The organism is Kibdelosporangium banguiense (assembly GCF_017876405.1).
In the GTDB taxonomy this organism is placed as follows: domain Bacteria; phylum Actinomycetota; class Actinomycetes; order Mycobacteriales; family Pseudonocardiaceae; genus Kibdelosporangium; species Kibdelosporangium banguiense.
The window spans coordinates 12,569,455-12,627,125 of sequence record NZ_JAGINW010000001.1 but is presented as its reverse complement, the minus strand read 5'-3'; the positions used below and the strand labels follow the sequence as shown (position 1 = coordinate 12,627,125).

Annotated in this window: 49 protein-coding genes, 1 pseudogene and 2 riboswitches (2 of these 52 only partly in view); of the genes and pseudogenes, 25 read left to right on the top strand and 25 right to left on the bottom strand. The window is 67.1% G+C overall.

Features of this window, described 5'->3' with window-relative positions; translation table 11 throughout:
- Positions 1-427, bottom strand: partial view of a group II truncated hemoglobin gene (locus JOF56_RS60620; protein WP_209647745.1) — the 5' portion only. The gene continues 317 nt to the left of window position 1, outside the view; the window shows 427 of its 744 coding nt (coding positions 1-427); it begins with the start codon at positions 425-427; its stop codon lies off the left edge, out of view.
- A gap of 99 nt (positions 428-526) precedes the next feature.
- Between JOF56_RS60620 and JOF56_RS56565 the strand changes: the two genes are divergently transcribed.
- From JOF56_RS56565 to JOF56_RS56555, 3 genes are all read left to right on the top strand, one after another.
- The gene (locus JOF56_RS56565; RefSeq protein ID WP_245381266.1) at positions 527-829 is read left to right on the top strand and encodes a winged helix-turn-helix transcriptional regulator; all 303 of its coding nucleotides are present in this window, start codon (positions 527-529) and stop codon (positions 827-829) included.
- Between the two features lie 20 nt (positions 830-849).
- A riboswitch (cobalamin riboswitch) is annotated at positions 850-1,043 on the top strand.
- Positions 1,044-1,137: 94 nt separating this feature from the next.
- On the top strand, positions 1,138-4,599 hold the full coding sequence (locus JOF56_RS56560; RefSeq protein WP_307855748.1) for a ribonucleoside-diphosphate reductase subunit alpha: 3,462 nt from the start codon (positions 1,138-1,140) through the stop codon (positions 4,597-4,599).
- Positions 4,596-5,645: a ribonucleotide-diphosphate reductase subunit beta gene (locus JOF56_RS56555; RefSeq protein ID WP_209647742.1), complete on the top strand. Its 1,050-nt coding sequence runs from the start codon at positions 4,596-4,598 to the stop codon at positions 5,643-5,645. Before JOF56_RS56560 ends, JOF56_RS56555 begins: the two co-directional genes overlap by 4 nt.
- Here JOF56_RS56555 and JOF56_RS56550 read toward each other — a convergent pair.
- The gene (locus tag JOF56_RS56550; protein WP_209647741.1) at positions 5,642-6,916 is read right to left on the bottom strand and encodes an ankyrin repeat domain-containing protein; all 1,275 of its coding nucleotides are present in this window, start codon (positions 6,914-6,916) and stop codon (positions 5,642-5,644) included. The genes JOF56_RS56555 and JOF56_RS56550 overlap by 4 nt on opposite strands.
- Before the next feature lie 189 nt (positions 6,917-7,105).
- Between JOF56_RS56550 and JOF56_RS56545 the strand changes: the two genes are divergently transcribed.
- Complete coding sequence (locus JOF56_RS56545) at positions 7,106-8,437, top strand: hypothetical protein (protein WP_209647740.1); 1,332 nt, start codon at positions 7,106-7,108, stop codon at positions 8,435-8,437.
- Between the two features lie 42 nt (positions 8,438-8,479).
- Here the strand turns inward: JOF56_RS56545 and JOF56_RS56540 are convergent, their stop codons facing one another.
- Positions 8,480-9,436 carry a DUF1152 domain-containing protein gene (locus JOF56_RS56540; protein WP_209647739.1) on the bottom strand — a complete coding sequence of 319 codons (957 nt, stop codon included), beginning with the start codon at positions 9,434-9,436 and terminating at the stop codon, positions 8,480-8,482.
- 41 nt (positions 9,437-9,477) lie between these two features.
- A riboswitch (S-adenosyl-L-homocysteine riboswitch) is annotated at positions 9,478-9,556 on the top strand.
- 16 nt (positions 9,557-9,572) lie between these two features.
- On the opposite strand from JOF56_RS56540, the gene metH reads away from it, so the two are divergent.
- Both metH and JOF56_RS56530 read left to right on the top strand, forming a co-directional pair.
- Positions 9,573-13,175, top strand: coding sequence for a methionine synthase (metH, locus tag JOF56_RS56535; protein ID WP_209647738.1), 3,603 nt, complete (start codon positions 9,573-9,575; stop codon positions 13,173-13,175).
- A 191-nt stretch (positions 13,176-13,366) separates the two neighbouring features.
- Positions 13,367-14,392, top strand: coding sequence for a hypothetical protein (locus JOF56_RS56530; protein ID WP_245378821.1), 1,026 nt, complete (start codon positions 13,367-13,369; stop codon positions 14,390-14,392).
- On the opposite strand, the gene JOF56_RS56525 is transcribed toward JOF56_RS56530, so the two are convergent.
- Positions 14,378-15,394, bottom strand: a complete 1,017-nt coding sequence (locus tag JOF56_RS56525) for a DUF2891 domain-containing protein (protein ID WP_209647736.1) — start codon at positions 15,392-15,394, stop codon at positions 14,378-14,380. The genes JOF56_RS56530 and JOF56_RS56525 overlap by 15 nt on opposite strands.
- A gap of 56 nt (positions 15,395-15,450) precedes the next feature.
- Between JOF56_RS56525 and JOF56_RS56520 the strand changes: the two genes are divergently transcribed.
- The gene (locus JOF56_RS56520) at positions 15,451-16,839 is read left to right on the top strand and encodes a class II 3-deoxy-7-phosphoheptulonate synthase (RefSeq protein ID WP_209647735.1); all 1,389 of its coding nucleotides are present in this window, start codon (positions 15,451-15,453) and stop codon (positions 16,837-16,839) included.
- 39 nt (positions 16,840-16,878) lie between these two features.
- Here the strand turns inward: JOF56_RS56520 and pknB are convergent, their stop codons facing one another.
- Positions 16,879-18,879 (bottom strand): Stk1 family PASTA domain-containing Ser/Thr kinase, encoded by a 2,001-nt coding sequence (gene pknB, locus JOF56_RS56515; protein ID WP_209649106.1) that lies wholly within the window; start codon positions 18,877-18,879, stop codon positions 16,879-16,881.
- A 109-nt stretch (positions 18,880-18,988) separates the two neighbouring features.
- Between pknB and JOF56_RS56510 the strand changes: the two genes are divergently transcribed.
- Positions 18,989-19,357 carry an Rv2175c family DNA-binding protein gene (locus tag JOF56_RS56510; RefSeq protein ID WP_209647734.1) on the top strand — a complete coding sequence of 123 codons (369 nt, stop codon included), beginning with the start codon at positions 18,989-18,991 and terminating at the stop codon, positions 19,355-19,357.
- Here JOF56_RS56510 and JOF56_RS56505 read toward each other — a convergent pair.
- The 5 genes and pseudogenes from JOF56_RS56505 to JOF56_RS56485 form a co-directional block, all read right to left on the bottom strand.
- Positions 19,321-20,244, bottom strand: a pseudogene (locus tag JOF56_RS56505) (phytoene/squalene synthase family protein); the annotation flags it as partial. The gene JOF56_RS56510 and the pseudogene JOF56_RS56505 sit on opposite strands and share 37 nt — an antisense overlap.
- Positions 20,231-21,511, bottom strand: coding sequence for a polyprenol phosphomannose-dependent alpha 1,6 mannosyltransferase MptB (mptB, locus tag JOF56_RS56500; RefSeq protein WP_209647733.1), 1,281 nt, complete (start codon positions 21,509-21,511; stop codon positions 20,231-20,233). The pseudogene JOF56_RS56505 and the gene mptB, both read right to left, overlap by 14 nt.
- 107 nt (positions 21,512-21,618) lie before the next feature.
- The gene (locus JOF56_RS56495) at positions 21,619-23,004 is read right to left on the bottom strand and encodes a hypothetical protein (protein ID WP_209647732.1); all 1,386 of its coding nucleotides are present in this window, start codon (positions 23,002-23,004) and stop codon (positions 21,619-21,621) included.
- A gap of 67 nt (positions 23,005-23,071) precedes the next feature.
- Complete coding sequence (crtI, locus tag JOF56_RS56490; RefSeq protein ID WP_209649105.1) at positions 23,072-24,535, bottom strand: phytoene desaturase family protein; 1,464 nt, start codon at positions 24,533-24,535, stop codon at positions 23,072-23,074.
- Positions 24,532-25,602: a polyprenyl synthetase family protein gene (locus tag JOF56_RS56485; RefSeq protein ID WP_372448351.1), complete on the bottom strand. Its 1,071-nt coding sequence runs from the start codon at positions 25,600-25,602 to the stop codon at positions 24,532-24,534. The genes crtI and JOF56_RS56485 overlap by 4 nt, the downstream gene beginning before the upstream one ends.
- Positions 25,603-25,669: 67 nt before the next feature.
- Here JOF56_RS56485 and JOF56_RS56480 point away from each other — a divergent pair, with 67 nt between their 5' ends.
- Positions 25,670-26,557: a methylenetetrahydrofolate reductase gene (locus tag JOF56_RS56480; RefSeq protein WP_209647731.1), complete on the top strand. Its 888-nt coding sequence runs from the start codon at positions 25,670-25,672 to the stop codon at positions 26,555-26,557.
- Between the two features lie 4 nt (positions 26,558-26,561).
- Here JOF56_RS56480 and JOF56_RS56475 read toward each other — a convergent pair whose 3' ends face one another.
- A complete protein-coding gene (locus tag JOF56_RS56475) occupies positions 26,562-27,260 on the bottom strand; it encodes an LppM family (lipo)protein (protein WP_209647730.1) in 699 nt (232 codons plus the stop codon).
- A 74-nt stretch (positions 27,261-27,334) separates the two neighbouring features.
- Between JOF56_RS56475 and JOF56_RS56470 the strand changes: the two genes are divergently transcribed.
- Complete coding sequence (locus JOF56_RS56470; protein ID WP_209647729.1) at positions 27,335-28,987, top strand: DUF885 domain-containing protein; 1,653 nt, start codon at positions 27,335-27,337, stop codon at positions 28,985-28,987.
- Between the two features lie 70 nt (positions 28,988-29,057).
- On the opposite strand, the gene JOF56_RS56465 is transcribed toward JOF56_RS56470, so the two are convergent.
- On the bottom strand, positions 29,058-29,639 hold the full coding sequence (locus JOF56_RS56465) for a TetR/AcrR family transcriptional regulator (RefSeq protein ID WP_209647728.1): 582 nt from the start codon (positions 29,637-29,639) through the stop codon (positions 29,058-29,060).
- A gap of 207 nt (positions 29,640-29,846) precedes the next feature.
- Between JOF56_RS56465 and JOF56_RS56460 the strand changes: the two genes are divergently transcribed.
- Complete coding sequence (locus tag JOF56_RS56460; protein WP_209649146.1) at positions 29,847-30,473, top strand: hypothetical protein; 627 nt, start codon at positions 29,847-29,849, stop codon at positions 30,471-30,473.
- A gap of 55 nt (positions 30,474-30,528) precedes the next feature.
- Here JOF56_RS56460 and JOF56_RS56455 read toward each other — a convergent pair whose 3' ends face one another.
- A complete protein-coding gene (locus JOF56_RS56455) occupies positions 30,529-31,104 on the bottom strand; it encodes a GNAT family N-acetyltransferase (protein WP_209647727.1) in 576 nt (191 codons plus the stop codon).
- A gap of 1 nt (position 31,105) precedes the next feature.
- On the bottom strand, positions 31,106-31,621 hold the full coding sequence (locus JOF56_RS56450) for a YbaK/EbsC family protein (protein WP_209647726.1): 516 nt from the start codon (positions 31,619-31,621) through the stop codon (positions 31,106-31,108).
- Positions 31,622-31,826: 205 nt separating this feature from the next.
- Between JOF56_RS56450 and JOF56_RS56445 the strand changes: the two genes are divergently transcribed.
- The 4 genes from JOF56_RS56445 (at position 31,827) to JOF56_RS56430 (ending at position 35,268) form a co-directional block, all read left to right on the top strand.
- The gene (locus JOF56_RS56445; RefSeq protein ID WP_209647725.1) at positions 31,827-32,258 is read left to right on the top strand and encodes an SAV_6107 family HEPN domain-containing protein; all 432 of its coding nucleotides are present in this window, start codon (positions 31,827-31,829) and stop codon (positions 32,256-32,258) included.
- Positions 32,255-33,034 (top strand): maleylpyruvate isomerase family mycothiol-dependent enzyme, encoded by a 780-nt coding sequence (locus JOF56_RS56440; RefSeq protein ID WP_209647724.1) that lies wholly within the window; start codon positions 32,255-32,257, stop codon positions 33,032-33,034. The genes JOF56_RS56445 and JOF56_RS56440 overlap by 4 nt, the downstream gene beginning before the upstream one ends.
- A gap of 206 nt (positions 33,035-33,240) precedes the next feature.
- Positions 33,241-33,972, top strand: coding sequence for a VOC family protein (locus JOF56_RS56435; protein WP_209647723.1), 732 nt, complete (start codon positions 33,241-33,243; stop codon positions 33,970-33,972).
- Positions 33,973-34,059: 87 nt separating this feature from the next.
- Entirely contained in the window at positions 34,060-35,268 is a 1,209-nt protein-coding gene (locus JOF56_RS56430; protein ID WP_245378819.1) for a CynX/NimT family MFS transporter, read from the top strand.
- Here the strand turns inward: JOF56_RS56430 and def are convergent, their stop codons facing one another.
- The gene (gene def / locus JOF56_RS56425) at positions 35,269-35,784 is read right to left on the bottom strand and encodes a peptide deformylase (RefSeq protein WP_209647722.1); all 516 of its coding nucleotides are present in this window, start codon (positions 35,782-35,784) and stop codon (positions 35,269-35,271) included.
- A gap of 155 nt (positions 35,785-35,939) precedes the next feature.
- Between def and JOF56_RS56420 the strand changes: the two genes are divergently transcribed.
- Together JOF56_RS56420 and JOF56_RS56415 are read left to right on the top strand one after the other, a co-directional pair.
- Positions 35,940-36,590 (top strand): GntR family transcriptional regulator, encoded by a 651-nt coding sequence (locus JOF56_RS56420; RefSeq protein WP_209647721.1) that lies wholly within the window; start codon positions 35,940-35,942, stop codon positions 36,588-36,590.
- Complete coding sequence (locus tag JOF56_RS56415; protein WP_209647720.1) at positions 36,587-37,582, top strand: 1-aminocyclopropane-1-carboxylate deaminase; 996 nt, start codon at positions 36,587-36,589, stop codon at positions 37,580-37,582. Before JOF56_RS56420 ends, JOF56_RS56415 begins: the two co-directional genes overlap by 4 nt.
- Here the strand turns inward: JOF56_RS56415 and JOF56_RS56410 are convergent.
- A complete protein-coding gene (locus JOF56_RS56410; RefSeq protein WP_209647719.1) occupies positions 37,565-38,764 on the bottom strand; it encodes an NAD(P)/FAD-dependent oxidoreductase in 1,200 nt (399 codons plus the stop codon). The two genes, JOF56_RS56415 and JOF56_RS56410, sit on opposite strands and share 18 nt — an antisense overlap.
- A gap of 3 nt (positions 38,765-38,767) precedes the next feature.
- The gene (gene folE, locus JOF56_RS56405) at positions 38,768-39,367 is read right to left on the bottom strand and encodes a GTP cyclohydrolase I FolE (RefSeq protein ID WP_209647718.1); all 600 of its coding nucleotides are present in this window, start codon (positions 39,365-39,367) and stop codon (positions 38,768-38,770) included.
- Between the two features lie 113 nt (positions 39,368-39,480).
- On the opposite strand from folE, the gene JOF56_RS56400 reads away from it, so the two are divergent.
- Entirely contained in the window at positions 39,481-40,161 is a 681-nt protein-coding gene (locus tag JOF56_RS56400; RefSeq protein ID WP_307855745.1) for a helix-turn-helix transcriptional regulator, read from the top strand.
- 61 nt (positions 40,162-40,222) lie between these two features.
- On the top strand, positions 40,223-41,836 hold the full coding sequence (locus tag JOF56_RS56395; RefSeq protein WP_209647716.1) for a tetratricopeptide repeat protein: 1,614 nt from the start codon (positions 40,223-40,225) through the stop codon (positions 41,834-41,836).
- A gap of 241 nt (positions 41,837-42,077) precedes the next feature.
- On the opposite strand, the gene JOF56_RS56390 is transcribed toward JOF56_RS56395, so the two are convergent.
- On the bottom strand, positions 42,078-44,711 hold the full coding sequence (locus JOF56_RS56390; protein ID WP_209647715.1) for a glycoside hydrolase family 2 protein: 2,634 nt from the start codon (positions 44,709-44,711) through the stop codon (positions 42,078-42,080).
- A 160-nt stretch (positions 44,712-44,871) separates the two neighbouring features.
- Here JOF56_RS56390 and JOF56_RS56385 point away from each other — a divergent pair, with 160 nt between their 5' ends.
- Positions 44,872-45,213 (top strand): ArsR/SmtB family transcription factor, encoded by a 342-nt coding sequence (locus JOF56_RS56385; protein ID WP_209647714.1) that lies wholly within the window; start codon positions 44,872-44,874, stop codon positions 45,211-45,213.
- Positions 45,206-45,691 (top strand): SRPBCC family protein, encoded by a 486-nt coding sequence (locus JOF56_RS56380; RefSeq protein WP_209647713.1) that lies wholly within the window; start codon positions 45,206-45,208, stop codon positions 45,689-45,691. Before JOF56_RS56385 ends, JOF56_RS56380 begins: the two co-directional genes overlap by 8 nt.
- Positions 45,692-45,716: 25 nt before the next feature.
- On the opposite strand, the gene JOF56_RS56375 is transcribed toward JOF56_RS56380, so the two are convergent.
- Entirely contained in the window at positions 45,717-46,046 is a 330-nt protein-coding gene (locus JOF56_RS56375; RefSeq protein ID WP_209647712.1) for a DUF1801 domain-containing protein, read from the bottom strand.
- 33 nt (positions 46,047-46,079) lie between these two features.
- On the opposite strand from JOF56_RS56375, the gene JOF56_RS56370 reads away from it, so the two are divergent.
- The gene (locus JOF56_RS56370; protein ID WP_307855744.1) at positions 46,080-46,631 is read left to right on the top strand and encodes a GNAT family N-acetyltransferase; all 552 of its coding nucleotides are present in this window, start codon (positions 46,080-46,082) and stop codon (positions 46,629-46,631) included.
- 61 nt (positions 46,632-46,692) lie between these two features.
- Here the strand turns inward: JOF56_RS56370 and JOF56_RS56365 are convergent, their stop codons facing one another.
- Positions 46,693-47,100, bottom strand: a complete 408-nt coding sequence (locus tag JOF56_RS56365; RefSeq protein WP_209647710.1) for a RidA family protein — start codon at positions 47,098-47,100, stop codon at positions 46,693-46,695.
- A 64-nt stretch (positions 47,101-47,164) separates the two neighbouring features.
- Between JOF56_RS56365 and JOF56_RS56360 the strand changes: the two genes are divergently transcribed.
- Positions 47,165-47,782 carry a TetR/AcrR family transcriptional regulator gene (locus JOF56_RS56360; RefSeq protein ID WP_209647709.1) on the top strand — a complete coding sequence of 206 codons (618 nt, stop codon included), beginning with the start codon at positions 47,165-47,167 and terminating at the stop codon, positions 47,780-47,782.
- Here the strand turns inward: JOF56_RS56360 and JOF56_RS56355 are convergent.
- Positions 47,779-52,371, bottom strand: a complete 4,593-nt coding sequence (locus JOF56_RS56355; RefSeq protein WP_209647708.1) for an ATP-dependent helicase — start codon at positions 52,369-52,371, stop codon at positions 47,779-47,781. The genes JOF56_RS56360 and JOF56_RS56355 overlap by 4 nt on opposite strands.
- A 525-nt stretch (positions 52,372-52,896) precedes the next feature.
- Between JOF56_RS56355 and JOF56_RS56350 the strand changes: the two genes are divergently transcribed.
- The gene (locus JOF56_RS56350; RefSeq protein ID WP_209647707.1) at positions 52,897-53,826 is read left to right on the top strand and encodes a hypothetical protein; all 930 of its coding nucleotides are present in this window, start codon (positions 52,897-52,899) and stop codon (positions 53,824-53,826) included.
- Here the strand turns inward: JOF56_RS56350 and JOF56_RS56345 are convergent.
- A complete protein-coding gene (locus tag JOF56_RS56345; RefSeq protein ID WP_209647706.1) occupies positions 53,760-55,553 on the bottom strand; it encodes a coiled-coil domain-containing protein in 1,794 nt (597 codons plus the stop codon). The two genes, JOF56_RS56350 and JOF56_RS56345, sit on opposite strands and share 67 nt — an antisense overlap.
- Before the next feature lie 252 nt (positions 55,554-55,805).
- Between JOF56_RS56345 and JOF56_RS56340 the strand changes: the two genes are divergently transcribed.
- Positions 55,806-56,084 carry a hypothetical protein gene (locus tag JOF56_RS56340; protein ID WP_209647705.1) on the top strand — a complete coding sequence of 93 codons (279 nt, stop codon included), beginning with the start codon at positions 55,806-55,808 and terminating at the stop codon, positions 56,082-56,084.
- A 69-nt stretch (positions 56,085-56,153) separates the two neighbouring features.
- On the opposite strand, the gene JOF56_RS56335 is transcribed toward JOF56_RS56340, so the two are convergent.
- The 3 genes in view from JOF56_RS56335 to JOF56_RS56325 are tightly spaced (at most 49 nt apart) and all read right to left on the bottom strand, a layout consistent with a single transcriptional unit that may run on beyond the window.
- Positions 56,154-56,330 carry a DUF397 domain-containing protein gene (locus tag JOF56_RS56335; RefSeq protein ID WP_307855852.1) on the bottom strand — a complete coding sequence of 59 codons (177 nt, stop codon included), beginning with the start codon at positions 56,328-56,330 and terminating at the stop codon, positions 56,154-56,156.
- An 8-nt stretch (positions 56,331-56,338) separates the two neighbouring features.
- Positions 56,339-57,178 (bottom strand): helix-turn-helix domain-containing protein, encoded by an 840-nt coding sequence (locus JOF56_RS56330; RefSeq protein WP_307855743.1) that lies wholly within the window; start codon positions 57,176-57,178, stop codon positions 56,339-56,341.
- Positions 57,179-57,227: 49 nt separating this feature from the next.
- Positions 57,228-57,671 carry the 3' portion of a response regulator gene (locus tag JOF56_RS56325; protein WP_209647703.1) on the bottom strand. It continues 222 nt past the right edge of the window, so only the last 444 of its 666 coding nucleotides appear in the window; its start codon lies beyond the right edge, outside the window; the stop codon is at positions 57,228-57,230.

The window sequence follows — 57,671 nt, the reverse complement described above, 5'->3', positions numbered from 1 at the left end:
CATGCTTGGGGTGATTCGGGTTCATGCCCGCGAAAACCGGGGCCAGGATCGGGTCCTGGGCGACATGCGCGTAGAACGTGGTGAACAGTTTCTCGAACGCCTCGGCGCCGCCGGCCCATTCGTAGAGCGACGGCACAAGATCAACCGGTTGGTAGTGCCGCATTTCCTCGATCCCGGACACGTAGTCCTTGATCTCGGCGAAGAAATCCTTGAACTGCGGGCTGCCCCGGAAACCCCGCAGATGGTCCTCGGTGGAGGTCCACGTGATCCGCAGGATGTAGCTCTCCGGTTGCTCCTCGCACCGCGCCAGATCGTAGGTATGGCAGAAAGGCGAGGTCTGCAGCGACACGGCTGCCCGCCGGTACGCCTCCTCGAACGCCTTGGCCTGGGCATCGGGGACGCGGTAACGGATGTACTCGATGATCACATGTCCAGTCGACCACCTTTGGCGTCACCGGCTCAAGTACGTACTTTGTGGTGCGTGAGCGTACGACGGACGCGGTACTACTGCCCTGTGGAACTGGCGATGGACACCATTGGCGGCAAGTGGGCGGTGGTTGTCCTGGCGCACCTCAAAGAAGGCCCGTTGCGTTACGGCGAGCTACGCAGGCTGATGCCCGACATCACCGAGAAGATGCTCACCCAGCGACTGCGTGAACTCGAGTCCGATGGTCTCATCGAGCGTGAAGTTCACTCGCAAGTGCCGCCGGTCGTCACTTACCGGATGATCGACGACGAGCTCAGGCCCGTCCTGCAGGCCCTCTACGCCTGGGGCGAGCGCCGCGCGGCCAGGGACGGCGTGAAGATCGAACCCGCAACACGCCGGTAAATCTAGGGGTGTGTTTGCTGCGCCGCCACTACATGTAGGGTCTGCGCTGTCGATGCGACAAGGGAACCCGGTGCGAATCCGGGACTGCCCCGCAGCGGTGAGTGGGAACGACAGCCGTCATTGAAGCACTGGGCGCAAGCCTGGGAAGCGACGGCCAGTAGGTCGGAGTTTGGCGCCCACGAGTCCGAAGACCTGCCATCGATGCGTGCGCCGTAGGCGTGCGCGTGTCCGGAGCCTCGCGGGTGGGCCGGCACGGCTTCTTTGTGATGCCGTGTGCTCTGGGCGGTCTGGCTCGCGAGGAGAGGGTTGTGACAGCTACAGCTATTGGTTATGAAAGCCGCGTCGCCGACGCGTGCGCCGGCCTGTCCGACGTGGCGGCCGAGCTGGTGATCGCCGAGGTGGAACGCAACATCTACCAGGGCATCACCGGCAAGGAGCTCGACGACGCGCTGATCATGTCGGCGCGCACACTCGTGGAAACCGAGCCGAACTACTCGTTCGTGTGCGCGCGGCTGTTGCTGGGCAAACTCCACCGCGAGGTCCACGGCGTGCTCCCGGAGGAGAAGTACTTCCACGAATACGTGCGCAAGGGCATCGAACTGGGCCGTCTGGACCCCGAACTGGCCACGTTCGACCTGGACCGGATCGCCGCCGCGATCAAGCCGGAACGCGACCTCGCGTTCGGATTCCTTGGCATGCAAACGCTTTACGACCGCTACCTGCTGCACGAGCGTGGCGTGCGGTACGAGCTCCCGCAGGCGTTCTTCATGCGCGTCGCGATGGGCCTGGCCATCCGGGAGGACGACCGGGAGGCCCGCGCGATCTCGTTCTACGAACTGCTGTCGTCGTTCGACTTCATGTGCTCCACACCGACCCTGTTCAACTCCGGCACCACCCGCCCGCAGCTCTCGTCCTGCTTCCTGACCACTGTGGACGACGACCTGGACGGCATCTTCCAGAGCTACCGCAACAACGCCCTGCTTGCCAAGTACTCAGGCGGCCTCGGCAACGACTGGACCCCGGTCCGCGGCATGGGCGCCCACATCAAGGGCACCAACGGCCAGTCCCAGGGCGTTGTGCCGTTCCTGAAAATCGCCAATGACACTACGGTCGCGGTCAACCAGTGCTTCGCCGGCGAGACCATGATTTACACGGCCGATGGTGCGAAGGCGATCCAGGATGTCCAGGCTGGTGACCTGGTTCTCGGCGCGAGTGGCAACTACCGCGAAGTTGCCGAGGTGCTTGTCTACGACCAGATCGACCCCATGGTGGAAGTGACCATCAAGCACTCGATCGAGAAGCTGAAGGTCACTGCGGGGCACCCGTTCTACGCGATCAAGGGTGTGCCGCTGGAACAGGCCAACAGCCGGACTCTCAAGTGGCTGGCCAACGACAAGGTCAGGCCGGAGTGGATCGATGCCGGTCAGCTGACGAAGGGAGACTACGTCGGGCAGGTCGTGCCGACAGAGATTGTGCCGGTCCCGGGTCTCACTGAGGACGACGCACGACTCTACGGAATCCTGCTGGGCGACGGACATCTGTCGAAGGATGGGATGCAGTGGGGCGTCTCGGGCAATCCAGAACTGGACATACATCTTGACTTCGTGCGCAGCTATCTCACTGAGCGCGGCATCCATTTTTGGGAGCGTGGGCGAGACGACACCTATCTCCAGATCAGCTGGGCTTCTGGTCGTGGAGTACGGCGCGACGCCGTAACCGGGCGCATCGCCGGAGCGGGTGACCCGACACTGCCTTTCACCTACGACGATCTGTATGACGACCAGCGGCACAAGCGCATCGCTCGCCGGTTCTCGCACTTGCCTCATGTGCAGACTCGAATGCTGCTGCAAGGGCTGCTGGAAACTGATGGCGGCGTGTCGCGTGGTGTCGAGATCTACTTCACTACGACCTCCCCGTCGCTTGCGTCAGGAGTTCGTTACCAGCTGCTCCGACTGGGAGTTCCGTCAGCCGGTCAGTACCGGGAGCGCGAACAGGATCATACCGGCATCCGTTCTGACGGAACGCGGATCTCCTTTTCCGGTGTGGTCAAGGCATTTGACATCCGTGTTCCCGCCGTCGCGGGTATCGCCGAGCTTGTTGGCTGCCGCCCTGTCGCCAAACACAACTGGATCGAGCATGGGGGAATGGTCTTCACCCGGGTCCGGGATGTGTGCGCGACCGAAGTCGTGCCGACTGTGTTCGACCTCAAAGTCGAGACAGACGAGTCCTACATGACGACCGCCGGACTGGTACACAACGGCGGAAAGCGTAAGGGCGCGGCGTGTGCCTACCTTGAGACGTGGCACATCGACGTTGAAGAGTTCCTGGACCTGCGTAAGAACACCGGTGATGACCGGCGTCGGACGCATGACATGAACACGGCGAACTGGGTGCCGGACGAGTTCATGCGCCGAGTCGAGGCCGACGGGCAGTGGACGCTGTTCTCGCCCGACGAGGTTCCGGATCTGCACGACAGCTATGGGCTGGAGTTCGCGAAGCGTTACCGTGCCTACGAAGAAGCGGCGGATCGTGGCGAGATCCGGGTGTTCCGGCGGGTGAAGGCCGTCGACATGTGGCGGCGGATGCTGACCATGTTGTTCGAGACCGGGCATCCGTGGATCACCTTCAAGGATCCGTGCAACCTGCGGTCGCCGCAGCAGCACGTGGGTGTGGTGCACTCGTCGAATCTGTGCACCGAGATCACGTTGAACACGAGTGCGGACGAGGTCGCGGTCTGTAACCTGGGGTCGGTCAATCTGGCGAATCATGTGACGCCGCAGGGGATTGACCACGCCCGGCTGGAGCGGACCGTGAAGACCGCGGTCCGGATGCTGGACAATGTGATCGACATCAACTTCTACACGATCCCGGAGGCGCGCCGGTCCAACCTGCGGCACCGGCCGATCGGGCTGGGGCTGATGGGGTTCGCCGATTCGCTGTTCACGCTCAGGGTTCCGCTCGCGTCGGCGCAGACAGTCGAGTTCGCCGACCGCAGCATGGAGGAGATCAGCTACTACGCCATTTCGGCGTCGGCTGACCTGGCTGAAGAGCGGGGCCGGTACGAGACGTTCGACGGATCGCTGTGGAGTCAGGGGGTTCTGCCGATCGACTCGATCGCGCGGCTTGCCGAGGCGCGTGATCAGCTTGACATGAACACTGAGTCCACTCTGGACTGGGACGCGCTGCGCACGCGTGTCAGAAGTGGTGTCCGCAACTCCAACATCATGGCGATCGCGCCGACCGCGACCATCTCCAACATCTGCGGGGTCGGGCAGTCGATCGAGCCGTTGTACCGCAACCTGTATGTGAAGTCGAACATGTCCGGCGACTTCACTGTGGTGAACGCGCACCTGGTGGCGGACCTGAAACAGCGTGGGCTGTGGGACTCGGCGATGGTCGCCGACCTCAAGCTGCACGACGGCGCGCTCGAGCCGGTCGGCCGGATCCCGGTGGACTTGAAGGCCTTGTACGCCACGGCTTTCGAGATCTCCAGCGACTGGCTGATCGAGGCCGCGTCGCGCCGGCAGAAGTGGATCGACCAGGCGCAGTCGCTCAACCTGTACATTTGCGCGCCAAGCGGCCGCAAGCTGGACACCTTGTACCGGCTGGCCTGGCGCAAGGGCTTGAAGACCACGTACTACCTGCGTTCGCAGAGCGCCACCCACGTCGAGAAGAGCACTTTGCAGGGCACCGACGGCAAGCTGAACGCCGTCAAGGTCGAAGCCGCCGCCTGCTCCATCACCGACCCGGACTGTGAGGCCTGCCAGTGACTGAGCCATCTTTGATCGAGCGTGGCGCTTCCCGGGTGCACGTCGACGACAAGGCGATGATCAACGCCCGCGCCGACGTCAACCAGTTGCTGCCGCTGAAGTACCAGTGGGCGTGGGACAAGTACCTGGCCGGCTGCGCGAACCACTGGATGCCGACCGAGGTCTCGATGCAGGCCGACATCGCGCTGTGGCGTTCACCCGACGGGCTCACTGCGGACGAGCGGCACGCGATCAAGCGCAACCTCGGCTTCTTCGCGACTTCGGAGTCGTTGGTGGCCAACAACATCGTGCTCGCGGTGTACCGGCACCTGACCAACCCCGAGTGCCGCCAGTACCTGTTGCGGCAGGCGTTCGAGGAGGCCGTGCACACGCACACCTTCGAGTACATCTGCGAATCGCTCGGCCTGGACGAGGGTGAGCTGTTCAACATGTACCGCGAGGTCCCGTCGATCACCGACAAGGCCGCGTGGGCGCTGGACTACACCAAGAACCTGGAGGACCCGTCGTTCAGAACCGGGACGCACGAGAACGACCAGGCCTTCCTGCGGGACCTGGTGGCGTTCTACGTCGTGTTCGAGGGGATGTGGTTCTACACCGGCTTCGCCCAGATCCTGTCGCTGGGCCGGCGCAACAAGATGGTCGGCATCGCCGAGCAGTACCAGTACATCCTGCGTGACGAGTCGATCCACCTGAACTTCGGCATCGACACGATCAACCAGATCAAGATCGAGAACCCGGGCCTGTGGACGCCGGAGTTCCAGGCGGAGATCCGGACGATGCTCGGCGAGGCCTGTGAGCTGGAAGTTGCCTACGGCCGCGACACCATGCCCAACGGGCTGCTGGGTCTCAACGCGGAGCTCTGCGAGCAGTACATGCGGTTCATCACCAACCGCCGCTGCGCCCAGCTTGGCCTGGCGCCGGTGTTCGGCCCGGCGGAGAACCCGTTCCCGTGGATGTCGGAGGCGATGGACCTGGGGAAGGAGAAGAACTTCTTCGAGACCCGCGTGACCGAGTACGCCAGCGGGTCCTCTTTGGACTGGGACTAGCCGAGAAGCCGGTGCAGCCCGGTGCTCGTGGCCGCGAGCATGCCACAGTGGTCGGCGTACGCCAGATCGTGTACGGCGCCGAACGTGGTCTCGCGGCCACGCGGCCTGCCGGTGTTGGCGTCCAACCAGGACACTCCGGAACTGGTGCCGACGGCCAAAGTCCGTCCGTCGCCGGTGAAACAGAGTGATCCGCTGGCGGATTCGAGCTTGTGGGTCCACGCCGCCTCGCCGGTCGCCGTGCGGGTCGCGATCACGGCGGTGGGGTGGACCCACATCACGACAAGCTCGCCGTCCGGTGAGAACCTGATCGCGCCGGAGACCTCGGAACTCCAGGGTTGCGGATCCCGCCGGTCGTAGCGGTGCCGTAAATGTCCGTCCCCGGTGATGTCCAGGACGGTCAGCCACCAGCTTCCCCGCATCGAGTTGGCCACGGCGATCGTCCGGCCGTCCGGGGAGAACCTTGGTGTGACACGGGAATCCCCGAGTCCCTCCCAGTCGGCGTGATCAAGCTCGTGGTCGCCCGCGACGATCGCGCCGCTCTGCGGGTCGACGATGACAAGACGCTGGTCACCGCCGATGGCCAGGTGCGTTCCGTCCGGCGACATCGCCAGGCTGCCGGTCGGCGCGTCCGGTAACTCGTGCGCGAGCCTGATCGCGGCCCATTGCCGTAACTGCACGGTTTTCGGCCCGGCGAACGCCACCAGCGAGCCCGTCACGGACCCTTCCGGCCCGCGTAACTCGCTCCTTGTGCCGGCCCGGAGGATCTCCAGCGGCTTGATCCTCGGCTCGAGTTCCCACCGGACCAGCACAGTCCCGCGGTACATAGTGGTCAGCGCCTCGCTGCGATGTGGACGGATCGCCACTGTCTGCTGTGTCCCATTGGTCACGTCATCCAGCCCGAGCCGCGCCGACTGCCCGTGGTACCGCAGCCGCCGGGCCATCCGCTCCCGTAACACCGACGGCCCCGACGGCAGAAGATCCTGCGGCAGATCGCCGTACTCATCCCTGCTGCTGGGATCAGCCCCCCGGTCAAGCAGCATTTCCGCGACATCAGTCCACCCGAACTCGACCGCCCGATGCAACGGGCTCGTCAGCCCATGGGTCCGCACCGGCGCCCCCGCCGAGATCAACAGGCGCGCGATGTCCGGATCACGCGCGACCTCAAGCGGCGTACACCCCTGTTCGTCGGTCGACGACAGCGCCGCCCCGGTTGCGAGCAGCGCTCGGACCGCATCCGCGTCGCCACTCGCGACTGCGCTATGCAGGTCCACAGACGCAACGTTAGGTCCCGCCCGCGCCCCCTGTCGATCAACCGTCCAGGGGCGGTTGCCCTGAAAGCCGCATTGACAGTGTCCAGCCGACCCTCGAAGGTTGATTCCACGAACTGGGGGACGTCGGCTCAGGCCCAAGGGGGTCGTCGGGGAGCTGCGAACCTGCACGTCTTGAAGAAGGTTCCTGTGTTGCGAACACTATCGCGCCGGTTTGGCGCGGGCATCGCCGCGCTCGCGCTGGCGCTCATGGCGGCACCAGCCGCTCAGGCCGAACCCGAACAGACAGAGTTGAAGGTCGAGGCGGCCTTCGACAAGCCGTCCTATTCCGCGGGCGCGTTGGTCACGCTGCGTCTGTCGATCAGCAATATCGGCACGGTGGCGGCCGTGAAGGCGGTTGTGGTCACCGACGGCGGCAACTTCTATCCGAGCAGTTGGGGCGAGTTGGCCCATAACGCCGGTGCGCTGATCGAGCCGGGCGTCACGCGGACTTTCGAAGTGACGAGTTACTTGTACAACCCCACCGACAATGTGTCGATCAAGGGACGGGTGTTTTCGCCATCGGTGCGGCCGGTCTACGATCCGCAATTCGACCTGCGCTCCGAGGTCCGGGCCACAACCGGTGGCTGGACTGGTGTCGTCTACGGCGACCGCAACGAGAACAACCAAGTGGATCCCGGTGAGCCGCTCGGTGGGACCAAGGTCAGGATGGCCGGCGGAGTCCCGTACTCGAGTTTCGAGACCACCACGGGGCCGGATGGCGGCTTCGCGTTCCCGCGGATCCCGACCGGTCAGTACTCGTCGTCAATGATCGCGCCGGACGGCTGGGTCACGCCGTATGAGAGGTTCGCCATCGACGAGGGCGCACCCCTGCAGTCGGTCATCCGGGCAGTCCGGCCGTTGACCGACCGGCTCAGCGCGTCGATCACCTTGTCCAAGGACAGTTACCAGCCTGGCGAGAACGTCCAGGCCACTGTCACGCTGACCAACCGGGGCAGCACCCCCATCACCGGCCTCAAAGCCTGGTGCAACCGCGTCGGCAACGACAACAGCATGAACAACAGCCCAGCCTGGGGTCTCCTCAACTGGGATACCCCAGGCCTCACGGTCGCGGCAGGCGAGAGCAAGACCGTCACAGTCGTCGATTCTCTTCCCACCAAGGCCCATGATTGGGGTGAGGTCGTCGTCGCCTGCGACTTCGGCCCCGACGGCAGCGGCGACGGCAACCCGGAGGCACGGGACTCAGCCAGGGTCCCCGGCCAGATGGGCAGCGCGGATGTCAACGTCACCCACGGCGGGACGCCAGTTGCCGGAGTTGTGGTGCTCCTCGTCGACCCGTACACCAAACGGATCGTCAGCCACCAGACCAGTGATGCCAACGGCAAGTTTCATGTCCGTAACCGGCAGGCCGGTCGATACGAGGTGATCGTGCTGGGCAGCAAGTGGAAGCTCCAGTATCCAGGCGCGACCATCCAGCTCTGGGCGTCGAACGGCATCGAGTGGATCAATATGGTGCCCCGATAGCCATCTGCTGCAGGTGCGTCCCATCCGGGACGCACCTCACTTTTAGTGGGGGAAGGCTCGCCAGGTTCGTCGGTCGAGGTGTTCGCGGTGTTGCTCGATGGCGTAGGAGATCTGGGCGAACCAGTAGGTGTCCTCGATCAGGGGGAGGTAGCCGATGCTCGCGGCCAGGCCGGGCAGGTCGAGGGTGAAGTACATGCTCATCAGGGGGTTGACGAACAGTTCGCTGCCGGCGGTGCGGTCGGTGAACTGGCTGTTGCCGAATTCGCCGCGCAGGGAGGCGGCGATCTGGCCGTTGACGATGCTGGGGCGGCGTGGGGTGGCGGCCTGGGCGTGGTCGACGGCGCGTAGATAGGCCGTGGCTTCGGGGCTTTGCGGTGGGATGGAGAAGGCGCCGAGGTAGGCACCGGTTCGCTGCAGGGCTGCCAGGTTTTCCAGAACGTGGGAATGGCAGACGCCGTGGTAGGTGTCGATGCCGAAGCCGACGCAGACGACCAGCCGTTGCAGATCAGGGATTCCGGCTACCGCTGCCAGGCTTGTCATGTCTTCTTCGGGTGTTCCGAGGCCGACTTCGTCGCCGCGCATCAGGATGTCTGTGCCGCCGTCGACGAGGACGATCGCGTCCAGGTCCAATTGGTCTGCGAGGGATTGGTATGCGGCGCGCAGCGGACGGACGCCAGTGCGGGGGAAGGCGTAGACCGTCGACGGGAGGGCTTCGGATTCCAGCCATCGCGACAGCGTTCGCTCCGGGAAGTATGTGCCTCTGACCTCGACGTTCGGGGTGATCGCGGCGACTGCTGGCGCGAGCCAGACCTCCATCGCCAGCTGGTCCAGATTCACGAACGACAGGTTGGCCAGGTGGACGGTTTTGCCGGCTTCGCGCAGTGCGAACGCCAGTGGCAATCCGGCGTAGACATCGAACCCGCCACCTGCTCCGGCGATCAGCACACGCTGGGATGTTCGTAATCGGGTGAACAGCGGCGGTTCAGATAGTGAGAACACCGTCCAAGCCTATCGGCGCCGATCGGCTACCCTTGGTAGTCCAGGCCGAGAGGCGCTGCAACGGACCACAGGTCCGCCACGCTCGGCCTGGCGCGAGTGCACCAAGGGCGCCTCCCAGCTAATGGGAGGTGGTCTGATGAGCAAGTCCCTCAAGCAACTGCTTGATCAGCGCGTGGTGGTGCTCGACGGAGCCTGGGGCACGATGCTGCAGGGTGCGGGGCTCAAACCCGACGACTACCGCGGTGAGCTGATCACCCCGGACCACCCCAAGGACGTCACCGGCGACCCGGATCTGCTCAACCTCACCCGCCCGGACGTCATCCTCGACGTGCACCGCCAGTACCTGGCCGCGGGCGCGGACATCACCACCACGAACACCTTCACCGCCACCAGCATCGGCCAGGCCGACTACGCGCTGCAGTCGCTGGTCAACGACATGAACGTGCAGGGTGCGCGGCTTGCCCGGCAGGCCGCGGACGAGCTCGGCGGCAAGTACGTCGCCGGCTCGATCGGCCCGCTCAACGTGACCCTGTCGCTGTCGCCGCGGGTGGAGGAGCCGGCGTACCGCGCGGTCACGTTCGACCAGGTCTACGAGTCCTATGCCGAGCAGATCAAGGGGCTCGCCGAGGGCGGCGTGGACCTGCTGCTGATCGAGACGATCTTCGACACGCTGAACCTCAAGGCAGCGGTGGCCGCCGCCCGGGACGTGGCGCCGCAACTGCCGCTGTGGATCTCCGTGACCATCGTGGACCTGAGCGGCCGCACGCTGTCCGGGCAGACCGTGGAGGCATTCTTCCGGTCGATCGAGCACGCGGACCCGATGATCGTGGGCGTCAACTGCGCGCTGGGTGCCACCGAGGCGCGCCCGCACGTCGCCGACCTGGCCAGGCTCGTGGGCACGTACACCGCCTGCCATCCCAACGCCGGTCTGCCCAACGCGTTCGGCGGGTACGACGAGACGCCGGACGAGACGGCGCGGTTGCTCAAGGAGTTCGTCGAGCAGGGCATGGTCAACATCGTCGGCGGCTGCTGCGGCACGACGCCCGCGCACATCGCCAAGATCGCCGAAGCGGTCCAGGGCATGGCGCCGCGTGACATCCCGGAAGTCGAACCGGCCACCAGGTTCAGCGGGCTTGAGCCGTTCGTGATCGGTGCCGACACCGGGTTCGTGATGATCGGCGAACGCACCAACGTCACCGGTTCGGCCAAGTTCCGCAGGCTGATCGAGGCCGGCGACCACCAGGCCGCGGTCGACGTGGCACTCGAGCAGGTCCGGGGCGGTGCGAACCTGCTGGACGTCAACATGGACGCCGACCTGCTCGACAGCGAGCGGGCGATGACCACGTTCCTGAACCTGATCGCCACCGAGCCGGAGGTGGCCCGGATCCCGGTCATGGTCGACAGTTCCCGGTGGAGTGTGCTGGAAGCCGGCCTGAAGTGCCTGCAGGGCAAGGGAGTCGTCAACTCGATCAGCCTCAAGGAGGGCGAGGAGCAGTTCCTGGAGCAGGCGCGCAAGATCCGTGACTACGGCGCGGGTGTGGTCGTGATGGCGTTCGACGAGAAGGGCCAGGCCGACACCACCGAGCGCAAGGTCGACATCTGCGCCCGTGCCTACGACCTGCTCACGCAGAAGGCCGGTTTCCCCGCTGAGGACATCATTTTCGACCCGAACGTGCTCGCGGTCGCCACGGGCATCTCCGAGCACAACGGCTACGCCAAGGCGTTCATCGATGCGTTGCCGCTGATCAAGCAGCGATGTCCGGGCGCGCGGACCAGCGGCGGCATCTCCAACCTGTCGTTCTCCTTCCGTGGCAACAATGTCGTGCGCGAGGCGATGCACTCGGCGTTCCTGTTCCACGCCGTCAAGGCCGGGCTGGACATGGGCATCGTCAATGCCGGGCAGCTCGCGGTCTACCAGGACATCCCGGACGACCTGCTGGAACTGGTCGAGGACGTGCTGTTCGACCGGCGCGAGGACGCCACCGACCGGCTGGTCTCGTTCGCCGAGACGGTCAGCGGGTCCGGCACACAGCGCAAGGTCGACCTGTCCTGGCGTGACACGCCGGTGCGCAAGCGCCTGGAGTACGCGCTGGTGCACGGGATCGTGGACTTCATCGAGGAGGACACCGAGGAGGCGCGGCAGGACGCGGCGCGTCCCCTTGACGTGATCGAGGGGCCGCTGATGGACGGCATGAAGATCGTCGGTGACCTGTTCGGCTCCGGCAAGATGTTCCTGCCGCAGGTGGTCAAGAGCGCGCGTGTGATGAAGCGTTCGGTGGCGTATCTCGAGCCGTTCATGGAGGCCGAGAAGGAGAAGGCGCGCCAGGAAGGCCGGATCGACACCCGTAACGGCAACGGGAAGGTCGTGCTGGCCACCGTCAAGGGCGATGTGCACGACATCGGCAAGAACATCGTCGGCGTTGTGCTGGGCTGCAACAACTACGAGGTGATCGACCTCGGCGTGATGGTGCCCGCGGCGACCATTCTGGACACAGCGGTGACCGAAGGTGCCGACGCCGTCGGGCTTTCCGGCCTGATCACGCCATCGCTCGACGAAATGGTCAGTGTGGCAACGGAAATGCAGCGCCGCGGCCTCAAGCTGCCGTTGCTGATCGGCGGCGCGACCACGTCACGCCAGCACACGGCGGTCCGGATCGCGCCTGCGTACGACGGCACGATCGTGCACGTGCTCGACGCTTCCCGCGTTGTCGGCGTGGTCTCCGAGCTGCTCGACGACGATCGCTCCGTTCAGCTGGCCGAAAGCAACCGTGCGGATCAGGAGCGGTTGCGTGAACAGCACGAGGCCAAGGAACGCCGCCCGCTGCTGACACTGCAGCAGGCTCAGGCCAATCCCGAACGGGTTTCCTTCGAGGATCTGCCGATTCCCGATTTCACCGGTGTCCGGGTGATCGAACCGGATCTGACCGCGCTGCGCGAGATGATCGACTGGCAGTTCTTCTTCCTGGCGTGGGAACTGAAAGGCAAATACCCGGCGATTCTGGATCAGCCGGTGGCGCGGGAGCTGTTCGACGAGGCGAACGTCCTGCTGGACGAGATCATCGCGAACGGTTTGTTCCAGGCCCAGGGCGCGTACGGATTCTGGCCGGCGCATTCCGAAGGCGACGACATCGTGCTCGACGGCGAGCTCCGGCTGCCGATGCTGCGTCAGCAGACCGAAAAGCCCGAGGGCAGGCCGAATCGCTGCCTCGCCGACTACATCGCCCCGGCCGATGATCATCTCGGCGGGTTCGCCGTGGCGATCCACGGCGCCGAGGAACTGGCCGCCAAGTACGAGGAAGAGCAGGACGACTACCACTCGATCATGGTGAAAGCCCTGGCAGACCGGCTGGCCGAGGCGTTCGCGGAGTACATCCACCTGCAGGCCCGGCGCGCCTGGTTCGAGCCGGACGCCGAGCCCGACCTGGCAGACCTGCACGCCGAGCGATTCCGCGGCATCCGGCCGGCGCTGGGTTATCCGGCCAGCCCGGACCACAGCCAGAAACGGGAACTGTTCGACCTGCTCGGCGCCCAGAAAGTGGGAATGGCGCTGACCGAGTCGTTCGCGATGACCCCGGCAGCTGCGGTGAGCGGCCTGATCTTCGCCAACCCGGGCGCGAAATACTTCACCGTCGGCAGGCTCGGAAAAGACCAGACCGAGGACTACGCCCGCCGCCAGGGCACCACGCTGGAAACCGTCGAACACTGGTTGCGTCCCAACCTGGGCTACGAGAGTTCGTGAACAGATAACCGGCCACAGCGTGCGGGAACGGCATTATCGTCTCCCGCATGCTGGGTCGATTATCGCTCTGTGCGGCGCTGATTGTTGTCCTAACTGGTTGTGGCTCGTCCACAGCCGGGACCGCGATCGCGCCGCCGCTGAGCTCGACTCCGTCATCACTATCGCCGCCGTCACCGTCTCCTCCTCCGGCGATGACGACGACCAGCTCTGCGACGCCGATCTCGTCAGCCCCGCCACCGCTTCCAGTGGCCGGGAACCCGGCTGGGCGTGCGGTCGTGCCCGCGGAAGCCAAGGCAGAGGACACGAGCAAGCCTTCCCGCGTGATCGGTGACGGCACACCGGCCAGTTGCACGTCCCAGGCTGTGGTGGCAGCGGTGGCCGCGGGCGGAGTGATCGCGTTCTCCTGCGGGCCCGCGCCGGTGACGATCCAGATGGCGGCCACCGCGAAGATCAAGAACGCGACCGGCCCGAAGATCGTGCTCGACGGCGGCGGCAAGGTCACGCTCAGCGGTGGCGGCCGGCACCGGATCCTGTACATGAACACCTGCGACCAGGCCCAGGGCCACACCACCTCGCACTGCCAGGACCAGGACCACCCGCAACTGACGTTGCAGAACATCACGTTCGCCGACGGCAACTCAACCGGCGACGAAACCGAAGGCGGCGGCGGGGGAGCGGTGTTCGTACGCGGCGGCCGCGTGAAGGTCGTGAACTCCCGGTTCGTCAAGAACCGTTGTGATCCAACAGGTCCAGACCTCGGCGGGGCCGGACTGCGCGTGCTGAGCCAGTCCAGGGGTCTCCCGGTCTACATCGTCAGCAGCACCTTCGAAGGCGGCCAATGCGCCAACGGCGGCGCCCTGAGCGGCCTGCACGTGTCCTTCACCGTGCTCAACAGCATCCTGCGCAACAACGCCGCCATCGGCCGCGGCGCAAACCCCGCCCGCGAAGGCACACCCGGCGGCGGCAGCGGCGGCGCCATCTACAACGACGGCGACAAATTCACCGTCCGGATCGGCGGCTCAATCATCGAGAACAACAAAGCCAACGAAGGCGGCGGCGCCCTGTTCTTCGTCAGCAACGACCGCACCGGCACCCTGACCATCGAAGGCTCGACCCTGCGCCGCAATCCCAGCGCAGGCTTCGAGACCACCGGCTACCGCGGCATCTTCTACCTCGGTGCAGGCACCCCATCAGTCAGTGGCTCAACGATCCAGTGATCCCAGTTCCAGGTAGGCGGCGAATGTGCCGAGCCAGTGTTCGGCGGCGTAGCCGTAGCCGAAGACGTAGTCCCAGCCGAGGCGGGAATGTGCGTCGGCGGCTTGCTGGGCGAGGGGGATGAATTGGTGTGATGGTGGGAGGGCGGCGGCGATCGAGCGCCAGGCCCAGGCGCGGGAGAGGACCAGGCCGGCCAGGTGGGAGCCGAGGGGGTCGCTGGGGTCGTCGACGATGACGGGCTCGCGCAGGGTGGTCCAGCGGTCGTCGGCCAGGTCGGGCAGGAAGGCTGAGAGCCAGAGGCCGAATTCGGAGCTGTCCAGGACTCGGCGCATCAGGTCGGCTTCGGCCAGGGCCGGAGAGAGGAAGTCGGCGGCGTCGGGTTCGAAGCCGCCGTAGCCGACGTCGTCGAGGTGCCAGCGCAGGGCGGCTGAGGTGCAGGCTTCGGTGAGTTCGGTGTCACCGCGGCGCTGGGCTGCGTCGAGGACCAGGCTGGTGGCGAAGGCGGTGTTGGTGTGGGTGCCTACGCGGATCGGGAGGCGGGCGTCGCGGATCCAGGTGAGCCAGCGGTCGCGGAGGACCTGCGCGAGCGGCGCGACCGACCAGGGGGAGTCCGCAAGCTCTGCGTCGAGGGTCAGCAGCCAGGCCCAGCCGTAGGGGCGCTCCCAGTATTTGCCGGCGTCGGTCGAGAAGAAGGCCGCCTCGGTCGAGCAGTTCTCCGGGGTGATCAACTCTGTCAGCACCGACCGGGCTTCGTCCGCGGCGGGTAAGCCGGGGTCCAGACGTAACAGGCGCGCCGCCAGCCAGGTCTGGTGCACGCATGAGTGCCAGTCGTACGAACCCGCGAAAACCGGGTGCAGCGTGCGGTGGGGCACCAGGTCCGCCGGTGAGTGGATCAGCTTCGTCCAGTGGACCGGGTAGTCACGCCGGACGTTGGCCACGGCCGTGACGAGCAACCGGTTCGCGGTCTCGCTGTCCAACCGTGTACTGCCTGGAAGTGGGGACATGGGGGCCAATCCTGCCTGACGCGAAATCCGGTGTGGCGACCTCTTAGGCTATGGGGGTGAACTGGACCGTGGACGTGCCCGTCGACACGCTTCCCGAACTGCCCCCGCTGCCGCCACACCTGCGCAAATCCCTGGACGACGCGCTGGCCAAGCCCGCCGCGCAGCAGCCCGAGTGGCCCGACCCGGACAACGTGCGCGCGGTACGCACGCTGCTGGAGAGTGTGCCCCCGATCACCGTGCCCGCCGAAGTGGACCGGCTGGGGGAGCGGCTGGCCGAGGTCGCCAACGGCGAGGCTTTTCTGCTACAGGGCGGCGACTGCGCCGAGACGTTCGCCGACAACACCGAGCCGCACATCCGCGGCAACATCCGCACCTTGCTGCAGATGGCCGTGGTGCTGACCTATGGCGCGAGCCTGCCGGTGGTCAAGGTCGGCCGGATCGCCGGCCAGTACGCCAAGCCCCGCTCCAACGCCACGGACGCGCTTGGCCTGCCTGTGTACCGCGGCGACATCATCAACTCGCTGGTCGCCACGCCTGAGGCCCGCGTGCCGGACCCGTCCCGGATGGTCCGGGCGTACGCCAACGCCGGCGCGGCGATGAACCTGCTGCGTGCCCTGACCGGGGCGGGCATGGCCAGCCTGGGCATGGTGCACGACTGGAACAAGGACTTCGTGCGGACCTCGCCCGCGGGCGAGCGCTACGAGGCCCTGGCCGGTGAGATCGACCGTGGCCTGCGGTTCATGTCCGCCTGTGGCGTCCACGACCACTCGCTGGAGCACACCGAGATCTTCGCCAGCCACGAGGCGCTGCTGCTGGACTACGAGCGCGCGCTGCTGCGGATGGACACCTCCGGCGAGGAGGCCAAGCTCTACGACCTGTCCTCGCACTTCCTCTGGGTCGGCGAGCGCACCAGGCAGATGGACGGCGCGCACCTGGCGTTCGCCGAGCTGCTGGCCAACCCGATCGGCCTGAAGATCGGCCCGGGCACGTCGCCCGAACTGGCCGTGGAGTACGTCGAACGGCTCGACCCGCACAACAAGCCGGGCCGGTTGACCCTGATCAGCCGGATGGGCAACCACAAGGTGCGCGACGTGCTGCCCGGCATCGTGGAGAAGGTCGAGGCGTCCGGGCACAAGGTGATCTGGCAGTGCGACCCGATGCACGGCAACACCCACGAGTCCTCGACCGGCTACAAGACCCGGCACTTCGACCGGATCGTCGACGAGGTCCAGGGCTTCTTCGAGGTGCACCGCCGGCTCGGCACGCACCCCGGCGGCATCCACGTCGAGCTCACCGGTGAGGACGTCACCGAGTGCCTCGGCGGCGCGCAGGACATCTCCGACACGGACCTGTCCGGCCGTTACGAGACTGCCTGCGACCCGCGCCTGAACACCCAGCAGTCGCTGGAGCTGGCGTTCCTCGTCGCGGAGATGCTGCGTTCCTGACTGGTCCCTTGTGAGCGGCCGGTCCGGCCGCTCACAAGGTCAGTTGCCGCCGAAGTTGCCGAAGAAGCCGCCGCCCCGGACGCCGACGCGGACGGTCGAGCCCTTCTCGACCCGGTTGCGCGCGCCCGGCGCCTGGGCGAAGACCCGGGCTCGGTTGTCGTTGCCGTTGCCGAACGCGACGTCGAGCCTGAGCCCGAGCTTGTCCACGATGTCCCTGGCCTCTTCGACAGTCCTGTTGTTCAGGTCCGGCACGACGACGGCGTTCGAAATGATCAGTGTGACCCGCTTGTCCTGGACGACCTGACCGGCTCCTGGGCTGGTGGAGATCACTTTGCCGCCGTCGACGTTCGGGGCGAACTGCTGGCGGACGGTCTCGACCTCCCAGCCGGCCTCCTGCACCAGGCGACGGGCCTCGTCCTCGGTCTGGCCGGAGACGTCGGGCAGCGGCTGCAGCGGTGCCTCGCCCTTGCTGAGGATGATCGTGACGGTGTCGCCGAGTTTCAGCTGCGTGCCGGGGCTCGGCGAGACACGCAGGACCGAGCCCTTTGCCACCTTGTTGTCGAACTCGTCCTCTTCGGCGTTCAGCGTTGCCTTGAGATCCTGTGCCTTGAGCGCCTGCTCCACGGCCTGGATCGTGGCACCGGCCTCGACCTGTGGCACGATCGGCGGCCCGGCGGAGACGTAGATGTTCACGCCGGAACCGGGGATCAGTGTCCCGGTCGGCGGATCGGTCCGGATCACCTTGTTCTTGTTGATGGTGTCGCTGCGTGTCTGCACCACGGTGACGACCAGGCCGGCTTTCTCGATCTCGGTGGTGGCCGCGGCGGAGTCCTTGCCGACCACGTTCGGGATCGCCACCGGCTCGGTCCTGGTCAGAAAATACGTGCCTATGCCGGCGACCAGGGCGAACACCACGGCGATGATGAGCCACTTCGGCTTCTTGCGACCGCCGAGCCGGGCACCGAGGCCACCGGTGTTCGGGCGGCCTGGCTTCGGGCCGCGTGGCTGCACCTGCTGCGGCCCGGTCTGTGGCGGGTCGCGCTGGATCAGGGGGCGCGGCACGCCGTCCAAGTCGGATCGCAGCATCGCCTTGGTGCCCTGCCGGCCAGGCACAGTCTGGCGCTGCCCCTGCACAGGAGCGGTCTGGATGGTGGGGACGTCGGCGGCCCTGGGCATGGTCTGCTGGCCGTGCGAGGGCGATGGGATGGGCACGGCCGGGCTGCCGATCAGCGTGCGGACCTGGTTCAGCTCGTGCAGGAACGCGGCGGCGTCGGCGGGGCGTACGGCCGGATCCCGGCGCGTCGCGCGCAGCACCAACTCGTCCAGCGCCTGCGGAATCCCGGGCACGAGCTGGCTGGGCGGCGGCACGTCGTCGTTCACGTGCCGATAGGCCACCGATATGGGGGTGTCCCCGACGTACGGCGGGGTGCCGGTGAGCATCTCGTACAGCAGGATGCCCGCGGAGTAGACGTCACCGCGTGCGGTGGTCGCACCTGTGGTCACCTGTTCGGGCGACAGGTACGCGACCGTGCCGAGGATGACACTGTTGCTCGTGTTGCCTGCGCTGGCCATCGCCTTGACCAGGCCGAAGTCGCCGACCTTGACCATGCCCTGCTTGCCGATCAGCACGTTCTCGGGTTTGACGTCCCGGTGCACCAGCCCGGCCGCGTGCGCGGCAGCGAGCGCCGACAGCACCGGCTCCAGCACCGACAGCGCGAGCGGCACAGCCAGTCTGCCGCGCTCGGTCAGCAGGTCACGCAAGGTTCCGCCGTCGACCAGCTCCATCACGAGGAACACGTGGTCACCGTCGAACCCCTGGTCGTGCACAGCGATCACGTTCGGGTGATGCAGACTCGCGGCCGCCCGCGCCTCGCGTTCGAACCGGTCGACGAACGACCGGTCCTCGGCGAAGCGGTGGTCCATCACCTTGATGGCGACCGGCCGCTCCAGCCGGGTGTCCATGCCCCGGTAGACAGCCGACATCCCGCCGCGCGCCAGTGGCGCGTCGACCCGGTAACGCTGCTCGAGCAACGTCGCCATTTGAAGCCCGCCCTTCTCCTGCACGTCTGGGATCGTACGGATCGGTTCGCTCCTTGTGGTCGGCCTGCCTCATTTCTTACACGTGTGACGTGTGGCATCGTGTTCAGTTGTGAGTGCGATTCCCATTGCTGAAGATGTGCTCGAGCCAGCGGTGGAGGTTTTGACCCTGCGGCAAGTGGCCGACCGGTTCGGCCGCCCCGTGAGCCGAGTCCAGCAGGCTCTTCGAGACAACCAGCTGATCGCGGTTCGCCGAAACGGCGAGCTCGTCGTCCCGGCGATCTTCCTGACCGACGAGAACGAGGTGGTCAAGGGCCTGCCGGGAACCATCACCGTGCTGGTGGACTCCGGCTATTCGCCCAGCGAGATCCTGCGGTGGCTGTTCACCGCCGACGAGTCCCTGCCGGGTATGCCGATCGAGGCCCTGCGCGGCAACCGCGGCCGCGAAGTCAAGCGCCGGGCCCAGGCCCTGGCGTTCTGACCTGCGGCGACGCCCAGTCTGGGCAGCGCGACCAGGATGCGCTGCCCGGTAGGGACGACCGCGCGCCGATCCAGAACGGCGTAGTCCGCGGCCACGATCTCGTCGAGGATTCCCCGATACAGCTCAGCCGCGGTGCTGACGCACGGCCTTGCCTCGGGCCGTAGCAGCGCGATCCCGGGCTCGGCCCGCCGGTAGATCGCGTACGTCCGGGCGACCAGATGGGCCAGAGCCCTGCGCACATTCTGGTCCGGCCGGCCAGTGCGCCGGGCCCAGCGCAAACGGTTGCGGTCCACGCCGAACACGGCCAGTTCGTCGGCCGGCAGGTACACGCGGCCACGATCGAGGTCCTCGCCGACGTCCCGCAGGAAGTTCGTCAGCTGGAACGCCTCTCCCAGCGCGGCGGCGTACGGCTCGGCCTCGGCGCGCGGTCCGGCCGTGCCCAGGACGGGCAGCATCTGCAGGCCGATCACGCCTGCGGAGCCGTAGATGTAGGCGGCGAGGTCGTCGAAGGTCGCGTACTCCTTGACGTGCAGGTCCATCCGCATCGAGGAAAGGAAGTCGGCGAACAGCTGCGGGTCGATGCGGTAACGCTCGACCGTGTCGGCCAGTGCCTTGAGCACGGGGTGGGTGCCTGTCCACATGTCGCGTTCGAGGGCCATCAGCTCCAGCGCCTGCTGGGCTTTGGGCAGCCTGCCGTCCACGATGTCGTCCGCGATCCGGGCGAAGCCGTACAGCGCGTGCACAGCGGGCCGGTCCTCGATCGGCAGCAGCCGGGTGGCCAGGAAGTACGTCCGGCCGTGGCTGGCGTTGATCGCCTTGCTGGCGGTGTACGCGGCGCGCAGGTCCGGGTCGGTGACACCGGCCGCGTCCAGCTCACGCCTGCTCACGCGTCACCCTCCAGCCTGCGAAGACACCTGCGGCTGCGGTCAGCAGCACCCACCACCAGTTGTATAGACCGGTGTCCCCACTCGGGTAGTTGATAACCACAAGCCACACCGAGACACCTGCCACAATCGCGGGCCGCATCGCGAAACCAGCCGCCAGGACAAGCGGCCACGTGAAGTACCAGGGCATCGTCACGGCCGACAGCAGGACCGTCGCCAGCAACGCCCACGCCGCTGCCGCGACCGCCTTCGGCCCGCCTTCCCGGGATCGCCACCACAGCCACACGATGATGCCTGCCAGCAGCGCCCAGCCGCCGATCCGTGCGGCCGGGATCACGCCGAACAGCTCGCCCACACCGGTCGGCAGCGACAGCCAGTGGATGAGCAGCGAGTTGCCGCCCAGCGCCTTCAACCAGCCCAGATCGACCCCAGCAGCGAGCGTGCACAGTGCGAACACCGCCACTGTGACCACGGCGCCGAGCCCGGCGGCTTTGACGAACCCGAGCCGTTTCTCCCGGGCTGCCCAGATCCAGACCAGGAACGGCAACGCGATCGCGGCCGTCACCTTGATCCCGACCGCGAACGCCACGATCACGATGCCCAGCAGGTGCCGCCGGTCCAGCACGAACAACGTCCCGGTGGCCAGCAACGCGATCATCAGCAGGTCGTTGTGCGCACCCGCGACGAGATGCACCAGGACCAACGGGTTGGCCGCACCGATCCACAACGCCTGCTCAGCCGTGCCGCCGAGATGCCTGGCCAGCCCCGGCAGCGCGGCACAGAGCAGCACCAGCCCGGACGCGATCACGATCTTCGTGATGGCAGCGGCGAGGACCAGGTGCGGGCCTGTGACCGCGACGATGCTCTTCATCAGCAGGATGAACAGCGGTCCGTACGGCGACGGCGTGTTCTCCCAGACCCAGCTGACCTTGGCGGTCAACGGGCTGTCCAGGCCGGACGGGCCCACGGTGTACGGGTCCAGCCCGGCGTGCGCGATCGCGCCTTGAGCCAGGTAGATGTACAAATCCTGGCTCAGCACGGGCGCGGCGGCGAGCAGCGGCACCGCCCAGGCGGCGATCGCGGTGAGGATCTGGGTTCGGGTGCATGCCCGCAACCAGAGCCAGCCCCAGATGATCAGCCCCGCGCCGACGTAGAACAGGGCGCGGTTGTAGCCGAGGTAGGAGGCGGCACAGATCGCGGCCGAACCGGCCAGCCCAAGCCCCAGAGCCAGGCCATACCGAGTGGAGACAGGTGCTGCGATCGCGGACATCGCGGCAATCCTCGCACCCGCGTCCCACCCCGACCTACCGCGGGTATGTTGCCCCCAATGCCACATTGGTGGCATCTGACGCCACCAATGTGGCATTGGGGGCAAACTCAGCGGGGGCAGCCGACCCACTGGGCGGGCGGGCACGCGCCGGTGCGGCCCTTGTAGGCGCCGACCAGCTGACCGGCCAGAGCCTGTGCGCCTGCCGGATCACCGGTGGCGGCGATCTCCTCGGCGACGCATTCGGTCTTGATGCTGGACTGGCAGTACTTGAGCTGGGCGTCTGCGGTCTTGCGCCAGTCCTTCCCGGTCGCCACGCCGTACTTCCAGAGCTGCTTGTCGCTCTTGCCTGCCTTGTCGCGGATCAGGTACACGTGCTGGTCGCCTTGCGGGTTGGCGACCGGCGTCTCCGCTGACGAGGCCAACGCGCGCAAGGCGGCGGGGCTCGGTGGCGTGATCAATGCCATGGCCGTCCATTCGGCGCCGTACGGGTGCTGACCTGCGACGGACTGAGCGCGGCGGTAGAACTGGACCCATTCCTGGGAGGCGAGGGTGCACGTCGCGCTGCCCGCCTGGTTGGGCTGCAACGGCCCGACACGGCTCTCACACGAGCCGATCTCGTCGCCACCGGCGTTCCACGTCGCCTTGATCGCGACCCGGACGGGCACCTTGCCCGTGTTGGTCAGCTCCACGACGATCGCGCAGCTCTTCACCCCGCAGTTCTCGAAGCGGTGTGTGCCCTGCTTGACGCCGGTGAACGGGTCGTAGGCGCCGTCCAGCTCGGCCGTGCGATCGGCCAGGTCACGGTAGATCGCGGCCATCTCGCTGGTGGCATCCGTAACGCTGAATGCCAGGTCACGGACCTTGGTCGGGTCGGTCTTGCCGCTCCGGTTGAGGTCGAAGCGGACCAGGCCGTGGGGCGCGTTGACGCTCAGGAACAGCATTCCGGTGTCGGTCGGGACCTCCATCACCTCGACACCGGCGACGGTCGTGCGCTTGAGGACGTTCGGCTCGTCGGCGTTGCCGATCGGTTTGCCGAACATCGCGGGCAGCTGCTCGGTGTCGAAGATCCGCTCGATGTCCACGCCGAGCAGCACACCGGGCGCTTTGACCCAGCGGTCGGCCACGGTCGGCGCGGTGGTGTCCGGCACGCCGGAGAGCTTCAGCCAGAAGTCCAGCCCGCCCTTGAGATACAGCGTGTGGTCGACGACCAGCACGGTCGCGGGCAGGCCGTTGACCGACAGTTCACCGCTGGCCTCACCGGCTTTCGTGACCGCGACGTTGAGCGTGACGTTGTCGCCCGCGGGCGCGGTCAGCGAACCGTTGTAGCGGACCGCACCGGCACCTTTCAGATCCACTGTGGACTGCGTAAACGCGTCGATGGTGGAGAACTGGGCTGGTGGCGGAGGTCCGTCGGGCGGTGGCTCGTCCGATCCGCTGCACCCGGCGCACAGCACGAAGGCGATCCCAAGAGTGCCCAGCGTGCGCCACATCACGCTTCCAAGGTAGTTCACTACTCAGCGCAGCCGATACCACGGCTACCGATGCCCTACCGGGCTGTGACTACCCCGTGATCCGTTGTGCGGCCAGCTTCCCGGAGATCACGACCGGCGGAATGCCGACGCCCGGAGTCGTGCCGCAGCCGGCCAGAACAGCGTTGTCGACGCCCGGCACCAGGTTGCGTGGCCGGAACGGTCCGGTCTGCCGGAACGAGTGCGCCAGGGAGAACGGTGTCCCGGCGCCCAGGCCCTGCGCCTCCCAGCCCGCGGGCGTGACCAGTTGCTGCACCTCGATCGACGCGCCGAACCCGGTCAGGCCACGCTGTTCGAGCACGCCGATCAGCTCGTCGCGGTAGGCCGGGCCGATCCGGGGCCAGTCGATCCGCGAGGTCTTGAGGTTCGGGCAGGGGGCGAGGACCTGGACGACCTCACGGCCGTGCGGTGCGAGCGCGGGATCGGTCGCGGTCGGCCGGGTGACCAGCAAGGACGGGTCGCTCATCAGCTTGCCGCGCCGCGTGATCTCGTCGAACGTCCGGTCCCACGCCTGGCCGAAGAAGATCGTGTGATGCCCGAGCTCCGGCCAGGTCCGGCGGACACCGGCGTGCAGCACGAAGGCGGACGGCGACCACTGCAGCGGGACCGGGCGGCGGTACGGCAACCCGAGCAGACGCCGGGCCACCGGCAGGTCAGGTGTCAGAACCACCGCGTCGCAGGGGATTCGCTCACCGGTCGTGGTACGCACGGCTGTGACACGTGAACCGACGCGTTCCAACCATGCTGCGCCACACGAATACTGAACGTTCGCGCCCGCGTTGTGCGCCGCTTTCGCCATCGTGTCAGCAACTGCGGACACACCACCGCGCGGAAACCACACGCCCGCAATGGTGTCCATGTACGCGATCACCGCGTACGCGGCCAAAGCCTTGCGCGGCGGCACACCCGCGTACAGCGACTGGAACGAGAACAGCCGGCGCACGCGGTCGTCCGACAGGTGCTTCGCGATCGCCGGGCCCAGCCGCCCGAACCCGCCCAACGCGACCAGGCTCGCCAGCCTTGACCCGACCAGGTCGAGCGGTGAGTCGAAGTTGGCGCCGATAAAGGAATCCCGCTCGACCCGGTAGAGCTCCTCCAGCCAGCGGCGGAGATCGAGGTAGCCCTGGGCTTCGCGTGCTCCGGCGGCCCGGCGCACCTCGTCGGCCATCGCGGTGGCGTCCGAGTGCACGCGGATCGTGCTGCCGTCGGCGAAATGCGCGGTATAAGCCGGATCCAGCCTGATCAGGTCCAGCATCGGCGCGCCCACGGCGTGCAGGGCTTCCTCGATCAGCTCCGGCATGGTCAGCACGCTCGCGCCGGAATCGACCGTGTAGTCACCCATCCGCATCCGGCCGGCCCGCCCGCCCGGCTCCGGTTGCGACTCCAGGATCGTGACCTCGCGGCCGGCACCAAGCAGGTGCAGCGCGCACGACAACCCGGCGAGCCCGGCACCGACCACCACCACGTGGCCGGTCCGGCCTTTCACGGTCCTCAGTGGTTCCTCCTGGTCGCGGCCACCGCGAGCTCGGCGAGCCGGTCACCGGCGGGCTCGGCCAGGTCGGCCGAGTCCAGTGCGTGCATCGCGGTCTGCGTGAGCTCCTCGATCCTGCGCTCGACCGCGTCGACCGCACCCGACTCGATCAGCACCGAGCGGGTCCGTTCGATGTCTTGGGCTGTCAGGTCCTGACGGCCCAGGCAGTGCCTGATGACCGCGGCACCGGCTTCGCCTGCCTGCTGCAGACCGAGCGCGACGAGCAGCGTGCGCTTGCCTTCCCGCAGGTCGTCCCCGGCGGGCTTGCCGGTGACCTCGGTGTCGCCGAACACCCCGAGCAGGTCGTCACGCAGCTGGAACGCCACGCCGATGTCCGCGCCGAACTCCCGCAGCCGCTCGATCACCTCGGTGTCCGCGCCGGCCAGCGTCGCACCCATCTGCAGCGGCCGCTCGACGGTGTACGCGGCGGTCTTCATCCGGGCCACCCGCAATGCGGCCGACGGGGACTCGTCGCCCTGCACCTGCGTGAGGATGTCCAAGTACTGACCTGCGAGCATTTCCGAGCGCATCGCCTGCCACGGCTCGCTGGCCGCGGCGATCCGGGGCGCCGCGACGCCCGAGCCGTAGAACATGTCATCGGCCCAGGCCAGCGCGATGTCGCCGAGCAGGATCGCGGCCGCCATGCCGAACCGCTCAGGCTCGCCGAGCCAGCCCTGCTGCTGGTGCAGCCTGCCGAACGTGACGTGCACGGTCGGTGACCCGCGGCGGACTGCGGAATCGTCCATCAGATCGTCGTGTACCAGCGCACATGCCTGGATCAGCTCAAGGCCGCTCACCGCGCGTAGCACCGCGGGCGCGTCCGGCTCGCCGCCCGCGCCGCGCCAGCCCCACCAGGCGAACGTGGGCCGGATTCGTTTGCCACCACGCAGGATGAACTCCACCAGGGCGTCGAGCGCGTCCGCCAGCTCCTGGGTCAGGCTGGCCATGGTCGACTGCTTGGCCGCCAGGTACTCGGTCAAGGTCTGTTCGACGTGGGCCCGGACGGACTCGTCGATGGTCGCTTGGTGCACGCCACCATGGTGCCCTCGCCACAGTTGGTCGGCGCGCGGGGGTCGGCCGGGCCGATACCCTTTTCGCATGACGTCCGTGCTGGAGCGTATCCACGTTGACCGCGTCACGTTCTCCGTCGAGTTCATGCCGCCCCGCGACGACGCCGACGAGCAGATTCTCTGGAATTCCATCCGGGAACTGGAAGGCCTGGACCCGGCCTTCGTGTCGGTGACCTACGGCGCAGGCGGCTCCCGGCGGGACCGCACCATCCGGACCACCGGCCGGGTCGCGCGTGAGACCACGTTGGTCCCAATGGCGCATCTCACAGCGGTGGACCACTCCGTCGCCGAGCTCCGCAACGTCATCGGCTGGTACGCGGCCGTCGGCGTGCACAACGTGCTCGCCCTGCGTGGCGACCCGCCCGGTGACCCGATGGGCGAGTGGGTCAAGCACCCGCAAGGCCTGAGCTACGCCACGGAGCTTGTGCAGCTTGTCCGCGAGCTGGGCGATTTCTGCGTGGGTGTGGCCGCGTTCCCCTATGGACACCCGCGGTGCGCCGACATCGAGACCGACGCCGACCGCCTGGTGGAGAAGTTCCATGCCGGCGCGGACTTCGCCATCGGCCAGCTCTGCTACGACGCCGAGACGTTCCTGCGGCTGCGCGACCGCGTCGTCGCGCGTGGCAGCGACGCCCCGATCCTGCCCGGTGTGATGCCACTCACCACGCCACGGATGCTCGCCAAAGTCGAGGAACTGTCGGGGTCGCCCGTGCCGGAGAAGATCGCCACCCGGCTGGAGCCGCTGGTGGACGACCCGGCCGCGTTCCGCGCCGCCGGTATCGACGTGATCACCGAGATGTGCGAGCAACTGCTGTCGGAGGGCGTGAACCTGCTGCACTTCTACACATTCAACCGCTCCAAGGCGACCAAGGAGGTGCTCGGCAGGCTGGGCCTGGTGCCGAGCAAGACGTCCTGAGCGGCTAGACGAACTCGGACTGGTCCTGGCGCTGGATCTGCCGGTTGGTGCGGCGGTGCGCGACCAGGGCCAGCACCAGCACGATCAGCGCCACCCCGACGGCTCCCGCGCCGACCAGCAGGACCCAGCGGGTCCAGGACAGCCCGGACTCGTCGTTGTACTGCGCTGTGGCGTTGATGTCGGTGATCTGACCGGGCTTGGCCACCCAGCTGATGTTGTTCTCCAGCTCCATCGCGCCGTTGGTCTTGCCGATCGGGCCGGGGAAGGCGATCTTGATCTGCACGTCGGCCTTGTCCGGCCGCAGCTGGCTCAGGTCGATCACCCCGGCCAGCGAGACGATGTCGCCCGACCGCCGCAGGTTGATCTTGAACCGGCTGGTGAAGGTGCTGATCGACTCCGCGAGGGTGCGTACCTGCTCGAAGGTGAGCTGGCTGAACTGCACGGTCTGGCCGACGTAGCCGTCCTCCGCGTAGGGCGTGAGAGTGACCTTGTCGGACAGGTTCGCCGGGACCGTCAGCGGCGGCCCGGTCTCCTCGGGCTTCACCTGCACAGTCGCGATCTGCAGGGTGCCGGAGACCAGATCGTCGGGACCGACGGCCATGGCCGCACGGACACGTACGCAACCGCTTAGTGCGAACGCGAGGACAAGCAGCAGCGGCACAACAGCCCACCGGCGGGCCGAACGCCTGTGAACCAGGTGCACCGGGCCATAGTGCCAGCCTTGTCCAGCCCTTTGCTCGTAACGCCGGTCACCGGACAGCAGGTAACGTCCGGGCTATGGCCAACCACACTGCGGGGGTCCACGAGGCGAGTAATCGGTTTGTGGACGAATACGCCACCCTGGACCCGATCTCCGCGACCTACGCCGGGCTGAACACCGGCGAGGAGGAGATGACCGATTATTCACCGGACGGATATCGCGCCCGGGCCGAGCTCGCCCGCCGCGCGGTGGCCGAGATCGACGCCCTGGAGCCCGCGAACGAGTCCGAACGCGCCGCCAAGGCGCATTTCCTCGAACGCGTCGGGCTGGACGTCGAGATCCACGAGGCCGGCCTGGACACCGGCAACCTCAACGTGATCGCGAGCCCGATCCAGAGCGTGCGGCAGGTCTTCGACCTGATGCCGACCGATACTCCCGAACAGTGGGCCGTGGTCGGCCAACGCCTGGCCAAGGTGCCCGAGACGCTCGAGGGCATCAAGGCGTCGCTGCGGGACGCTGCCAGCCGTGGCCAGCTCGCCGCGCGCCGTCAGGTGACGAAGGTCGCTGAGCAGTGCGCGACATGGTCGGGTGCGAACGGCGGCGACTCGTTCTTCAAGTCCCTGAGCCAGGACGCGCCCCAGCTGGAGGCCGCCGCGAACACCGCCGCCGCTGCGTATGGCGAGCTGGCCGCGTTCCTGCGGGAGATCGCCGCGCAGGCACCGGCCAAGGACGCGGTCGGGGCGGACGTCTACAAGCTGTGGTCGCGCTACTTCCTTGGCGCCAAACTGGATCTGCGCGACGCCTACGAGTGGGGCTGGGCCGAGTTCTTCCGCGTGGAGAAGGAGATGACCGCGGTCGCCGAGCGGATAAAGGCCGGCTCGACGCTCGCCGAGGCGGCCGCCGCGCTCGACGCCGACCTGCGCTACAAGGTCCGTGGCCGCCGCGAGTTCGAGCAGTGGATGCAGGACCTCTCCGATACCGCGATGGCGCAACTGCGGGGCGTGCATTTCGAGATCCCCGACAAGCTGATGCGGCTGGACTGCAGGATCGCGCCGGACGGCGGGGGAGCGGGCGCGTACTACACCGGCCCGAGCGACGACTTCTCCCGCGCGGGCGCCATGTGGTGGGCGCTTCCGCCCGGCCGCGACGAGTTCTCCACCTGGCGTGAAGTGTCCACTGTGTACCACGAGGGTGTGCCCGGACATCACCTGCAGATCGCCACCGGCGTCTACCAGGCCGAGTCGCTCAACCGGTTCCAGCGGCTGTTCGGCTGGGTCTCCGGGCACGGCGAAGGCTGGGCGCTGTACGCCGAGCGGCTGATGCAGGACCTCGGCTACCTCACCGACGACGGCGACCTGATGGGCATGCTCGACGCGCACCTGTTCCGGGCCGCGCGGGTGATCATCGACATCGGCATGCACCTGGAGCTGGAAATCCCGGCAGGCAGCGGATTCCACGACGGGCAGCGCTGGACTCCCGAGCTGGGCCTGGAGTTCATGCTCACCCGCACGATCACCGACGCCGAGCACGTACGCGACGAGATCGACCGTTACCTCGGATGGCCCGGTCAGGCACCGGCCTACAAGCTGGGTGAGCGGGCTTGGCTGCAGTTGCGTGACGAGGCGCGTCGCCGTGACGGGGATGCCTTCGACATCAAGGACTTCCACATGCGGGCGTTGCGGCTGGGCTCGATGGGCCTGGACAACCTGGGCGCGAGCCTGCGCTCCTGAAAATCTTTGCCCCCAATGCCACATTGGGGACATCTGATGCCACCAATGTGGCATTGGGGGCACAAGAACGTCAGCTGGACAGGCCCTTGAGGACGAGGTCGCAGGTGGCATCGAAGGCCTTGTCGATGCCGTCCTGCGTCCAGCGCGTGGCGAAAACCGGGTTGTGGAAACGGGTTGTGGCGTCGAGCACCGCGCGTGCGGTCAGCTCGACGTCCGCGACCGGCGTGAACTCGCCCGCCTCGATGCCGTCGCGCAGGATCCCGGCGATCTGGGCGATCATCTCGGCGACGTGATCGGCGATCACTCCGCTGGTCCCGGCGACCAGTGCGGAGTAGGTGGCGAACAGTTCCGGGTCGTCGCAGGCCTTGTGGCGCTTGGTGTCGAACAACGTCGCCAGCCAGTTGCGCAACCGCGCGGGTGCGGGCCCGCCTGCCCTGGCCGCCAGGGTCACGGGGGCGTGCGCATGTTCGAGCCACCTGCGCAGCACGGCATCCCGCAACGCCAGTTTGCTGGGGAAATGCCTGTAGACGCTGCCGTGGCTGACGCCGAGCGCGCGGGCGACGTCCACCACTGTCGCCTTGGCGGGGCCGAAACGGCGCAGAACTCTCTGTGCGGCTTCGAGAATCTGCTCGCTGGTGAGTGCCTCGGCCATCTCTCCTCAAGTATGCATATCGCGATGACAGATTTCAGAGTCTGTCAGTCAACCGGTTGCGAAGGGTATCTAACCACTTCCGCTGAGTACTGCCACTTAGGCCACCCGATCCGGTGAAATGCGATGTTTTAGCAGGTCAACGGGTCTGTAGCGGTGCTTACGATCGGATTGCCCGGACATTGCCGGGGAAACCATGAGGAGAAACCGATGTCCAAACGATTGCCCGTGGTGCTGTCGTTGGCAGCGCTGGGCCTGGCTGCGGTGGCACTGCCCAGTGCCGCGTCGGCGGCCCCGGTCCGGACCGAGGAGGTCCGGGCCGAGTGCACCGCCGACACTCCCGCGGTGAAGACCTTGGTCACCGCGTTCAAAGGCGTGGACGCGGCCGCGGTCGACCCAGCCAAGCTGAAGATGGCACTGGGTGACGTGTACAACGCGATCACCGGTGCTCAGCAGGCTGGATGCCTGCCGTCGTTGCCGACGACACCGCCTGCCACGCCTCCGGCAGCACCGCCAGCACCACCACAGCCGCCGGGCAGCAGGGCGGCCACGTGTCTCGAGTCGACAGTCGGTCTGATGAGTGCAGTGCTGGGCGGGGTCAGCACCACACTCGCGACGCCGCCTGACGCTGCCGCGACAACCGCGGCGATCACCAAGCTGGGTACGGCTGTCAAGGCCATCAACGACGGAAAGTGCCTGCCGACCGCGCTCGCCGTTCCAGGTGCGGCGGCCACGCCTCCCGCTCCGCCAGCTCCACCTGCGCCTCCGGCACCGCCAGCTCCACCCGCGCCTCCGGCGCCCGAGCCGGCTCCACCCGCTCCGCCTGTGGTGCCCTGAGCGACCGCACTATCCCCTCGTGAGTGGTCAGTCCGGTCTCAGCCGGAGTGACCACTCACGAGGGTGTAATGGGGAGAAACCGGCCCAGGACGGCGAACGGCCGTGGGTCGCCCGCGAATCGGTAGTTACGCAGCACGTCCACGAACCCCATCCGGCGGTACAGGCTCCAGGCCCTGGTCTTGCCCTCCGGCGTGGACAGCAGGACCCGGCCGTTGGGTACGCCGGAAAGCAGCATCCGCAGCAGGTGCTCGCCCGTGCCCCGGCCCTGGCTGTCCGGCCGGACGTGCAGCTCGGTCAGTTCGAAGTAGTCGCGCATCCACTCGTCGGCGACGCTCGGGCCCGCCAGTTCGGTCACGCCACGGCGGACCTGCTCGTGCCACCACTGGCCCGGCGCGCCCTGGTAGCCGTAACAGATTCCGGTCAGTTGGTCGTCCACCGGATCCAGGGCGGCCACGCAGCGCCAGCCCTCACGCAGCATGTGCGCCAACCACATCGGCGCCCGTTGTTCAGCGGTTCCCTTGGGGTAGCCCATGGCCGTGACGTACAGGCCAAGCGCCTCGTACAGCCGCGACCGCAACGCGTCGGCCGACAGCTCGACGAGCTGGCTTCTGTGCGATGGCACTGCGGTCACGTCAGAAATCATCCTCCACGCGTTTGACGTCCGCAGCCGTCCCGCCGGTGAGGGTCACCAGCTGTGCGAACGTTGTGGGATAGACGGACTTGGGATGCCCGGCCGCCGCCCACACCATCGGGTAGGTCGCCAAGTGGTTGTCCACCAGGGTACGAATTGTGCGCGGGTGTCCAGCTGGTGCCACGCCCCCGATGGCTTGACCAGTGTGTTCCCGCACGAAGGCCGGGTCGGCCCGATCGATCCGGTCTGCCTCGACGAGCCGGGCCACCAGGCCGGTGTCCGCGCGGTGCGCCCCTGAGGTCAGCACCAGCAGCGGCGTGACCTGCTCGCCGTGCACCGCCTTGAAGATCAGGCTGTTGGCGATCGCGCCGACCGGGATTCCCAGTGCGGCCGCGGCCGCCGCAGCAGTGCGTACCTCGTCGTCCAGGATGCGCAGGCCCTCGGCGGCGTCCGTCATACCGGCCTCGAGCAGAGCCGAGGTGAACTTCGCGATCGCCGGGTGGTCGGTGGATGGCACTGGTCAATCACACCATGACCTGGGTTACGGCAGCTTGAGAGGTTGTCGTCGCCCAGGTAGACTCGAACATGTGTTCGAGTTTGATCTCGGGCATCGCAACCCGGTGGCAGGGCGGGGGAAGCGCCTTGCCACCGGGTCCACCGGCTTCCCCACGGTGGTGTCGGCGTGGTCACCCTGACCGCGCCGAGGGACGTGAGGAGGCCAGATGTCAGCCACTGTCGACTTCCCCAGCTCCCCCGCACATCGAGGCCGGGGCGGCGGCCGCTCCCTGCCCTCAGGCTCGCCGGCAGCGCTGCTGCGCCAGGCCGAATGCGGCCTCGCGGCCGCGGAGGCAGAAGCAGACCCAGCCGAGCGGTTCACCCAGGCCTACCTGTCCGCACTGCGGGCAGCCGCCGCGATGCTCGCGCACCGCGGCCGTCCGCACCGGGGCCGCGCCCGCCCCACCAGCGTGTGGACACTGCTGTCGGCCGTCGCGCCCGAACTGCGCGAGTGGGCCGCGTTCTTCGCGGCGTGCTCGTCCACCAGGGCCGCAGTGCAGGCCGGCCGAATCCGGCTGGTCAGCGCCCGCTCAGCCGACGACCTGGTCCGTCAGGCCGGTCAGTTCATCGGCCTGATCGCCCGGGTTGTCCCCGGGTGAACGGAAAGGCACTCATCGATCAAGCCAAGCTGCTGGACATCCTGGATATCGAGGCGACCGTGCTGGCCGAGACGGTCGACGGTGCCAGGGAGGAACTGAGGATCCCGCACTGCCCAGGCCTGACCGTCGGGGAAACGGCCAGGCACATCGGCAGCGTGTACCGGATGGCGTTGCAATGGATGCGGACCGGGGACTCCCCGCAGACATGGCAACGCGAACCGGGACCGTTCCAGTCACTGCGCGACTACGTGGTCAGCGGCGCCCGCGCCCTGGTCGACGAGCTCGCCCGGCACGACCCGGCAGCACCCTGCTCCACCTGGTGGGCAGCAGACTCCACCTACGGATTCTGGCGCAGGCGAATGGCGCACGAGACAACCATCCATCGCACAGACATCCAGGCAGCCCTGGACAGGCCGGTCACGGAGATCGAGGACGAAGTGGCGACCGACGGCGTCGACGAAGTCCTGACCCTCTGGTTCAGCCACAGGCTGACTGTTCAAGGCGTGGCCGGCACCCGGGACGGCACAGTCGTCATCCGGACCGGCGGCAAAGCCTGGATAGCCCGCGTCACCCCAGGCGGCATAGGAGCCTGGCGCCTGCCCGCCGCCGACATCGACCGAGCCGACGCAGGCCGGATCAACGCCGCGATAACCGGCCCACCACCCACCGTCTACCGCTGGCTCTGGGGCCGCCTACCCGACGACGCCGTCCAGAAAGAAGGAAATCCCGAAGCAATCAACCAGATGTGGGCCCTCATGCGGGTAGCCACCCGCTGAGCGCTCCCACCGGATCGGCGGGCAGGCCTCCGACCTGCCCGCCGATCCAGCCTGCGGACACCAAGAATCGCGAAGCGGGCACTCTCCAATTCAGACTGTCCGCCTGGGCTGCTCTCACGGGGATGACCGCGCTCTGTCAACAGTCCACTCCGGAGAGTTGATCTCGCCGGGAAAAACTGTCGGTGGGACCCGCTAGCTTGTCGGGTATGGCCACTCGACTGGAGAATGTCGTCTTCGATACGGCTCAGCCGCGGGAACTTGCCGAGTTCTGGTCGGCCTTGCTCGGCTGGGAGATCGTGGGGTTCCCGCCGGACGAGGTCGACGTGCGCGCGCCGGAGTCCCAGGGCTGGGCGCTTGATCTTGTGTTCGGGCCGTTCGGTGGGGTCAAGACGGTCAAGAACCGGGTTCACCTCGACCTGGCCAGCGCTTCTCCGCAGGATCAGCTGGCGATCATCGAGCGGGCCAGGGGACTGGGTGCCCGGTCGGTGGACATCGGCCAGGGGGACGTGCCGTGGGAGGTCATGGCCGATCCGGAGGGCAACGAGTTCTGCGTCCTGGAGCCGCGCGAGGTCTACATGAACGCGGGCGCCGTGGCGGCGATCGTGGTCGACGGGGTCGACGCCGCGCGGATGGGGGCGTTCTGGGCTGAGGCCACGGGGTGGTCCCTGCATCCGAAGCCTGCGGCAGAGGTGGGGTTGAACGCTCCCAACGGGCGGGGGCCGTGGCTGGAGTTCCAGAACGGACATGAGCCCAAGACTGTCCAGAATCGGGTGCATCTGGATGTGCGGCCGCTCGCCGGCGATGACCAGCAGACCGAGGTGGAGCGGCTGATCGGGCATGGGGCGCGACGGGCCGACATCGGTCAGGGTGATGTGCCGTGGGAGGTGATGGCCGATCCGGAGGGCAACGAGTTCTGTGTGCTGACTCCTGCTCGGTGATATTTGCTCACGCCATGTCATTGGCCCTGCGTTGACAGATACGTAGGATGATCCGTCGGTGGCTTGCGACAACCACGGGCGGGTGACATGGGCGCTGGCGTGAACATGGTCAGCGGGGTTGTCTCGGACACGGGCGAGCGGACTGCGCGCCGGGTACTGCTGATCGCCGGGATTCTGCTGGTGGCGGCCAATCTCCGGGGTGCGCTGACGTCGGTCGGCCCGTTGCTGGAGACGATCCGGCGGGACGAAGGCCTGACGGCTGGGCAAGGCGGGTTGCTCGGTGCGTTGCCGTTGCTCACGTTCGCCGTGTTCTCGCCGCAGGTGCCCAGGCTGGCCCGCCGGGTCGGCATGGAGCGGCTGCTGTGGTTCGCGCTCGCGGTGCTGGCGGCCGGGATCCTGCTGCGGTCGTTGCCGCTGCCGGGGCTGCTGTGGTTCGGCACAGTGCTGCTCGGGCTGGCGATCGCGGTCGGCAACGTTCTGCTGCCCGCGTTGCTCAAGCGCGACTTCCCAGACCGTGTGGCGCCGATGACGAGCCTGTATTCGGTCACGATGGGCGTGGTCGGGGCGATCGTGTCCGGGTTCGCCGTGCCGCTGGCGGGTGCGTTGCCCGGTGGGTGGCGCACGGCGCTGGGGTACCTGGCCGGGCTCGCGCTGATCGCGTTCGCGGTCTGGGCGCCGCAGGCGATGGGCCGGGCGAAGCCGGCCAGCCTGCCGGTGGCGGTCGGCCGCACACCGTGGCGGTCCGCCTTGGCCTGGCAGGTGACCGGCTACATGGGGCTGCAGTCGTTCGGGTTCTACATCGTGCTCGCGTGGTTCCCGGCGATCATGAGCAGCAACGGGTTCAGCGAGGAGAACAGCGGCTGGCTGCTGCTCGTGCTGCAGGTCCTCGGCGTCACCATGAGCGCGGTGATCCCGTTGGTGGCCAACAAGCTGCCCGACCAGCGGCTGCTCGCCAGCTCGGGTTCGCTGCTGAGCCTCTCGGGCTACCTCGGAATGCTGCTCGCGCCCGAGCTGGCTCTGTTCTGGGTGGTCGTCGTCGGCCTGGCCAGCGGTGTCTGCTTTGTCCTCGCGCTGCTGTTCTTCACCCTCCGGGCCGCGGACTCGTTCGGTGCCGCGGCGCTTTCCGGGATGGCGCAGTCAATCGGCTACCTGTTCGCGGCCACCGGTCCGGTCCTGTTCGGAGCGTTGCACGACACGACCGGCGGCTGGGCGCTGCCGATGATCATGCTGATGATCTCGGCATTCGCCCAAGCGTGCCTCGGTATGGGCGCCGGCCGCAATCTCACCGTCACCTAGCTACCGGGCAGGGGAGTCGCCCTGCCAGAACCACTGGGAGTCGCGGGCCTGACGCATGGCCTCCTTGCGCTGGTCAGGGTCCAGCCGGTCGAGGTACAGCATCCCGTTCAGGTGGTCGGTCTCGTGCTGCAGACAGCGCGCCAGTTCCTTGGTCCCAGTCACGGAGATCGGCTTGTTCTTGGCGTCCACGCCTTTCACCGTGGCCTCAGCGGCCCGCCGGGTGGGGAACCAGAGATCCGGCACGGACAAACAGCCTTCAGGGCCCTGCTGAGTCTCCTCGGACAGGGACACGATCTCCGGGTTGACCACATAACCCTGCAGTCCGCCGACGTTGTAGCTGAACACCCGTAGCCCCACGCCGATCTGCGGCGCGGCCAGACCTGCGCGGCCGGGCAGCAGCACGGTCTCCATCAGGTCGTCGACGAGTGCCTGCAGCCGGTGGTCGAAGTGGGTGACCGGGTCCGCCGGGGTGGTGAGCACCGGGTCGCCGAGGTATCTGAGCTCACGGACAGCCATCTCGTCTCCTGTTCGACGATTCCGCGCGTTCGAGAAATAGCACCGAGCCGGACACCCGTCGATCGACCATTCGGCGGGCGTGTGTCCCTGGCCGGGGTTTCCAGCCCGGGTTGATCGTCAAACATCCGCTTGACCTGGTGTGTTAGCGTGGTGAAATGCAATATATTGGTCGGCTGGACCGGGCGTTGCTCAGCGAGCAGGCGCTCAGTGCCATCCGGCGGGCGATCGTCGCGGGCGAACTGGCCCCGGGCACGCCGGTCAAGGATGTCGAGCTGGCCGGCCGGATGGGGCTGTCGCGCACCCCGGTCCGCGAGGCGCTGGCCAGGCTCACCGACGAGGGCCTGATTGAAACGAAGCCGCACAGCTACACGCGGGTCACGCCTCTCGACGCGGACGCAGTCCGAGACGCGCACGCGGTCGTGCAGTCAATGCATGGGCTGGCGACGCGACTGGCCGTCCCGAAACTCACCAGCGACCACCTGGCTGCCATGCGCGCGGCGAACCTGCGGTTCGCGGAAGCCGTCGACTCGGGCGCGTTGGAGGAAGCAATCGCGTGTGATGACGCGTTCCACGACGTGCTTGTGCAGGCGTGCGAGAACCGGGCCATCGCCGCGACGGTCCGCCGCTACACTCCGCAGTTGCATCGCGCCATCTACCTTTACTTCGGCTCGCCGCTGGGCCGTGACTCCGCTCCGATGCACGAGCGGATCATCGCCGCCTGCGAGGCCGGTGACGCGGACCTCGCGGCCGCGCTCGCCGAGCAGAACTGGGCGAACCTGGCCGTACTCTTGCAGGAGAAATCATGAGTTTCGCGCGTTATCCGTTGCTGTTCGGGCCGTCGCCGGTGCACCCGCTCGAGCGCCTGACCGCTCATCTCGGCGGTGCCCAGCTGTGGGCGAAGCGGGAGGACTGCAACTCGCCGCTTGCCTATGGTGGCAACAAAACCCGCAAGCTGGAGTACCTCGTGGCGGACGCGCTGGCGACCGGCTGCGACACGCTCGTCTCGATCGGTGGCGTACAGTCCAACCACACCAGGCAGGTCGCTGCCGCTGCGGCGCGGGCCGGGCTGAAATGCGTTCTGGTGCAAGAGAAGTGGGTGGACTGGGAGGACCAGGGCTACGACCAGGTCGGCAACATCCAGCTGAGCCGGTTGATGGGCGCCGACGTCCGCCGCGACCCGGCCGGATTCAGCATCGGTATCAGGGAATCCTGGCAGCGCGCGCTGGAGGACGTCCGTGCCGCGGGCGGCAAGCCGTACTCGATCCCGGCCGGTGCGTCGGACCATCCACTCGGCGGGCTCGGCTTCGCGAACTGGGCCGACGAGGTCCGGCAACAGGAGCAGGAACTCGACGTTTTCTTTGACACCATTGTGGTCTGCTCGGTCACCGGCAGCACGCAGGCAGGCATGATCGCCGGGTTCGCCGGGCAGGACCGGCCGCGCCGTGTGATCGGGATCGACGCGTCGGCCAAGCCGGCCGAGACCTACGAAGCCGTGCACCGGATCGCCAAGAACACCGCCGAGCTGCTCGGCAGGTCCATTTCGGACAGTGACGTCGAGCTGGACGAGCGTTATCACGCAGGCACGTACGGCATCCCGGACGAGCAGACGATCGCGGCCATGAAACTCGCCGCCCGGACCGAGGCGATGATCACCGATCCGGTCTACGAGGGCAAGTCCATGGCCGGCATGATCGACATGGTCGGCCGCGGCGACATCGGCCGCGACTCGACCGTGCTGTACGCCCACCTCGGCGGCCAGCCCGCGCTGAACGCCTACAGCTCAGTGGTCTTCCAGTGACACCTCGGGATTCGCCAGCCTGTCCGGGTCGATCTGCTTGCCGGAGCGGATCAGCTGCTTGATCGGGTCGACCACGTCCCAGATGTTCACGTTCATCCCGGCGAGGACGCGGTTGTCCTTGAGCCAGAACGCGATGAACTCACGGCCGGGCACGTCGCCACGGAACACCACGCGGTCGTAGCCGGTGATGTCGCCGATGTACTCCATGCCCAGGTCGTACTGGTCGGTGTAGAAGTACGGCAGCTCGTCGTACGTGGCGTCCCCGTCGAGCATGTTGGTCGCGGCGACGGCGGGCTGGTTGAGTGCGTTCGCCCAGTGCTCGACGCGGATTCGCCTGCCCAGCAACGGATGCGTGGCGTTGGCGATGTCACCGGCGGCGAAGATGTCCGGGTCGGACGTGCGCAGCCCGGCGTCGACCAGAACACCGTTGTCGACGTCGAGCCCGGCCTTCTTGGCCAGGTCCACGTTCGGGCTCGCGCCGATGCCGATGAGCACTGCGTCGGCATCGAGCACCGTGCCGTCGACCAGGCCGACGCTCTTGAAGTTGACCTGGTCGACCTCGACGCCGAACCGCAGGTCGACGTCGTGCGCGCGATGCAGATCGGCGTACACCTGGGCCACCTCGGGCCCGATCGCGGCGAGCAACGGCAGTTCGGCGGACTCGAGCACGGTCACCTCGACGCCCGCGTTCCGGGCGGCTGCGGTCGCCTCCAGGCCGATCCAGCCGGCGCCGATCACGATCAGCCGCGACGAGCTCGCGATCACGGACTTGATCCGCTCGGAGTCGCCGATCCGGCGCAGGTAGAGCGCGTCCTCGGCGCCGGGGAACCGGCGTGGGCTGGATCCGGTGGCCAGCAACAGCTTCGAGTATTCGACCGACGAGCCGTCGGCGAGCCGGACCTGGTGCGCGGCGCGGTCGATCGCCGTCGCGGCCACGCCGAGCCGCAAATCGACGTTGTGCTCGGCGTACCAGTTCTCGTCGTGTACGAAAACGCTGTCCCGCTCGGCCTTTCCGGCCAGAAAGTCCTTGGACAGCGGCGGGCGCTCGTACGGCCGGTGGGATTCGTCCGCGACCAGCACGATGTCGCCGTCGAATCCCTGGTCACGCAATGCCTCGGCGCCTTTGGCCCCAGCCAGGCCGCCGCCGGCGATGACGAACGTTGTCACCGGGAACTCCTCCATAAGTCAGGCGTGGACGCCGCTCAGCGCGAAGAACTCCTGGCGCGAGGCGGCGTCGGCACGCAATGTGCCTAGCAGTGTTGAAGTGACCGTGCTCGAGCCGGCGGCCTGCACTCCGCGCAACGTCATGCACGTGTGCTCCGCTTCGATCACCACGCCGACGCCACGCGGGTGCAACTGGTCGTTGAGCCAGTCCGCGACCTGCTTGGTCAGGCGTTCCTGGACCTGCGGCCGGCAGGCGAAGTGCTCGACCACCCGGGCCAGTTTGGACAGCCCGAGGATGCGTTCGGCCGGCAGGTAACCCACATGGGCGACGCCGGTGAACGGCAGTAAGTGGTGTTCACAGACTGACCTGACCGGGATGCTGCGCGCGAGGACCAGCTCGTCGTAACCCTCGTCGTTGGGGAACGTGGTCAGGTCGAACGGCCGCGGCGTGAACAGCTCGGCGTACGCGCGTGCCATGCGGCCGGGCGTGCCCTGCAGGCTCTCGGAGTCCAGCGACACACCCAGCGCGCGGAGGAACGCTTTGGCGGCGTCCTCGGCCGCGGCGAGGTCGAGAACGGCCTCCGGTTCGTGGACGACCCGCAGTGCGGTGCTCGAGCGCATCGGCTGACTCCTGGTTCGGCGCCGTGGTTACGCCAAGAAAGTTTGGTCTTATTCGGCTCTTGGGTCAAGAACTCCTGTTTTCACCTACCTTAATAGGCGTTATGGTGGGGTGCGTGACGGCCGACGGCATCAAGGCGATAGCGGCACTGGACGACGAGTTGCGCCGGGGGATGTACGCCTTCATCCGGACCGCCGGCCGGCCGGTCACCCGGGACGAAGCGGCCGAATCGGTCGGCATCTCGCGCAAGCTGGCCGCGTTCCACCTGGACAAACTGGTGGCGGCCGGCCTGCTGCAGGCGCGCTACCAGCGCGCCGGGCGGGTCGGACGTGCCCCCAAGGTCTACGAGCCGGCCGAGGCCGACATCCAGGTGGCCATCCCACAACGTCAGCATGGCCTGCTCGCCGAGGTTCTGCTAGACGCGGTCGTTACGCACGACGCCGGTGAAGCCGCCATGCGGGCCGCTTCCCGGCGCGGAAAGCATCTTGGCGCACAAGAACGCGAACGAGTGAAACTCGGCAGGCTCGGGGCCGAACGAGCACTGACCGTGACCGAGGGAATCCTTGCCCAGCAAGGATTCGAGGTCAACCGGGAGAGCCCGACCTGCGTGCGGCTGCGGGACTGCCCGTTCCACCCGGTCACCGCCCAGGCGCCGGACCTGGTCTGCAAGATCAACCAGGCCTACCTGGCCGGCTTTCTCGACGGCCTGGAAGCACCGACTGTGCAGGCAGTGCTCGAACGGGTGCCGGGAGCCTGCTGCGTTTGCCTACGCGCTGCCCAATCGGGTGACCAATGATGCGCTGACGGCCGCGCCGGACGCCATACGTCAGGGCGACCTGCACTGATTGCCTTTGTGGGTGAACGACGTGGCGACGGTTCTCGATGGGTTGTCGTTGACCGACTGGTCGGCCGTCGACCATGCCTACGGTCCGGCGACAGACGTCCCCCAGCTGATCCACGACTTGGTCTCCGATGACGCCACCGTCAGGGCAATAGCCCGCTCGGAGCTCTGCGGCAACCTCATCCACCATGGCGCCCGGTTCTCCGCGACGCCCAAGGTGATTCCGTACCTGATCGAGTTGGCGACCGCGCCAGGCGTGCCGGACCGAGCCATGATCCTGAGGTACCTGACAACCTTGCTCGCCGGCCCGTTCACCGTGCGAGACGGATTCTGGATCGGCGCCGGCAGCCAGGGCGGACCAGCGCAGCAGGCAATCGCGACCGCCTGTCACGACGTCGCGGTGCCCGGAATTCCAGCGTTGCTGAACCTGGCGACCGGCCGGTCATGCCGAGTCCGTGTCGCCGCGATCTGTGTTCTGGGCTGCTTCCAGGTCGAGCGTTCCACGATCATCCCAACCTTGGAAGCACAGGCTGCCAACGAAACCGCGGACGCGGCACGCGCAGCGGCCGTGTTCGCCCTCGGCCTGCTCACCAAGGGCACCCCGCGCTTCGAGGAGACACTCCGGTCGTTGCATGAGGAAGACCCGGCCAAACTCGTCCGCACAACAGCCGCGATCAAGCTGGCACTGCACGGATTCGGCGACTCAGCCGTCGTGCAGACCTTGATCGAGGCACTCGACGACGCCGACCTCGGCCGCGCGTACGCGGATTTGCCTTGGGGTGGCGAGAAACTCCCTGGCGACGTCGGCCACGCCCTGGCGCACGTCCAACCTGAATGGGGAGCTCATGCCCTGTCCGCCCTAGGCCGCGCACTGCACAACGCCGACGGCGCCATCGACCACGACCCGGCAGCTCTGGTCCAGGTCATCGGCCTCGCCAGAGCCATCGCCCGGCTCATATTCCCGTACGGTGCGATCAACCCTTTGCTGCCATCCCAACGAAAAGCCGTCGAGCTACTAGTGCAGGCCCGCAGCCCATGGGTAGTCAGCAATGTCACGGAGCTACTGGCCCAGTGCGGCCTGCCTGAAACCCGAGACGCGAACGCGACACTCGTTGGCGTCGAGATCGAAGACACCCCCTCAGTCGCGGACAAAGTGAACGCAGCCGCGGTCCTGATGGACTCAGGCAACTTCGAAGCCGCTCTGACAGCCCTGGAAGCTCTGCCGGACGACAACCTCTACGTGCTGGCCAACCGCGGCAACACCCTGTTCCGCCTCGACCGAACCGACGAGGCGATCACCCTCCTGGAACTGGCGACCGAACGCTTCCCGGACTTCGAAACCGGCTGGAACCTACTGGCCTGCGCCCTGCACAAAGCAGGCCGAGACCCCGAAGCCCTGGAAGCAATAGACAACGCAATCCAGTGCAACTCCAGCAACGGCAGCTACTTCTACAGCAGAGCGGTCTTCCTGGCCTCAATCGGCGCCACAGAAGAAGTCTTCCCGGCAGCCCACGAAATGATCGACCGCGCCCCAGACTTCCTCAGCCACCTGGAATCCGAGCAAGCCCTAGCCAGGATAATCACAGATCCTCGCTGGGAAGCCATCCGGCTCGCCGCCTTCGACGCCTGAAAACCTCTGTGGCGCAAAGGTTTTCGCGAGGACGCCACCAAGAAACAGGCCACTTTCGAAGAAGCCGTCACACCCATCCTGCAATAGACAGCCCCCACCCATCCCGGGGGCGGCCCTGCTCCAGTCTACAAGGGAATGGGGGTTAGCAGGGGTTTTCAAGGGTGAACCCGGTGCGAAAGGACCGTTCGCACCGGGTTCACTCGTTTGGCTGAAAACTCGGGTTGGTTGAAGGGGCGGGAGCTTACTCGGCGGTGGTCTTTGAAGAGGAGATGTTGATTCCGCTGACTTCGACGGTTGGGCGGCGGGTTGGTTCGTGTGACGCCTCGACGGTGATGGACTCGCCTGGCCATAGGGACATGTAGTTGTCGGACCAGGTGATCGGCAGCAGTTGGGAGCCGTCTGCCTTGCGCAGGGTCAACTGTGCGGCTGGGATGACCGACTTTGATGTGTTGCGTACGGTCACTGTGGTCTTGTCGCCGTGGGTGCGGGCCTTTACGTCGACTGTGGCTTTTGGCAGGGTTGCCAGGCCTTTCAGGTCTGCGTAGGTGCTGGCCGGTGTGTAGTACCAGTCGCTGTTGGCCCAGTCGACCACGTCCGGCTGCGACGACAGCCAGTAGGTGTTTCGGCTGACGTCCGCGCCGTTGCTGTCGGTCAGTTTCAGGCGGACGAAGTACGTTGACGAGAGGCCGGTCAGCTCAGGCAGGGTGAATACCTCGGCCACGCCGGGCAACGATACCGAGATGCCGTGCTTTTCCTGGCTGTGTACGAGTTTTCCGTCGATGTTGTAGACCTCGGCCTTGGCTGTCAGGCGGTTGGCCGACTTCGGGCTCTGGCCGACTATCACGACTGAGCGGTCGTCGTACGAGTACTGGATGTGGATCGGCTCGTTCGCCTTTTTCGCGCCGAAGTACGAACCGGCTGGGTTGAGGTCGTGGCTGTAGAGGTGCCAGTTCAGGGATGGCCACGCGTTGTTGAGCATCCAGTAGATGAAGCCTGTGGCCGGGCGGTCGGCGGTCATCCGGCGGGCGTTGGCCTCGAACTGTGCGCGGACCTGTTCGTAGTTGGCAAGCTGGGCCTTGTCGACGTAGTCCGGCAGGCTGGTCGGCGTGCCGTATCGATTGGCCAGGGCTGTGTTGAACAGGTTGAGGTTGTTGAACGGCTCGTTGCCGCGGCCGGTGTGGAACTGTGGTGTGGCCGGCTCGCGCCACAGCTGTTCCTGCTCGGTGGGGGTCAGCATGCCCTTGATGGTGTCCAAGGCGGGGATTGAGTGTCCTGCGCTGAGTTCGCCCGCGAAACCGAACGCGGCGCCGACTTTGTCGCCGTACCAGTAGTTCGGCGGGACCCAGTCGTATGGGCCTTCCATCTTGCTGCCGGACGAGCCGAGTGGCGGCTGCGGGCTGCCGTTGAGCGACGCGGCCGGCAGCACTGGGTTGGGCCATCCGGCTTTCTGGAACTCCGTGAGGTACATCCGCTGTACGTTCTCCGGCGGCGAGATGTCACTGCCGATGAAGAACGCGATCACGCTTGGGTGGTTGCGCAGGAACTTGGCTTGCGTGGCCATCGAGCCCTGGGCGATCGGATAGTCCTCGGGCGTCCAGTCGGCACCGCCCCAGCCGGTCCACGGCTCCCACTTGTCGCAGCATTCCCAGCCGGGCAGCAGCATGATGCCCAGCCGGTCGGCCAGGTTGTAGAACTCCGGCGTCTCCAGCTTGCCCTCGAGCCGGATCGCGTTCAGGCCGAGGTCACGGGTGTACTTGAGTTGTGTCTCGAGCCGCTCCGGCTGCGTGCGCAGCAGCAGGTCCGACGCCCAGCCGCCGCCGCGGATCTGGATCTGCCTGCCGTTGACGATGAACTGCCGGTCACCCTTGGCGTTGAGGTTCGACACGACATCCCGGATACCGAACATCGCGCCGCTGCGGTCGGAGTTCCGCCCGTTGACCTTCGCGGTCAGATCAAGCTGGTACATCGGCTGGTCGCCGTACTGCGCTGGCCACCACACACGCGGGTTCCGCACTGTTTGCGCCGGGAACTCGACTGTTCGCGTCTCACCGGCGTTCAGCCTTGCGACCTGATACAGGCCGCGGTTGGCGACCTCGCCCTGCAGTGTCACGTACTGGACCGAGCTGGTGTTGTTGCGGACCTCGGCGAAGGCGGTGACGTCGGCCTTCTCGAAGCCGGGCAGCGCGAGTTTGGTGTGCACGTAGGACCCGAGAAGGCTGATCGGCCCGCTGCGCGTGATCTCGACGTCCCGCCAGATGCCCATGTTGTTGTCGGGCGCGGGCTGTGCCCAGTCGATCCAGCTGATCGCGAAGTCCTTCTGCGGATCAGCCGGCGCGACCTTGATCGCGACCGCGTTGCGGCCCGGCTTCACCAACCCACTGATGTCGAACTCACGCGCGTTGTAGACGCCCACGACATCCCCGAGCTTGGTGCCGTTGAGATACACCTCGCCGCGCGAGACGACGCCCGGGACCTTGAGCGTCATGTTCGGCGACTTGTCCCGCACGGAGAACTCGGTCCGGTACCACCACGGCACCTGGAAGTCCGCGCGGTTGACATTGTCCCGCAGATTCGTGCCGTAGAAGAGGTTGGGGTAACGCCCGTTTTGTACCAAGCCTGCCAGGACGGTCGACCGTGGGCCGACCGGATACCACCGCGACCCGTCGAACCTGGACTGCGAGATCTCCTCGCCGGTCGCCGACACCTGCGCGGAAGACTGGATCTGCCAGCCACGAACCGAAGTACTGCTGGACTCGCCGTCGGACAGGACAGTGGACACATCAGCGGCCGCCGGCGCCGCTGTGGCGGCCGGAGCTACCGAAAGACTGAGCAGAACGGCCAGAACAAGGGCGACACGCACCCGTAACGAGGACATGCGGGGCCTCCTCGGCGCCAGGGATCGCTTATTAATAGGGAACTTTCTTTACAAAGTCAATGCCCTGGGAACTTTGGTCCAGACCTGACCGGGCTTGACTCGGTCGCGTGGTCATGCCTATAGTCAACGCATCGGTTGATAAAGCGATTGGTTGATTACGATGACAGAGCTGGATGACCGGCTGGACAGGGCGTTCACGGCGTTGGGCGATCCGGTCAGGCGTGCGTTGATCGCGCGGTTGTCGCGTGGGGACGCGACGGTCAACGAGCTCGCGGAGCCGTTTTCGATCACCAAGCAGGCTGTTTCGCGGCATATCCAGGTGCTTGAGGCGGCTGGACTGATCACGCGGAGCCGGGACGCGCAGCGGCGGCCCTGTCATCTGAACACGGTCGCGCTGGAGGAGCTGACCAGCTGGATCGACAAGTACCGGCTGGTCACCGAAAGCCGGTTCCGGCAACTGGACGCAGTACTCGAAACCAACAAGGAGCAGGACAATGACTAACCCGACGACTAACCCGACGACCATCACCGCGCAGCCAGGCACGCCGTTCATCGATGTCGTGCGCGAGTTCGACGCCACGCCCGCCCAGGTTTTCCGGGCGCAGACCGACCCGGATCTGCTCGTCCAGTGGCTGGGTCCGCGGGAGTTGAAGACGGACTTGATCGAGTACGACGCCAGGCCGGGCGGCAGCTACCGGTATGTGCAGCGCGACGCGCAAGGCGGGGAGTACGGCTTCCGGGGCGTGTTCCATGCCGTTGTCAAAGACGAACTGGTCATCCAGACCTTCGAGTTCGAGGGCGTGCCGAACCAGGTCGCGATCGAGACCATGACGTTGACGGACCTCGGCGGCCGGACGCGCCTGCACACGCACTCGGTGTATCCCTCGGTGGAGGGCCGGGACGCGGCGATCTCGAGCGGCATGGAACACGGCATCCGCGACTCGATGGACCGCCTCGAGGAGCTGTGCACCAGGGACTGATGTCCACTCTGGACGCCTGGCCTGCTTACGTGAGAGCCGCGTGCAGCAGTGTCAGCAAGGCCGGGTCGGCCAGCTCCTCCGCCGTGCGGATCTTGATGTGCCGGTGCACCTTCCCGGTGCCCTGCATCAGGCCTTCGGGGTCCGGCAGGCTCGCCCCGCCCGCGATGCCCAGCCGGACATACCCGGTGAACGGCGCGACAGTGAATTTCAGTCCTTTGTACCCAGTCGACGTGCCGTACCCGATGTTCTCGTCATCGGCCGTCAGCACCGCGCCGGGAAACAGCTCCAGCAGCAGCTCGTGCAGCTCGACCGTGAGCGGCCCGCCCCGGTCGAGGATCGCCTTCAGCGCCTCCATCCGGTCAACCTACATTCCGGCAGGATGGAATTCGTGAATGTGCCTATGCCGCCGTGGCCGGTCATGGCGCCGGCTTGCGGGTCGGTGTTCCTGCGGGAGTTCACCGACCAGGACGTGCACCTGGCCTTTGAGCTGGGCGAGGACCCATATGTTCCGCTGATCGGGAGTTTGCCCGCACATCCGGATGCCGAGCAGGCACTGGCTTGGGTTCGGCGGCAGCGAGGAAGACTGGCTGAGGGGACTGGGTTCTCCTTTGCTGTGGCCGATGCGGGCACGGGAAAGGCGGTCGGGACGATCGGGTTGTGGCTCCGGGATTTGCTGGTGGGCCGTGCGAGTGTGGGGTATTCGGTGTCGCCGGCGCATCGGCGCCGGGGTGTGGCGAGCGACGCTTTGCGTGCGCTGACAACGTTTGCGTGGGGCATTCCAGTGCTGTACCGGATCGAGATGTACATCGAGCCGTGGAACGCGGGTTCGGTCCGGGTCGCCGAGTCGGCCGGATATCAGCGGGGGCGTTTGCTGCCCCGGCACCGGGAGATCGGCGGGGTCTGGCGGGACATGCTGCTCTACTCGATGAAACGGCCGTGAGCCCGGTGAACCTGGATTTGCCGGGCTCACCGGACCAGCTCTGACAGTGGTGTCAGCGGTATCAGTCCATGACGGCGGTGGCCTCGATCTCGACCAACAGGTCGGGCTCGGCCAGCGCGGAGATGCCCAGCAGGGTGATCGGCTTGACCGGGTCGACGCCCAGCTTCGCGGCCGCCCTGGCCACGCCTTCGCCCAGTAACGGCATCTTGTCGGGGGACCAGTCGACGACGTAGACGGTCAGCTTCGCCACGTCGTCGAATGATCCGCCGATCTCGGCCATGGCCGTGCCGATGTTGAGATAGGCCTGTTCGACCTGGGCGGCCAGATCTCCCTCACCGACCCGGTTGCCCTCCGCGTCCCGGGCCACCTGCCCGGCCAGGAACACCAGCCGCGACCCGGTGGCGATCGACAGTTGCCGGTACACCTCGGGTTTCGGCAGCCCGTCCGGGTTGACCAGCTCGACAGCCATGAAGCACTCCTCACTCGGATAAGATCGACAATCTAAACATAGCATTGCCATGTATTGTGGTGCCGTGGTCAGGACAAAAAACCCGGCGGTGCGCACACAGTTGATCGAGCGGGCCGCACAGATGCTGCGGGTCCGGGAGCCCGTCACCTTGCGCTCGGTCGTCGCGGGCACCGGCATGTCGACCATGGCCGTCTACACCTACTTCGGCGGGATGGACGGTTTGTGGCAGGCGATGCGGCAGGAGGGCTTCACCCGCCTTGCCGCCAAGCTCGAAGCGGTCTCGCCGACACCAGACCCGGTCCGAGACCTCACGGCCCTCGGCGCCGCGTACGTGTCCAACGCCCTGGCCAACCCTGACCTCTACCGGGTCATGTTCGACGCCGGCTTCGACCTGGAAGACCCAGCCGCCGCAGACGAAACCCTGCACTGCCTGGTGCGCACCACCGAACGCGTCAAAGACACCGGACGATTCCACCCTGATATCGACCCCCTGACTCTCGCCACCCAAACCTGGGCCATTGGCCACGGACTGGTGTCCTTGGTGGCAACCGGCCCTTTGCCGCGTCAAACACTTGATCACGGAGCCCCGATGCTCACCGCCCTGTTCGTCAGTTGCGGCGACGACCTCGACACCTGCCGCCAGTCAGTCGAACTCGGCTGGCGGCCGACCATCCCGGACTAAGCGCGGAGGCGTAAACCCTTGGGGGTGGCGCGGAATCCGGAGTCGCGGAGGATCGTGGCGAGGTGGGACGTGAGCGCACCTTCGCCATCGGCGCGTTGGACGGCGAGTTGTCCGAGCCAGCCCTCGCGGACTGCTTGGGAGAGGGATGAGGCCGCGGCGCGGAGGGTTTGGTCGTCCTCGGTGAAGGAGAGCAGCGAGCGACCGCCGCGTTCGACATAGAGGACTGGTTCGCCGTCGACCAGGACTGCGAGTGCACCGGCTTTGCGGGCTGGACGGTGTTTTCCCTCGCCGAGGGTGTCTGGCCAGGGGAGGGCGGCGCCATAGGGTTGAGCTGGGTCGGCGGCGGCGAGGACGACGGCACCAACGGGGTCTGGGTCGCGGCCTGCCGTGCGGGAGAGGGCACGGAGTCGGTCGACAGCACCGCGTGCGGCGAACTGGGCGGCGCCGAGACCCTCGACGACGTAGCCCCGGACGACCTGGCCGGATTCCTCCATTGCCCGTAGCACTCGGTAGACGCCGCTGAAGCCACCGGTGACGCGTTCGGTGTCCAGCGCGCCTCTGGTCAGGACACCGTGCCTTTCAAGGAATGCCTCGGCGCGGGCGTGGGCACGGCGAGTCGGGTCTGCCTCACGGGGCACGGCGAGGGACCAGCGTCCGCCAACTGTGGGCGGACCTGTGCGGCTCGGCATGGCGGGGCGTTGGGCACGGATTCGCGCATAGCGGCCACGCGGGGCCGACCGGCGTGGCTTGTGCGCGGCACCGCGACCGGATACCAAGGCGCGCAACGGGTTCAGCGTGTCATTGGTGATCAGGCCGGCCCACACCAGATCCCAGAGGGCGGTGACTACCTCCTGGTCATCGGTGGAGCCGATCCGGTCGACCAGCTGCCGGAAGAACAACGCCCCACCATCCATAGCGGACAGTACGGCCTCGTGCAGTGCGGACTCCGGGACGTTCTCCTCCACCTCCGGCAGCAGCAGATCGGCCACATCCGTTGGCGCGAGGGCGATCCAGCCATCGCCGCCGGCCAACGACCCGCTGCCGCACCAGGTGACCTCGCCTGCCGTGGTCAGTTCGTCCAGCAGCGCGGGGGAGTAGCCAGGCAACCGGGCGGGCAGGATCAACGACTCGAGCGCACTGGCCGGGAGGGGAGCCCCAGCCAACTGTTCCACCACGGACAACACGTCGTCCGCTGTCGGCGCCGTGCGCAAACGCTTCCCCACGCCGTGCCAACTCGGCAGAAACCGCCCGAGTGCCGCCGGCTCGACCGGTTCGACCTCGGCTCTCAACCGCGCCAGGGACGCACGGCGCAGGCGCCGCAAGACCTCGGCATCGCAGTACTCGGTGTGCGTGCCGCCCGGCCGCAACTCGCCGCGGACGAGCCGGCCGGCACCGACCAAACGGTCCAGCACACCGGTCACCACCGCCACACCCAGCCCAAACCGGGCCGCCGCCTCGGCGGCGGGGAACGGGCCGTGCGTGCGGGCATAGCGCGACAGCAGGTCGCCCAACGGATCGGCGACCGGTTCGGTGAACGCCTCCGGTACGCCCACCGGCAGCGCAACCCCGAGCGCGTCCCGCATCCGGCCGGCGTCCTCGATGCCGACGTTGCGGTCCTCGCCCGCGATCCGCACCCTGATCACCCGGCGCTGGGCGATCAGCTCGGTCAGCCACTCGGGCTTGACCCCACGCAGCGCGGCCTCGGCGTCGGTCAGGTCACCCAGGAAGCGCAGCAGGTCGGCCGCGTCCTCCTCATGCCTGGCATGCCTGTCCGGGTCGAGGCGTTGCAGCGACCGCTCGATCTCGGTCACGACATCCGCGTCGAGCAGCTCCCGGATCGCCTCCGAGCCCAGCAGCTCCGCCAGCAGGGACGAGTCCAGCGACAACGCGGCCGCACGCCGTTCGGCCAACGGCGTGTCCGTCTCGTACAGGAACATCCCTACATAGCCGAACAGCAGGCTCTTGGCGAAAGGCGACGGGGAGGGCGTCTCCACGTCGACCACACGCACCCGCCTGGTGCGCACGTCCGTCATCAGCTCACGCAGGCCGGCGAGGTCGTACACGTCTTGCAGGCATTCCCGCATGGCCTCGAGCACCACCGGGAACCGTTCGTACTTCGATGCCACCGACAGCAGTTGGGCGGCGCGCTGCCGCTGCTGCCACAGTGGACTGCGGCGCCGTGGATCCCGCCGGGGCAGGAGCAGCGACCGGGCGGCGCATTCCCGGAACCGGGCCGCGAACAACGCCGAACCGCCCACCTCGGCGACCACGATCTGCTCGATCTCCTCCGGATCGAGCAGGACGTCCTCCGCGCTCGCGGTGACCTCGGCGCCGGAATCGTCCACGGCGTCAGGCAGCCGCATGACTATCCCGTCGTCGGAGTGCGCCATCTGCGCGTCGATGCCTCGCCGCTCGCGCAGCCGAGCGGCTATGGCCAAAGCCCATGGCGCGTTCACCCGGGCACCGAACGGAGAATGCACGACCAGCCGCCAGTCGCCGAGTTCGTCGCGGAACCGTTCGACAAGCACAGTCCGGTCGTCCGGCACGTGCCGCGTGGCCTGCTTCTGCTCGGCGAGGTAGGTGAGCAGGTTGTCCCGGGCCCACTCGTCCAGCCCGGCCTCGGCGGCCCGGGCCCTGGCCTTCTCATCCTCCAGTGTGGACAGTTCGCGCAGGAACTTCCCCATCGCCCGGCCGAGTTCCAGCGGGCGGCCCGGCGCGTCGCCCTTCCAGAACGGCATCCGGGCCGGCTGCCCGGGCGCGGGCAGCACGATCACCCGGTCGTGCGTGATGTCCTCCACTCGCCAAGCGGAGGTGCCCAGCAGGAATGTGTCGCCGACCCTGGACTCGTAGACCATCTCCTCGTCCAGCTCGCCGACCCGTGACCCCGCGCGCCCCTCGCTGGGCGGGGTCATCACGGTGAACAACCCGCGGTCGGGGATCGTGCCGCCGGAGGTGACCGCCAGCCGTTGCGCGCCCGGCCGGCCACGCAACTCCCCGCTGATGCGGTCCCACGTCACCCTGGGCCGCAGCTCGCCGAACTCCTCGCTCGGATACCGTCCGGACAGCATGTCGAGCACGGAGTGCAGCGCGGACTCCGGCAGCGCCGCGAAGGACGCCGTCCGCCGGACCAAAGTGGACAGCTCGGTGACCGTCCACGGCTCCATCGAGACCATCGCGACGATGTGCTGCGCCAGCACATCGAGCGGGTTGCGCGGATATCGGACCGCCTCGATGGCGCCGTCCCGCATCCGTTCCGCGACGACCGCACACGACACCAGATCGCCCCGGAACTTCGGGAACATCACGCCTCGGGACACCGCGCCCACATGGTGCCCCGCGCGGCCGACACGCTGCAGCCCGGACGCGACCGTCGGCGGCGCCTCGACCTGGATCACGAGATCGACTGCGCCCATGTCGATCCCGAGCTCCAACGAGGACGTCGCGACGACACACGGCAACCGCCCGGACTTCAGCTCCTCCTCGACGACGGTGCGCTGCTCACGCGCCATCGAACCGTGATGCGCCCTGGCGACGACCGGCGCGGCCGCGACCGCCACGCCGGACTGGCCGATGGCCTCGGCCGGGAAGACCTCCGGTTGCGCTGCTCGCTCGTCGGCGAGCTCGTTGAGCCGGGAGGTGAGCTTCTCGGCCAGGCGGCGGGAGTTGGCGAACACGATCGTGGACCGGTGCCGGCGGACCAGATCGAGGATGCGCTCCTCCACGGCGGGCCAGATGGAGGGACGACGCGGCGCACCGAGTTCGCCGGTGAGTTCCTCCAGGGTGCCGATCCCGCCTTCGACCGGCATGCTCCCGGTCCGGTCGGGCGCCTGCGGGGTGTCGAGGCCGGCCATGTCCTCGACCGGCACCTCGACGGTGATCTCCACCGTCTTGCTGGTCTTCGGTGAGACGACCTGGACGGGCCGCCCACCGGCCAGGAACGCGCTGACCTCCTCGACCGGCCGGACCGTGGCCGACAGACCGATCCGCTGGGCCGGTTTGGCCAGCAACGAGTCGAGCCGTTCGAGGGACAACGCCATGTGCGCGCCGCGTTTGGTGCCCGTCACCGCATGGACCTCGTCCACGATGACGGTCTCGACGCCGCGCAACGACTCCCGCGCTGCCGACGTGAGGATGAGGAACAGCGACTCGGGCGTGGTCACCAGGATGTCCGGAGGTGTCCTGGCGAAGCTCCGGCGTTCGTCGGCCGGCGTGTCACCGGTGCGCATGCCGACGGAGATGGAGGGCGGCGTCAGGCCCAGCCGATGCGCGGCCTGCCGGATGCCGGCCAGTGGGGCCCTGAGGTTGCGCTCGACGTCGACGGCGAGCGCCTTCAGCGGGGAGATGTAGAGGACCCGGCAGCGGTGCTTGGGCTCGGCCGGCGGCGGCTGCGTGGCCAGCCGGTCGAGACTCCAGAGGAACGCGGCCAGGGTCTTGCCGGAGCCGGTGGGCGCCACGACCAGGGCGTGCTCACCCGCCGACGCCGCCCGCCAGGCGCCCGCCTGGGCCTGCGTCGGCGCCGCGAAGGCCCCCGCGAACCAGTCGCGGGTCGCGGGTGAGAAGAGGTCGAGTTCGTCCACGCCGACCATCATGCACCCGGGGTCCGACAGTTTTGATTTGGCAGGCCTGACCTGCGGGAACGATGAACAGCAGGTCTTGCTGCCGGACCGCTGGGGGCTGTCGGCGTGCCCCTTTCGCGGTCAGGTCGCGCCAGGATGATCGGCACTCGGAGCATGATCATGGAGCACTTTCCGGCTTGCCTGCTTGACTTTTTCGGCGTTTTCGCCGCTGATGGGATAACGCCAGGAGGGATGCGTCAAAGTCTGCGATTGTCTTGCGTGAGGTGCGTTTTTGCAGTCTGTCTTCGCAGGTGGGGTCGCGTGTTGTGACAACGCGTGTCACCCATTCGTCGGATAGGGTACGGTTCGGCCGCGTAGGACGTTTGGCGTCACTCGATGGGATTCGACAGCTTTACTGAACGTGGATATCTCGGCGTCGATTCACTCGTCGGTCGTACCCTTGATCTGGATCAAGATCAATTGTCGGTGTAGGGGAGTACTCAGGAAAGAAATGCCGATCCGCGGAGGATCGGCTGCTGAGGCAGGAGGGGCAAACCGGTGCCAGAAGATGAGGGGGCCGCGGATCGCGGTTCGGGCACTCGCCGTCGGGGACGTGGTCAGCCTGCGCTGGCCAAGCTGGTGTCGACGGCCGATTTCACGAACAAGCGGAAGCTGCCGCCGGACGATCGCAAGATGATCCTGTTCCTGCTCGTCGCTCTCGCGGACGCGGGTGACGGTGTGCTCACCCCCGCCTACCAGGCAGTCCTGGCCCGGCACGGGGACACGGCCGGTCACTGGTCAGCGGGCAAGAACATGGCCGCGATGCAGAAGGCCGGCGGCAAGTTTCTCGGCCAGTCGGCCGAACGGCGCCCATCCTGGGACAAGGTCGAGGACCTGATCGGTGCGATGTTCGGCGGACCGAGGCGGCAATCCCTGCTCGCCGTGGCCGCGGGCCTGTTCCGCGCGGACGGCGAACCACCCAGCGCGAGTTATGGGGGAGAAATTGTCCGGCCCGAGTGGGCAGCGGCCGACGTGGTCACGGTGGAGACGATCCGGCAGTACATCGCGGGCCTGCCCGACGACCGGCCGGTGCCGGTGCCACCGCCGGATGTGGAGTCCGATCTGCGGACAGAGAACAAGAACCTGAAGGCTGAGAACAACAAGCTGTGGTTGATGTTGCACTCCGTGCTCCGGGCGTTCCGGGTGCACGACGGCGAACTCAAGGAGCGTGATCGCGCGGAGCTGCGCGAGAAGATGCGGCTACGAGTCAAGGCCGTGGAGAGCGACGAGGCGTTGAAAGCCGAGAACGAGCGCCTGATCTGGGCGCCTTTCCTGGTTGCCTCGCATGGATCGCAGATCCCGGCCGAGGGCTGGACGTCGGGGATCGTCGGCCCGCCACCGGCCGGGACCACGCCGGCCGATCAGGCCGCGCCGGGGTTGTCCCAGACCAGCCGGGTGGAGCAGGGCTGGTCGTCGACCCGTTGGTAGATCAGCACGACCTTCGCGCCGGCCGGATACGGCAACTGGATCCCGGTCAGGTCGGCCGGGCGGCCGTCAGTGAGCGCGATCGCCTGGCGCGTACCCATTGCCAGCAGTTGTACGGCCACGGCGGGCGAGCATGCAGCCGCGTGCTCGAGCCGTAGTGTGCCGGTCAGTCCGGTCGGCCGGGCGGATCCGCTGGTCTCCAACCGGAATGTACTGCTCCGTGGGGACGCGTCGACCTCGTAGAAGATGAAAGCGCCTGGTACGTCACCGATCGCGGCTCGTTCGGCCGGTTTTGTCCCGCGCTCGTGGCGCACTGTGACAGGACCGGCCGAAAGCGCCGAGCAGGCGTACACCGTGAGTCCGGCGAGTGCGCTCACGGCCATGACGAGCAGCATGATCCGCAGTCCTGGTATCGACACGAAACCGGCGTCCCGGGCGGCCGGCGGGACCGGCTCGACTGGGGCGTTGTCGCGGTGGCGGGCAAGCAGTTCGGCGACCGTGACCTGCCGGGGCTCGCCTGCGAACTTCTCGATCAGCTCACCGGCCCGGGCCTCGTCGAGCAGGATCCGGCCGTGCTCCGCGATCAACGGGCAGCAATCGATCAACGCGTCCAACTGCTTGGTGCTGGGCAGTTGCCTGGCCCTGAGCAGGGAGGCGAGTTCTGGGCCGGATACTCCCCGGGCAGCCAGGTCCGCATTCGGCACCGCGGCCATGGTCAGGTGTGCACGCAGGTACGCGGCCAGACGGCGGGCGCTGGGCGTCGCGGTTGGCGCGAACCTGTTGCGCAGCAACTCGTCGAGTGCCGGAGCACGGGCGGTCACCTTGACCGGAAGGACGTTCTCGCCACTGGCCGGCCCGCCGGGCAGACCTGCGCAGTGCGCGAGTATCAACGCCGTGTTCTGCCGGGTCTCCAGCTCGGTTTCCTGAGATTGCTGTGCGGCAACGGTTTGCTCTGCCAGCTCGGTCCGCAGGGCATGAGCTCTTGCCTCATGTACGGCCGCGACGCGGTCGCGGGACGCCTTCAGGCTGGTGATGGTGGCCGACAGTTGGGCGATCTGGCTGTCCTTCAGGGAGAGCTCTGTGGCGATCGCCTGGTGGACCTGCCGTAGTTCGTCGCGGTCGGTCAGGGTCCTGACGAGCTCTGCTTCGCGGTTGGCGAGTTCATAGCGCACTGCGACCAATTGAACCAGTGTCTGTTCCAGTTTTTTCTCAAGCTCGACCCGCTCTCGCTGGAACAATCGCACACAAGTCGCCACATCGGGCGCTTGAGCCGGGTCGGCGAGTGGTGGGAGATAGATACCGTCGCTGTTGACCGGGCCGGTGTAGCCGGGCGGCCGGGCCGTGCTGTCTTTTTGATACGACATCCACCAGCCCGCCCAGCGGGGGAGTATTTCCTGTCGTTCACTCTCCGGTAGGCAGTATTTGGCGACACAGGACACCGTCTGCCAATCCGGCAGCTTGTTCGCACTACGTCCAAGCCGCTTGCCGCCCTCGCGCCGGGCGGCGTCCTTCGCCTTTCTCACCTCGGGCGTCGCCAGTAGCCAGGACGGCTTGTCGGGCCAGCTCATCAGCTCGTAGAAGAACGTGCTGAGCTGGCCGAACCTGGCCGCGGCCGCGTTCGTCAGCTCGGTTATCAGCCAGCCTGCCTCGACGGGCAGATCGTTCTTGTATCGAAGCTCGTCTGCCTGAATGGGGTACCCACGGGAGAAATGATCCGTATTTGTCGCCACGGCACTCTCTTGTTATACGCCTGATGAACGATTTGGGGGACAGGCGCCGAGTTGTCCCTCCGTTGCTGCTTGCGCCCTGTCCTGCTGGAGGGACAAGTCTGCCCCATGGTGGACTGAAGCAGGCGGAGCCACCCGGAATCGCGTTTCCGGATTTTTGTGGATTCGAACCGTCATCGAAAGTTTCAAGGAAGGAAGGCATCCGGCATGCCTGGTTTTACCGCCTCCGGGCCGGCGATCGTTACATTGGTCGCCGTGATCGCGGTTATCTGCGTGATCGCAGTGCTGACCCGCGACCCCGCACGGCGCGCTGCCGCGCTTGAGGTGCTGCGGATGCTTCTGCGCAGCCGGCCCGCCGCCGGGGACCCGGCCCGCGGCCGACGACAGGACACGAAGGCGGTGAAGCGGTCAGCCCGGCGGCGGCCGCCTCGCCGCAACGATCAGGGGCGCGCCCGGCCCCGGCGCGGCCGCCCCGGCAAACGCGCTCGAGGCAGGCGCAACCGGGGCACCGAGCCGGAGTCGACGGCGAACTGACCCATGTCCGCGGAATCACCGGTGCACGGCGTGGTGCGCCGGTGGTCCAGATGAGCGCAGTCGGCGCGGCTAGACGAGGGTGGAGAGGAAGGAGGCCCAGGGAGCAGTGGGGAAGGTCAGGATGCCCGTGGCGGGGTTCTTGGAGTCCCGGACAGAAGTGGTCTGAGGTAAGCGGGCGATCTCGACGCACGCGGCGTCGCTGCCCGCGCTGCTACGACTGCTTTTCCGCCAGTCCAGGTGATCCACAGTGTCCCTCACATGTCGGGGCCGTACAGTTCAGCGGCCAACCGCTGGATCGGCACGGCCGAATCGCCCGGGCTCAACGCAACGGTGTGTACCTGGTCGAACAGGAGTCTAGCCGCCTGTACCTGGATTGGTTCCTCGCTTTGCAGCGAACCGGTCGGATACTCGACATGCAGCAGGTCTGGATCGTCTGGGTCTGGGAAAGACAGCAGGACGAATGGGCCGTTCGGCACGTGGTGAGTGCCCTGTCTGAGAGGAACGACCTGAAGGGTGACGTTGGGCAGCCTGGACATTTCGACCAGGTGCCGTAGTTGTTCGCGCATGACATCCCTGCTGCCGAGTTCGCGGTGCAGAGCTATCTCATGGACAACGACGACATGTTCGAGCGGCCGGTCTGCGTTGATGAGCCGATCCTGCCGGATGCAGCGCACTTTGATGTCCCTGGCCATTTCGAGTTCGGTTCGGCTGATGCCGCCTGCGAACTGTGCTCGCATGTAGTCCTCGGTCTGCAGCAGGCCGGGGATGTCGATCATCGTGAACTCCCGGACCAGTACGGCCTCGGTCTCGGCATCCACATAGCCCATTTTTCTGATGCCGTAGGTCCAGTACCAGGGTGGCTTCAGTGCTTGTCTTGTCTCGTCGAGCAAACCGGGTTCGTAGCAGTCGTAGAGGTCCATCATCGACCGGACCAAGTGGACGTCCGCCTTTGTCTCGCCGGTCTCGACGCGGTGCAGCGCACTGCGTTTCTTGTCCAGCTTCGGTGCCGCGTCGGCCAGTGTCAGCCCGGCTTGCTCACGCAACCGCCGCAGTTTCGTGCCCAGTTTGCGGCGTAGGAACGTTGGCTCGCTCACATGGGGGATCTTCTCATCGGGACCCACAGAACTGGGATTTCCGGTGCTGTCACTCGATAGTGGGACGTTGCACCAGTCCGTTGAGGTGCGCGTAAGCCACCGCATGCACACGGTCCCGCAGACCAAGCTTTGACAGCACACGGGAAACGTGCGTCTTCACCGTCTCGTCCCCGACGTGCAACTGCGCCGCGATCTCCGCGTTGCTGTACGCCGCGGCGACCAGCAACAGGACTTCACGTTCGCGTGCGGTGAGTTGATCGAGTTCGGGCGGGGCCACCGGCGGCGCGATGCTCACGGCGAAGCGAGAAATCAGGCGCTGGGTCACCGATGGATCGATCAGCGCGTCGCCCCGGGCGGCCACCCGGATCGCGGAGATCAACTCTTCCGGCGGCAGGGATTTCAGCAGGAAGCCGCTGGCTCCCGCACGCAACGCGCGGTACACATACTCGTCGCTGTCGTAGGTGGTCAGCAGGATGACCTTGGTCCGGTTGGC

Bases quoted from the DNA above. Each gene is read 5' to 3' on its own strand.
- JOF56_RS56565 (WP_245381266.1), top strand. From the start codon at position 527: ATGGACACCATTGGCGGCAAGTGGGCGGTGGTTGTCCTGGCGCACCTC.
- metH (WP_209647738.1), top strand. From the start codon at position 9,573: ATGAGCAAGTCCCTCAAGCAACTGCTTGATCAGCGCGTGGTGGTGCTC.
- JOF56_RS56530 (WP_245378821.1), top strand. From the start codon at position 13,367: ATGACGACGACCAGCTCTGCGACGCCGATCTCGTCAGCCCCGCCACCG.
- JOF56_RS56525 (WP_209647736.1), bottom strand. From the start codon at position 15,394: ATGTCCCCACTTCCAGGCAGTACACGGTTGGACAGCGAGACCGCGAAC.
- pknB (WP_209649106.1), bottom strand. From the start codon at position 18,879: ATGGCGACGTTGCTCGAGCAGCGTTACCGGGTCGACGCGCCACTGGCG.
- mptB (WP_209647733.1), bottom strand. From the start codon at position 21,511: ATGTCCGCGATCGCAGCACCTGTCTCCACTCGGTATGGCCTGGCTCTG.
- JOF56_RS56480 (WP_209647731.1), top strand. From the start codon at position 25,670: ATGACGTCCGTGCTGGAGCGTATCCACGTTGACCGCGTCACGTTCTCC.
- JOF56_RS56470 (WP_209647729.1), top strand. From the start codon at position 27,335: ATGGCCAACCACACTGCGGGGGTCCACGAGGCGAGTAATCGGTTTGTG.
- JOF56_RS56465 (WP_209647728.1), bottom strand. From the start codon at position 29,639: ATGGCCGAGGCACTCACCAGCGAGCAGATTCTCGAAGCCGCACAGAGA.
- JOF56_RS56460 (WP_209649146.1), top strand. From the start codon at position 29,847: ATGTCCAAACGATTGCCCGTGGTGCTGTCGTTGGCAGCGCTGGGCCTG.
- JOF56_RS56445 (WP_209647725.1), top strand. From the start codon at position 31,827: ATGTCAGCCACTGTCGACTTCCCCAGCTCCCCCGCACATCGAGGCCGG.
- JOF56_RS56435 (WP_209647723.1), top strand. From the start codon at position 33,241: ATGGCCACTCGACTGGAGAATGTCGTCTTCGATACGGCTCAGCCGCGG.
- JOF56_RS56430 (WP_245378819.1), top strand. From the start codon at position 34,060: ATGGGCGCTGGCGTGAACATGGTCAGCGGGGTTGTCTCGGACACGGGC.
- def (WP_209647722.1), bottom strand. From the start codon at position 35,784: ATGGCTGTCCGTGAGCTCAGATACCTCGGCGACCCGGTGCTCACCACC.
- JOF56_RS56420 (WP_209647721.1), top strand. From the start codon at position 35,940: ATGCAATATATTGGTCGGCTGGACCGGGCGTTGCTCAGCGAGCAGGCG.
- JOF56_RS56415 (WP_209647720.1), top strand. From the start codon at position 36,587: ATGAGTTTCGCGCGTTATCCGTTGCTGTTCGGGCCGTCGCCGGTGCAC.
- JOF56_RS56410 (WP_209647719.1), bottom strand. From the start codon at position 38,764: ATGGAGGAGTTCCCGGTGACAACGTTCGTCATCGCCGGCGGCGGCCTG.
- folE (WP_209647718.1), bottom strand. From the start codon at position 39,367: ATGCGCTCGAGCACCGCACTGCGGGTCGTCCACGAACCGGAGGCCGTT.
- JOF56_RS56390 (WP_209647715.1), bottom strand. From the start codon at position 44,711: ATGTCCTCGTTACGGGTGCGTGTCGCCCTTGTTCTGGCCGTTCTGCTC.
- JOF56_RS56385 (WP_209647714.1), top strand. From the start codon at position 44,872: ATGACAGAGCTGGATGACCGGCTGGACAGGGCGTTCACGGCGTTGGGC.
- JOF56_RS56380 (WP_209647713.1), top strand. From the start codon at position 45,206: ATGACTAACCCGACGACTAACCCGACGACCATCACCGCGCAGCCAGGC.
- JOF56_RS56375 (WP_209647712.1), bottom strand. From the start codon at position 46,046: ATGGAGGCGCTGAAGGCGATCCTCGACCGGGGCGGGCCGCTCACGGTC.
- JOF56_RS56365 (WP_209647710.1), bottom strand. From the start codon at position 47,100: ATGGCTGTCGAGCTGGTCAACCCGGACGGGCTGCCGAAACCCGAGGTG.
- JOF56_RS56355 (WP_209647708.1), bottom strand. From the start codon at position 52,371: ATGATGGTCGGCGTGGACGAACTCGACCTCTTCTCACCCGCGACCCGC.